The 57,671-nt window shown below is 41.9% G+C and carries 41 protein-coding genes and 1 tRNA gene (1 of these 42 running past the window's edge); 22 read left to right on the top strand and 20 right to left on the bottom strand.

What is annotated here, in order from left to right; all coding sequences use genetic code 11:
* The 5 genes from sov to BMW53_RS15290 all read right to left on the bottom strand — a co-directional run.
* Positions 1–5,391, bottom strand: partial view of a T9SS outer membrane translocon Sov/SprA gene (gene sov / locus BMW53_RS15310; protein WP_038555930.1) — the 5' portion only. It extends 2,097 nt beyond the left edge of the window; only the first 5,391 of its 7,488 coding nucleotides appear in the window; its start codon is at positions 5,389–5,391; the stop codon falls past the left edge of the window.
* Between the two features lie 86 nt (positions 5,392–5,477).
* Positions 5,478–6,059 (bottom strand): Holliday junction branch migration protein RuvA, encoded by a 582-nt coding sequence (gene ruvA / locus BMW53_RS15305; RefSeq protein WP_038555928.1) that lies wholly within the window; start codon positions 6,057–6,059, stop codon positions 5,478–5,480.
* A gap of 12 nt (positions 6,060–6,071) precedes the next feature.
* Positions 6,072–7,178, bottom strand: a complete 1,107-nt coding sequence (gene pdxA, locus BMW53_RS15300) for a 4-hydroxythreonine-4-phosphate dehydrogenase PdxA (RefSeq protein WP_038555926.1) — start codon at positions 7,176–7,178, stop codon at positions 6,072–6,074.
* Between the two features lie 126 nt (positions 7,179–7,304).
* Positions 7,305–8,729, bottom strand: a complete 1,425-nt coding sequence (locus tag BMW53_RS15295; RefSeq protein WP_038555923.1) for a leucyl aminopeptidase family protein — start codon at positions 8,727–8,729, stop codon at positions 7,305–7,307.
* 195 nt (positions 8,730–8,924) lie between these two features.
* A complete protein-coding gene (locus tag BMW53_RS15290) occupies positions 8,925–9,401 on the bottom strand; it encodes a superoxide dismutase [Ni] (RefSeq protein WP_038555920.1) in 477 nt (158 codons plus the stop codon).
* A 205-nt stretch (positions 9,402–9,606) separates the two neighbouring features.
* Here BMW53_RS15290 and BMW53_RS15285 point away from each other — a divergent pair.
* A tRNA-Asn gene (locus BMW53_RS15285) sits at positions 9,607–9,683 on the top strand.
* Between the two features lie 88 nt (positions 9,684–9,771).
* Here BMW53_RS15285 and BMW53_RS15280 read toward each other — a convergent pair.
* On the bottom strand, positions 9,772–10,395 hold the full coding sequence (locus tag BMW53_RS15280) for a hypothetical protein (protein WP_051567596.1): 624 nt from the start codon (positions 10,393–10,395) through the stop codon (positions 9,772–9,774).
* A 224-nt stretch (positions 10,396–10,619) separates the two neighbouring features.
* Here BMW53_RS15280 and BMW53_RS15275 point away from each other — a divergent pair, with 224 nt between their 5' ends.
* From BMW53_RS15275 to BMW53_RS15255, 5 genes are all read left to right on the top strand, one after another.
* On the top strand, positions 10,620–11,603 hold the full coding sequence (locus tag BMW53_RS15275; protein WP_038555917.1) for a 3-keto-disaccharide hydrolase: 984 nt from the start codon (positions 10,620–10,622) through the stop codon (positions 11,601–11,603).
* A 456-nt stretch (positions 11,604–12,059) separates the two neighbouring features.
* Positions 12,060–13,064 (top strand): glutamate ligase, encoded by a 1,005-nt coding sequence (locus BMW53_RS15270; RefSeq protein ID WP_038555914.1) that lies wholly within the window; start codon positions 12,060–12,062, stop codon positions 13,062–13,064.
* Between the two features lie 25 nt (positions 13,065–13,089).
* Positions 13,090–14,457: a glutamate--cysteine ligase gene (locus tag BMW53_RS15265; protein ID WP_074780921.1), complete on the top strand. Its 1,368-nt coding sequence runs from the start codon at positions 13,090–13,092 to the stop codon at positions 14,455–14,457.
* Between the two features lie 24 nt (positions 14,458–14,481).
* On the top strand, positions 14,482–16,251 hold the full coding sequence (locus tag BMW53_RS15260) for an ABC transporter ATP-binding protein (RefSeq protein WP_074780918.1): 1,770 nt from the start codon (positions 14,482–14,484) through the stop codon (positions 16,249–16,251).
* Positions 16,248–18,020: an ABC transporter ATP-binding protein gene (locus BMW53_RS15255; protein WP_051567595.1), complete on the top strand. Its 1,773-nt coding sequence runs from the start codon at positions 16,248–16,250 to the stop codon at positions 18,018–18,020. Before BMW53_RS15260 ends, BMW53_RS15255 begins: the two co-directional genes overlap by 4 nt.
* Here BMW53_RS15255 and BMW53_RS15250 read toward each other — a convergent pair.
* Positions 18,017–18,637 (bottom strand): YqaA family protein, encoded by a 621-nt coding sequence (locus BMW53_RS15250; protein WP_051567594.1) that lies wholly within the window; start codon positions 18,635–18,637, stop codon positions 18,017–18,019. The two genes, BMW53_RS15255 and BMW53_RS15250, sit on opposite strands and share 4 nt — an antisense overlap.
* A 536-nt stretch (positions 18,638–19,173) precedes the next feature.
* On the opposite strand from BMW53_RS15250, the gene BMW53_RS15245 reads away from it, so the two are divergent.
* A complete protein-coding gene (locus BMW53_RS15245; RefSeq protein ID WP_074780915.1) occupies positions 19,174–19,506 on the top strand; it encodes a hypothetical protein in 333 nt (110 codons plus the stop codon).
* Positions 19,507–19,896: 390 nt separating this feature from the next.
* Here the strand turns inward: BMW53_RS15245 and BMW53_RS15240 are convergent, their stop codons facing one another.
* The 6 genes from BMW53_RS15240 to BMW53_RS15215 form a co-directional block, all read right to left on the bottom strand.
* Positions 19,897–20,304 carry a response regulator gene (locus tag BMW53_RS15240; RefSeq protein WP_139178198.1) on the bottom strand — a complete coding sequence of 136 codons (408 nt, stop codon included), beginning with the start codon at positions 20,302–20,304 and terminating at the stop codon, positions 19,897–19,899.
* A gap of 81 nt (positions 20,305–20,385) precedes the next feature.
* A complete protein-coding gene (locus tag BMW53_RS15235) occupies positions 20,386–21,756 on the bottom strand; it encodes a sigma-54-dependent transcriptional regulator (protein WP_038555908.1) in 1,371 nt (456 codons plus the stop codon).
* Positions 21,757–21,822: 66 nt separating this feature from the next.
* Positions 21,823–24,252 carry an ATP-binding protein gene (locus BMW53_RS15230; protein ID WP_038555905.1) on the bottom strand — a complete coding sequence of 810 codons (2,430 nt, stop codon included), beginning with the start codon at positions 24,250–24,252 and terminating at the stop codon, positions 21,823–21,825.
* A 185-nt stretch (positions 24,253–24,437) separates the two neighbouring features.
* Positions 24,438–24,659, bottom strand: a complete 222-nt coding sequence (locus tag BMW53_RS15225; protein ID WP_038555902.1) for a hypothetical protein — start codon at positions 24,657–24,659, stop codon at positions 24,438–24,440.
* Positions 24,660–24,697: 38 nt separating this feature from the next.
* Positions 24,698–25,063, bottom strand: coding sequence for a hypothetical protein (locus tag BMW53_RS15220; RefSeq protein WP_038555899.1), 366 nt, complete (start codon positions 25,061–25,063; stop codon positions 24,698–24,700).
* 33 nt (positions 25,064–25,096) lie between these two features.
* On the bottom strand, positions 25,097–25,393 hold the full coding sequence (locus BMW53_RS15215) for a YtxH domain-containing protein (protein ID WP_051567592.1): 297 nt from the start codon (positions 25,391–25,393) through the stop codon (positions 25,097–25,099).
* A 300-nt stretch (positions 25,394–25,693) separates the two neighbouring features.
* Between BMW53_RS15215 and BMW53_RS15210 the strand changes: the two genes are divergently transcribed.
* Positions 25,694–25,903 carry a hypothetical protein gene (locus BMW53_RS15210; RefSeq protein ID WP_038563807.1) on the top strand — a complete coding sequence of 70 codons (210 nt, stop codon included), beginning with the start codon at positions 25,694–25,696 and terminating at the stop codon, positions 25,901–25,903.
* 139 nt (positions 25,904–26,042) lie between these two features.
* Here BMW53_RS15210 and BMW53_RS15205 read toward each other — a convergent pair whose 3' ends face one another.
* Both BMW53_RS15205 and BMW53_RS15200 read right to left on the bottom strand, forming a co-directional pair.
* The gene (locus tag BMW53_RS15205; RefSeq protein ID WP_074780912.1) at positions 26,043–26,951 is read right to left on the bottom strand and encodes a YihY/virulence factor BrkB family protein; all 909 of its coding nucleotides are present in this window, start codon (positions 26,949–26,951) and stop codon (positions 26,043–26,045) included.
* On the bottom strand, positions 26,948–28,042 hold the full coding sequence (locus BMW53_RS15200) for an AI-2E family transporter (protein WP_038555893.1): 1,095 nt from the start codon (positions 28,040–28,042) through the stop codon (positions 26,948–26,950). Before BMW53_RS15200 ends, BMW53_RS15205 begins: the two co-directional genes overlap by 4 nt.
* A gap of 185 nt (positions 28,043–28,227) precedes the next feature.
* Here BMW53_RS15200 and BMW53_RS15195 point away from each other — a divergent pair, with 185 nt between their 5' ends.
* On the top strand, positions 28,228–28,479 hold the full coding sequence (locus BMW53_RS15195) for a DUF7218 family protein (RefSeq protein ID WP_038555890.1): 252 nt from the start codon (positions 28,228–28,230) through the stop codon (positions 28,477–28,479).
* A 55-nt stretch (positions 28,480–28,534) separates the two neighbouring features.
* Here the strand turns inward: BMW53_RS15195 and BMW53_RS15190 are convergent, their stop codons facing one another.
* Entirely contained in the window at positions 28,535–29,416 is an 882-nt protein-coding gene (locus BMW53_RS15190; protein WP_038555887.1) for a diacylglycerol/lipid kinase family protein, read from the bottom strand.
* Positions 29,417–29,469: 53 nt separating this feature from the next.
* On the opposite strand from BMW53_RS15190, the gene BMW53_RS15185 reads away from it, so the two are divergent.
* The 4 genes from BMW53_RS15185 (at position 29,470) to BMW53_RS15170 (ending at position 37,292) form a co-directional block, all read left to right on the top strand.
* Positions 29,470–30,603, top strand: a complete 1,134-nt coding sequence (locus BMW53_RS15185; protein WP_168136389.1) for an App1 family protein phosphatidate phosphatase — start codon at positions 29,470–29,472, stop codon at positions 30,601–30,603.
* Complete coding sequence (bamA, locus tag BMW53_RS15180; RefSeq protein ID WP_175463512.1) at positions 30,533–32,467, top strand: outer membrane protein assembly factor BamA; 1,935 nt, start codon at positions 30,533–30,535, stop codon at positions 32,465–32,467. Before BMW53_RS15185 ends, bamA begins: the two co-directional genes overlap by 71 nt.
* Before the next feature lie 8 nt (positions 32,468–32,475).
* On the top strand, positions 32,476–36,354 hold the full coding sequence (locus BMW53_RS15175; RefSeq protein ID WP_038555882.1) for a translocation/assembly module TamB domain-containing protein: 3,879 nt from the start codon (positions 32,476–32,478) through the stop codon (positions 36,352–36,354).
* A 236-nt stretch (positions 36,355–36,590) separates the two neighbouring features.
* Complete coding sequence (locus BMW53_RS15170; RefSeq protein ID WP_038555879.1) at positions 36,591–37,292, top strand: peroxiredoxin; 702 nt, start codon at positions 36,591–36,593, stop codon at positions 37,290–37,292.
* Positions 37,293–37,367: 75 nt separating this feature from the next.
* Here the strand turns inward: BMW53_RS15170 and BMW53_RS15165 are convergent, their stop codons facing one another.
* From BMW53_RS15165 to BMW53_RS15150, 4 genes are all read right to left on the bottom strand, one after another.
* Complete coding sequence (locus BMW53_RS15165) at positions 37,368–38,600, bottom strand: serine hydrolase domain-containing protein (RefSeq protein ID WP_051567590.1); 1,233 nt, start codon at positions 38,598–38,600, stop codon at positions 37,368–37,370.
* Positions 38,601–38,671: 71 nt separating this feature from the next.
* Positions 38,672–41,434 carry a phosphoenolpyruvate carboxylase gene (locus tag BMW53_RS15160; RefSeq protein ID WP_038555876.1) on the bottom strand — a complete coding sequence of 921 codons (2,763 nt, stop codon included), beginning with the start codon at positions 41,432–41,434 and terminating at the stop codon, positions 38,672–38,674.
* Positions 41,435–41,663: 229 nt separating this feature from the next.
* Positions 41,664–41,858, bottom strand: a complete 195-nt coding sequence (locus BMW53_RS15155) for a hypothetical protein (protein WP_038555873.1) — start codon at positions 41,856–41,858, stop codon at positions 41,664–41,666.
* Between the two features lie 136 nt (positions 41,859–41,994).
* Entirely contained in the window at positions 41,995–42,366 is a 372-nt protein-coding gene (locus tag BMW53_RS15150) for a hypothetical protein (protein WP_038555870.1), read from the bottom strand.
* 689 nt (positions 42,367–43,055) lie between these two features.
* Between BMW53_RS15150 and BMW53_RS15145 the strand changes: the two genes are divergently transcribed.
* The 9 genes from BMW53_RS15145 (at position 43,056) to BMW53_RS15105 (ending at position 57,423) form a co-directional block, all read left to right on the top strand.
* A complete protein-coding gene (locus BMW53_RS15145; protein WP_139178196.1) occupies positions 43,056–45,773 on the top strand; it encodes a TonB-dependent receptor in 2,718 nt (905 codons plus the stop codon).
* The gene (locus BMW53_RS15140) at positions 45,773–46,849 is read left to right on the top strand and encodes a DUF4249 domain-containing protein (RefSeq protein WP_038555868.1); all 1,077 of its coding nucleotides are present in this window, start codon (positions 45,773–45,775) and stop codon (positions 46,847–46,849) included. The genes BMW53_RS15145 and BMW53_RS15140 overlap by 1 nt, the downstream gene beginning before the upstream one ends.
* Entirely contained in the window at positions 46,846–48,495 is a 1,650-nt protein-coding gene (locus BMW53_RS15135) for a hypothetical protein (RefSeq protein WP_038555864.1), read from the top strand. The genes BMW53_RS15140 and BMW53_RS15135 overlap by 4 nt, the downstream gene beginning before the upstream one ends.
* On the top strand, positions 48,492–49,217 hold the full coding sequence (locus tag BMW53_RS15130; RefSeq protein ID WP_038555861.1) for a hypothetical protein: 726 nt from the start codon (positions 48,492–48,494) through the stop codon (positions 49,215–49,217). The genes BMW53_RS15135 and BMW53_RS15130 overlap by 4 nt, the downstream gene beginning before the upstream one ends.
* A 62-nt stretch (positions 49,218–49,279) precedes the next feature.
* Entirely contained in the window at positions 49,280–50,050 is a 771-nt protein-coding gene (locus tag BMW53_RS15125) for an outer membrane beta-barrel protein (RefSeq protein ID WP_038555858.1), read from the top strand.
* 11 nt (positions 50,051–50,061) lie between these two features.
* Entirely contained in the window at positions 50,062–51,345 is a 1,284-nt protein-coding gene (locus tag BMW53_RS15120) for an LVIVD repeat-containing protein (RefSeq protein ID WP_038555855.1), read from the top strand.
* A 264-nt stretch (positions 51,346–51,609) separates the two neighbouring features.
* Positions 51,610–52,524 carry a lytic transglycosylase domain-containing protein gene (locus tag BMW53_RS15115; protein ID WP_139178194.1) on the top strand — a complete coding sequence of 305 codons (915 nt, stop codon included), beginning with the start codon at positions 51,610–51,612 and terminating at the stop codon, positions 52,522–52,524.
* Between the two features lie 80 nt (positions 52,525–52,604).
* Positions 52,605–55,478, top strand: a complete 2,874-nt coding sequence (gene uvrA / locus BMW53_RS15110; protein WP_051567588.1) for an excinuclease ABC subunit UvrA — start codon at positions 52,605–52,607, stop codon at positions 55,476–55,478.
* A 280-nt stretch (positions 55,479–55,758) separates the two neighbouring features.
* Positions 55,759–57,423, top strand: coding sequence for a nucleoside kinase (locus tag BMW53_RS15105; protein ID WP_038555852.1), 1,665 nt, complete (start codon positions 55,759–55,761; stop codon positions 57,421–57,423).
* The last annotated feature ends 248 nt before the right edge of the window (positions 57,424–57,671 follow it).

The raw sequence follows: 57,671 nt of genomic DNA, 5'->3' as shown, positions 1-57,671 counted from the left end.
TCCTTCGGGTTCATCAATTCGTGAAGTTCCTCGTGATGAGAAATCGAATTTCAACGAGCGGGTTACGTCATAACGGATATCGAGGTAACGGTTCCAAAGAAAATCTTTATCGAAGGTAGCCGGTAAAATCAGGTTCGGATTGGTAATATTCCTTGACTGACGCTCGTGGTACTTTCGATACAAATCGGTACGATACGAAATTTGTGTTGGCAGCGGATAAAAGTTAAAGTCGCCAATTAATTTTAAAGGCCCTTTTTGCAGCAACTGAACTTTGCTGAATGGCTGTATCAGTTTTGGGCGGTTGCTGTAGTTGTACGAGAACATAAAACGGTGCGTTCTGTTCACGTTATACTCCGTTGTAATGTTTCTTTTCGAAGTTTCGTTGTACGAATAGGTAACGGCAAAATTTTCCGGATCCCATAAATGTGTTTTCTCTTTTTGGCGCTGCGGCTCCACTTTTACGTTGGTAAAGTTGAGGCTTTTTCGCTCAATCACATCCTGCGATATATTTTTTATCGAATCTTTCTCGCTGCTGTTTCGTGCATGCGATAGCGATTCTTTTAACTCAATATCCGGATTTATCGGGTCGTATTTTGGTGTTGCAGTACTGTTGGAGTAACCGTAGTACATCGGAATTCGAACACCGGCCCGTTCCGGGAAGAAGCGTCCCCAGTCGATTGATGCTGACACATCAATTTCATCCAGGTCGTCGATCATTCTGCTGTTAATATTTTCATCAATACTTCCGAAACCTGCAGTACGTTTACGTCCGGCAACCACCACGCTACCCAAATCGGCCAAACGTGTTGAAACACGCGCGTTAGCGGCCCAGCCCCCTTCATCGTCAAAATCGGTTAGGCGGAGTTCGTTGGCCCAAACAATTACCGATTTTGGCCCGGTATCTACCTGTCCCCGCTTGTTGCGAACGCCCATCATCATTACCTCTACATTACCCAGGTTGGGGCTACCTTTTACTTTCACCCGGTTTTTACCATCGTTCCAACCCTTGTGCGGACCTTCATACTCATCCTGCATCGAAATGGATGAACCTTCCACCCGCATGGCATCGTTGCGTTCCAGTTTCAGGTTGGTAAACAATTCGAGCGGAATATTAATCCGGTTTTGATCGGGCCAAACAATATAACGGTCGCTTTCAATATCGCCATTGTAAATACCTTCCGGCGTAAGCGTTAATGGCACTTCATATTCATAGTAGTTGTAGTTGTAATCCGATCCCAGGCGAATAAAGAAATAGAGTTGGTCATCCTCCAGTGGATATTCGTCAATTTCTTCGGCGTGTACTTCCATTTTCAGGGTTTTGTACCTTCTGAAATCCATGTACAACGATTTGTATGCCGCACGTGCATCGCCTTGAGCCAGCTCGGTTACTTTCATTTCAATCGACTGCTCATTTAACTGACGCAGTTGCGGATTGGCAGGGTCGATTACCCTTGATACTCCCGGAGGTAAAATGTAATTCACCGGTGAGCGGCCTGAGTTTTCTTCGATACTTACGGCTGAAATATCGAATTGCGCATTGGTTGAAGGAATTCCACCTTCTTCCAGAATGTCGCCGGTGTAACGACGCCAATCGGCACGAACAAGGTCGAGTGTGGCAAAACGCATAACGGCAGAATCCTGGAAACCGTGCAAAAACATTCTCATAAAACGAATGGAACTAAAATCGTTGATTCCTCCGATTACTGCATCAGGTTGTGTTACCGGTATTTTAAACTGATACCAGGCTGCTTCTCCTGTTTTTCCATTTTTTAACTGAACCGGCCGGCTTCTTTTATCAACAATGTAATTTTGCCCAACAACCATGTCCTCTTTTTTAATACTAACCTTGTATTGAAAATAGCGTTCGTATTCATTCAGCGTGTTGTCATCGTTAATATCTTCAATATCAGGAAGTGTGGTTGCCGAAGTAGGATAGCTTTCCGGCGACATTTCCGTAGTTGGCGAGTTGCCTTCGGGGCCGTTGTACTGTTTGTAACGTGCTAAAATACTTAATTGCTGCTGGTCGTAATCCGATCCGCGGAAGTAGTGGAAGTTATCTGACGATGGATCGTCCAATGCTTTCAGGTAAACCTCGTTATTCACTTTTAGTTCCAGTTCCTGTAGGTACTGTTGGAAATGAGACTGTTCATCGTTATCGTTCAAACCGTCAAAACCAATATCCTGGTATTCGCGCGAACTTACCGTGTTGTCAAAGGCATTCACCAGCGATTGTTGTGTTGATACACGCCCCCAAATAGTGGTGTCGATATTGCTTGGTTCGGCAGTTGTGGGTAACCCGTTTTCAAACGATTTACGCGAGTCTTTCAATACATCTTCCGAAATTTCTCCAAGGTTGAAATACAGTTCTCCTCCATTTTCCATAGGTTCAAGTGGCCCCCAGTCATCATCCGGATCAACAAACGGGTCCATCATCCAGAACTCGATGTACTCGATGTTGGCATTTTCAAAGTCGCTGGTCTGAATTTCGCGCATAATACCCCCCCAGCGTGATTCCGGATCGCGTAAAGTACCATCGGGGTTTACACCTGCTGCATTACTGGAGTTTCCTGTGTCGTAGTTATACGGACCGCGCTCTGAAGGATAAAAAGCCAGGTCGAGAACGGCAATGTTTGTTGGCTCGCCGGTTGTAAATTCACGTTCCGGAAATATCTCTTGTTCGAACACCTCGCGCACCAGGTGGTTCGATTGTAAGTCTCTGTCGTTTTTAATGTGATCGGGTGTCAGCGAATTGTTTCTCAAAAACAACGGATCGATGTTGTACCATGCCAACTTTGCACGGTTCATACCGTAATCGAGCGAGTTGTTCAGGTTGGCTTCGGGGAACATATTTTCCTGGTTCTGAGGTGTACTGGCCAGCATCCATGCCGAGCGGGTACGCATATCGATGGCTGTTTTTGTGGATTCAAAATCATCGATAAAAACAGCTCCGTCAATCGATTTTGAACTTCCGGGAACCAGTTGCGCAAATTCTGCCTCAACATCAATTGATGATGTGGCGGTTGTACTGTAAAACGGTAGTGCGTCTAATGCTTTGGTAATAAAAGGCGCTTCGGTATTGTAGCGGGCATCCAATCCGTAAATCAGGTTCGAAATAGGGTCTTCACCATAATCCACTTTTTCGGTTAACGGGCGTTCGTTCATCCATAACATGGTTGCTCCGATGTTAAAATTATCGGAGAAAGCATAGTTGGCATGTGTTCCCATCAGGGTTTTGCGCTGCATGGTAAACAGGTCCTCGCTTTCGGTTGCCACCTGAATGGGCGTTCCGGCTTCCAAAAGTGCCTGGTTAATAATTTTTACCCGGCCCAGCGTGTAGTCAACCGTGTAATCAACATTTTCGGTAAGTACCTGTCCGCCCGCGGTAACGGTAACCGAACCTTGCGTTAGGTTTAAAGTTCCCAGCGCTATGTCGGAACTTGACGAACCTTTATAACTACCGGTTAGCCTGAATTTATTGTGCTCGGCATCCTGTTCTGCTTTTACCTGGGTAGAATCGTATAGCGTTTGAAACGTGTATCGCTCGATGTCGGACGGATTTTGTAGGGAATCGGCCAAGTGACTGCCAAAAGGTTCAACCACCGGAAAAATAATACGCCCCGAGTTGGAGTTAACCGTAATGCCCTGAACGTAGTCGAATACCCCGTCTTTTGTAGGATCGAGCTGCGAATTGAGCATGTCCAGTCGCATAACCTCAAGAAGGATGTGCCCCTCGATGCGTGAATCGGGGAGGTAATTAATGTAGGTTCCGGTTGAATCGTTTTGGTAAACCACATTCAACTCAAAATCGTCGCTGGTTAGCTGATAAGCATTCAGGTTATAAATGTTTTTCATCATCAGGTTCCAGGTTGGTTTTCCCGGCGACAAGTTGGTGCCTTTCAGCAATTTCATAAAAAGCGTTTGCGGCGCATCAATACCGTCGGTTGAGAATTCACCCACCTGAAAAGTTTGCCCGTTGTAGGTGAAGTTAAACGCCACTGCCAAAACTTCATCGGTATTTAAAGCACTGTTTAACGAAATATATCCCAATTGTTTGTTGATGGTAAATTCCGAATCGTTCAGTTTTCGTGCCTGCTCAATTTTTTCAAAATCGGTTCCACCTTTAAAATTATCCTGAAACTGAGACATTACACTCGAAATGTTTTGTACCTGGCGAACATCGCTATAGGTGGTTTTCATTTCGTTGTAAAGACCGTTGGCTTCGTTGTTCGGGAAAATATTTTGCGGGTAGGGCAGCCCGTTATTTTGCTGAAACTGGGCAATCGTGTTATAAATGTGCGGATTGTGTTCGGCCAAATCCTGAAAGGCCAGGATGTTTCGCGAATCATCGAAATCGTTTGATTTGTTGGTTACCCAAACTTCTACTTTATTGATGGTGATGGGCGAACGCGGAACTGCCGTGCTTTGCAACCATTCGTTGTAATGATCCCGGAAATATTGTGCCAGGAAAAAGTGACGGTTGGCATCGTAATTGGCTGCCGAAATATCGAAAGTAGCCACTTGTGCGCCTCCTTCGGTTTCCACTGTTTTTGATTCGCCGCGGTGTTGCGAAAACAAAGTGGTAAGTGTGAGTTTACCAAACTGCATTTCGGCTTTAACACCAAACAGGTTCGATGCTCCGGTTATTAACGAGCCGTTTAAAGGCAACGACACATTCCCGGCTTCAATGCGTTTTAGTATTTCATCCTCGTCGCCGGTGTACTCCAGGTTCATTTTGTTTTCGTAATCAAAAGTCGCCTCGGTGTTGTAGTTCACCCGCATGTTCATTTTTGTACCGATCTGGCCGGTAACATTCATTTGAATTTTCTCGTCGAAATCGAAAGTAGGAACTTTTCGCAAGCGTTCGGGAATCGACGGGTTTTCAGTTTTATTTACCTGGTAACCAAAGCTCACTTCAACATAACCCTGCGGCTGAATGTTAATGGTATTTCCCCCGAAAATACGGTTAAAGGCCTCGCTGCCAATGGTAAGTTTGGGCAGCAGTCCGCCGCGGGCATCAACCGATTCCTGATGTGTTCTCATTCGCCAGTAATCCTGAATCGATTTGTCGAAATCATATTCGAGGTAATCGTCGAGCGACATACTTTGCGGCAAACGGTAATTCAGCGATCCCACTTTTTCGTAAAACACGTACTGACCTGTAATCGGGTCGTACTCAATTTCGTATTTTATGTTGCTGGGCTTGTTAAGGTATAATTTCGCAGAATCCTGATCGGTATAGCCAAAAGCCGGCTGGTCTTTAAACGGGAAGGGTAATGTGCCTGTTGTATCTATTTCCGGCACTTCCTGAGCTTCTCCGTTGAAAGGAACTGAAAGGGCAAAAAATACAAATAGAATGAAGAATATTTTAGGTAAACTTCGGCTAAGTGTCATTTCATTAAAATTACTACAACAAAGGCTTTTCGAAAAAAAATGGTTGCTACTTCCTGTTCGGTTTTCTTTTTCGAAAACGGTAAATTCTATAACCTTTTCAATGCTTGTTTTATAACGCTTTCTACGTTTGCGTCAGGTTGTTCCTGAAGTATCTTCGTTACGGTCTTTTCTGCATCTTTTTTTGCGAAACCAAGCATGACTAATGCAGATAACGATTCATTCCTGATAGTATTGTCTGCAACAGCTAAAATTTGCCCCGAATCGGGTATTTTTCCGAGTTTATCTTTTAAGTCGATTATGATACGTTGAGCCGTTTTTGCACCAATACCTTTTACGGCTTTTAATACCGCCACATTTTCGGTGGTTACTGCGGCTTTTAACTCATCAGGATTTAACGACGAAAGCATCATATTTGCTGTGCTGGCTCCAACTCCGTTTACTGAAATCAGGTTGCGAAATAATTCACGTTCGGTGGTGGTGGCAAATCCATACAAAGTATGAGCATCTTCGCGCACTACCTGGTGTAAATAAACTTTTACTTCCTTTTTTCCGTTTAGTGCGCTGTAGGTGTTCAACGAAATATGAACAAAGTAGCCTACGCCGGAAGTTTCTACCACAACATGCGTTGCGCTTATTTCGGCAATGTTACCCCTAATGAATTCGTACATAGCAAAGCTTTTTTAGATTGTATCTTCCTCCTCTGATGCTTCAATGTCAACACTTTCATCAACCTGGTTGGGATTGATGTCGTATCTTCTCAGCGGATTTTTACTGATCTCGCTGTAAATACTTCGGTTTTTATAAACATCAATGGCAAGGTACAAAGCCTGGCGGAACGATTCGGGTGATGCTTTGCCTTCTCCGGCAATTGAGTAAGCGGTACCGTGAGCCGGCGATGTGCGGATAGCAGGAAGGCCGGCAGTGTAATTTACGCCACGTTCGAACGAGGCCAGCTTAAACGGAATCAAACCCTGGTCGTGGTACATGGCCAGAATGGCATCAAACTTCCGGTAATCTTCCGATCCAAAAAATCCATCGGCAGGGTATGGTCCGAATGCCATAATGCCTTCTTTTTTAGCCTGAATTACTGCCGGAAGAATTATTTCCTTGTCTTCTTTTCCAATTAAACCATTGTCGCCGGCATGCGGATTAAGGCCAAAAACGGCAATTCGCGGTTTGGTAATGGCAAAGTCTTGCTGAAGTGATTTGGCTATGATCCTGATTTTTGAAAGGATAACTTCTTTGCTCAGGCTTTCAGAAACCTTCGAAATTGGAATGTGTGTGGTAACCACGCCAATTTTCAGCGATTCGCTCACCATTAACATGGCGTAGTCTTTTGTGTCGAATTTTTGTGCCAGAAACTCGGTGTGCCCCGGGAAATTAAATTCTTCACTTTGAATGTTGTCTTTGTTGATTGGCGCTGTAATCAGTGCATCAATGTATCCTTTTTGCAGATCGTTGGTAGCACGGTCGAGTGCCTCAAACGACGAAACTCCGGCTTCAGTAGTTGATTTACCCAATTCAACCCGAATGTTTTCGTCAACACAGTTTATTATGTTTGCTTTTTTGGGTAGTAATTCTTTGGTGCTGCGAATGTGGTTAAAGCTTACGTCGTTTATATCGAGTGCTTTACGGTGGTAGGCCGCAACTTTTGGCGAGCCGTAAACAACCGGTGTGCACATTTCGAGAATACGCGGATCGGAAAGTGTTTTTAATATTACTTCATATCCAATTCCGTTTATATCTCCGTGAGTAATTCCTATGCGTATTGTATCTTGTTTTGCCATTGTGTTTTATTTCAGAAAATTTGCCCTATTTTATAAGGTGTCCGCAAAGTTAATTTATTTAATTTAAATAAGCATGATCTTATTTCTGTGCGATTCACAAGCATTTCATGCTCATGCACAGCGTTTTTATTTTGTTAGCGATTTCAGAAAATCATAAAGTAAACGCGTGCCAAAACCAGTTCCACCGGCCGGCCGGTATGCCTCTTTCTCTTTTCTGAAAGCGGGGCCTGCCATATCAACATGTATCCAGTTGTAATCGGTAAAATGTTCCAGGAATTTTCCGGCGATGGTTGTTTGCCCTTCGCGTGTGCCAAGGTTGTTCAGGTCGGCAATTGGCGATTTTAACGGCGCTGCATATTCCTCCCAAAGCGGAACTTCTATCAGGCGTTCGTAGGTGTTTAACCCCGATTTTTTTAGTTGTTCCACCTTTTCGGCGGTGTTACCCATAACCACCGCAGCGTGCGGTCCGGCAATAATATCGGCCGATCCGGTTAAGGTGGCGCAATCAATTACCAGTTGCGGTTGGTATTTTTTTGCATAGCTCAATGCATCGGCCAGAATGAGTCTTCCTTCTGCATCGGTATTTTTGATTTCCACCGTGGTTCCGTCGAACATTTTTATAATATCGCCCGGAACATAGGCATTTCCATCGGGGCGGTTGTCGGTTGCCGGAACCAGGCCAACAATGTGCAACGGAAGTTTATTGAGGGCAGCGGCGTATATGGCTGCCACAATGCTCGCAGCACCTCCCATGTCCGACTTCATGTAATCCATCGAGTTGGGTGTTGGCTTTAAGCTTAAACCGCCGGTGTCGTAAACCACTCCTTTTCCTACCAAAACAATGGCTTGTTTGTTTGTTGCATTTTCAGGTTTCCACTCCAGAATATTAAAGGTTGGCGGATCGATGCTGCCTTTGTTTACCGCAAGCAGTCCGCCCATTTTTAGGGCTTCAATTTTTTTCTTGTGAAAAACTTCCAATGAAAAACCGGCTTCGTCGCTCAGCTTTTCAATTTCTTTTGAGAACTGAGTTGCCGTAAGAAACGACAGTGGTTCGTTAACCAGGTCGCGTGCAACAAAAGTGGCCTTTGTTGTATTGATTATTTCATCGATCTTCTCGTTGGTGATCTTCTCATCAATGAGTAAAATATTTTCAAGTTGAAATGATTCTTTTTCCTTTTTGTATTTCTCGAAGTTGTAGGTGTTAAGCAGCAATCCTTCTAAAAAATCGGTTAAAAAACCGGCTTCGCAAAAACTGGTGAGTTGAACAGTTGTTTCACCGGCCGATTTTAGGGCATCGTAAAGTTTTGTTCCGGCTACCCTTGCCATTTCGGCTTGCTGGTAAGGCTCTTTTTCGGTTTTTATTTTGCCAAAAAAAAGAAGATGTGGAATGCGGGTAATCGCACATGTATCTTCTTTTTCAAACTTCTTTTGCAGAAACGTCTTTTCTGTTTCCGAGAGTTGAATAGTGGCTGTTTGCTTTAAATCGGTACATAAACAGGCCAACGAATGCTCGTCTGCAATTTTTGAACTAATGGATATTTTTGGGATCATAGTTTTTAATTTTAGGCTAAAATAAGGATTAAATACAAGTAGTTTTGGCAGAATTAAATTAAACAGTTGACACTAGATTGTTAATTCATTGCAGAACTTTACCGGCACAGTTATTTTAACGGTGTGTATGTTGGATGGCAAATACAAAAAAGGACCTTACGAAAGGCCCTTAATTTTTATTTTGTATCGTGTTTTTTAATGATCGTCGCCAAAATAGGCGTGCTCAAAAAGGTGAAGCTTTTCGCGCAGTGTATCAATAATGCTTAAATCGGTGCTTTGTTTGCTTTTCATCGCAAATACCGAAAGATGGTGTAACAGTTCCAGTTGTTTTACATATTTGCGGTAAGCAGCCTCATCGGCCGAAGAAGTTATTTTTACACGCTGATGCAAAAAATACTGGCTTACAATTTCCTGCATTTCTTTGGCGTGCTCCTCTTTGTTCATTACCCAGCGAACCAATTGGTTGTAATCGGGATTCTCTGATTTCGACAATTCGTTAATCTGGTTCATCGATTTTTCAATGGTTTCAATGTGTTCGTACAACAGGGCAATGCGAACCGAGTCGCCGTAAATTCCACAAGGAATTTCGCAATGTGCTTTTGCCTGAAAGCCTGAAAGTGTAATAATGCCTGTGATTAAGACCGCGGAAAAAATTTTTGTAATTTTTTTCATAGCTCTATTTTGAATGTTTGCATTTAATAACTGTCTGTATAACAATAAAAGAAGAATATGGTTTGCGTTTGTTCCAGCTTTTCCTTTAATGGGGGGTAAAAATTTTAAGTGATTTTTTTTAGAAAAAAGTTTTGACTTTTAAGAAAAGCTATTACTTTTGCATCGCTTTTGAAAAGCAAACGTTCTCACAAAGGGAATTAAATCTTCCCCAGTAGCTCAGTTGGTTAGAGCGGCGGACTGTTAATCCGTAGGTCGTTGGTTCAAGTCCAACCTGGGGAGCCACCAAATTTAAAGAGGTCTTTTTAAGACCTCTTTTTTTATGCCTGAATTTTTGTAAATATCAAATGCGTAAATGTGTCGGGTTTTGGTTTTAAGAAGGCAGCGGACTGCCAACTGCTATGTCGCAACGATGGCCCGGCTGCCCGTGTGGCGGATTTAACTTTACATTACTATTTGTTGCAACAGGTAGCGGATCACCCACGGGAATGTCACATCTGTGCCCCGGTTGTCCGTGTGGCGGATTTCTGGTTAGTGAAGTTCCGGGAGCATAGTTAACCGGTTTGCTGGAATTCAGTTTTCTTGCGTTCTCAATAGTTGGCCCAACACGGCCGGTTGTTTGTTGCCTTGTTGAAGTAACTGGTGGTGCTGAAGTTGTTTTTTCAGGCTCAGCTGTATAATTTGTTACTGACGAGTTTAAAGGTACACCTGCGGCAATGTCGGATTTGTGTTCGGGCTCGCCATGTGAGGGATCTGGTTTTGCCTGAGCCTCTGTTGTTTTTTTCTCTTGCAGTGCCGGTGCTTCCGTGTGCTGATTTTCTATTTCATTTGTATTGTTAATTTCCTGAAGCAGGTTTGAAGCCAGTTTTGCAGATGAAGTTTCAGTTTGTAGGGAGCTCTTGTTTTCGGGGGCACACGCCGTCAAAGCCAAAAGAGCGAATACTGTAACAAATACTCGCGAAGAAATTATTTTAAATTGATTGTTGTCTTGTTTCATAATAAGGAATTTAGTTTTAAATAAAATTATTACCGGATAAACATCAGGCTTTTACATTAAGTTTATCAAGATTCTGAATTTAAGATCGCGTTAACAACTTTAGTGACACACACTGGTTAAAAAGAGAAATTAGAGGCGAGGTTTTTTAATCAAATGCAGTTTTTAAGTAGATTTGTGTTTGTTAAAAGCAATATTTTCAATTTTATTCATCAAAATAAATAACAATGAACAAACTAAAACCTATTATTTTATTAATTGCAATTGCACTAACGGCATTTGTTCCGGTGCAGGCACAGCGTGTTGAAAGCGACTCGCCATTAATTGGCAAGTGGGATTTAACCATTAATATGACTCAAAAGCAGATCGAGAATCTCGGTCTTTTCCGACACGGATTAATGGCTTCCGATGGTTTCCCTGGTTGGCTAATGGTTAAACTGTCAGGTTTTTCTACGTTAACCGGATACTACGTTGGATACGAGGGAAGTGCCCGTCCAATTGCTGAAGTCGTACCTGATGGAAATGGAAAATTTCATTTCACCATTCCACCGCAGTGGATGGATATCGATGACCTGTATTTCGAGTTTTCATTAAAAGACGATAAGCTTACCGGTTATCAAATGCTTAACGGTCAAAAACTGGAATGGACAGGTGTTCGCGCTCCTTCGCTCGAAAGAACAGAGCCTCCGGTTTGGGGAAATCCGATTGAAATGATTACCGAAAACATGGAAAAATGGATTATTCCGCAGAACAACAAATTCCAGATGATTGATGGTGTAATGGTGAATACCGAATCGGGCGGCAACCTGATAAGTGTTCAGAAGTTTGAAGATTTTAAACTTCATGTTGAATTCCGTTACCCGGCAGGAAGTAACAGTGGAATTTATCTTCGTGGCCGTCACGAACTTCAGATCGAAGATTCAAAAGGAAGAACCGACGATGTAAGTATAGGTGGTATCTACGGTTTTATTGCACCGGCGGTTTACGCAGCTAATGCACCGGGCGAATGGCAAACCTATGATGTGACTCTTGTTGGGCGTCATGTTACCGTTTTTCTAAATGGAAAAGAAGTTATTTCGAACCGTCCAATTCCGGGAATTACAGGTGGTTCGCTGGATAGCAAAGAAGGAGAACCGGGGCCATTTCAGATTCAGGGTGATCACGGACCGGTGGAATTCCGTAAATTTACTGTTACTCCGGCAGTTAACTAAGAAAAACATTTTTACGCAAGTTGCAGCTTTCTGCAATTTGCGTAAAAAATAGTTAAGAGGTCTTGTATAAAGGCCTCTTTTTTTTTTGAAAGTCACTTTGGTAAAAACAAAAAAGTTCACGCAGAGTAGATTACTAAGCTTTCGCAAAGCACGCAAAACAGATTCTATACTTTTGCGCTTCTTCTTTTCTTTGCGGGAAACAATATTGATGTCCTTTCATCGCTGTTGGTGATTTCCCCTAATCATGATTGTACTATTAATTAAAGAGTAGTCATTTTCTAGGCAAAAACAAGCGGAACCGGATTGTATTTTGTTTCGCATTTCAACCCAACTTTAAATTACAGGCAATAATTCGTGCTTTCGAAAACTATTCTAAACACAATGTGTTAATTTCAAAAGTTATTACGAAAAGGGACGTTTGATCAATAGAGAAGATTTCCCGAAAAGCATTGTACTATGATGAAAAAGAGCAACTATAATTTTAAACCGCTACCAGGTTATGAGCATTTTGAAGCCACAACCCAAATTATTATTGCCGAAATTCTCCGTCGCAAACTGGATTTCGAGATCATCGATGCCGATAATAACCTCATTTCGGTTCAATACAATAATAAAGAATACATCATTCATGAAGGAACCATTTCGGATGCAAACAGCCTGATTGCCTTTTGGATATCGAACGATAAATGGATGACCCGGCAATTCCTGCAGCGAAAAGGTATTCACCAGGCAAAAGGTATTTTGCTGAAGCTTGGTTACGCGGCTGATGTGTTGGATGCGATTCCGTTGCCGGCGGTGGTAAAACCGGCAAATACCGATCATGGAATTGCGGTAAGCACAAATATTAAATCGCGCGAGGAGCAAATTGCTGCCATCAACAATGCGTTTAAATTCTCGGATAAAGTGATTGTTGAAGAGTTTTGTCCGGGGGAGGAATACCGCTTTCTGGTAATCGATTACGTGGTGCGGGCCATTGCCTGGCGCGAACCGGCCAATGTGTCGGGTGATGGAAAATCAACAATTCAACAGTTGGTAGATCAAAAAAATAAAGGGCGCGGAACGGATTACACGCATCCGTTATTAAAAATAAATATCGATGAGGAAGTGATCCGGCATCTGAATGCGCAATCGATGACTCCGGATACGATTTTGAAGGAAGGCGAAAAGGTATATCTGCGTAAAAACTCGAATCTGAGTACCGGCGGCGACAGCATTGATGTTACCGATGAAATTCCGGATTTTTACAAAAATGTAGCCGTTGAATCAGCCAAATCGGCAGGCCTGAAAATTGCCGGAATCGATATTATAATTAAAGATATGGAACAGCCTGCTTCGCACGAAAATTACATTGTGGTAGAGCTGAATGCACCGGCTATGTTGTCGATGCACGACTATCCGTATATCGGGAAAAACCGGCATGTGGAAAAATACGTTCTCGATAGCATTCTGAATTCGAAGTAATTGAAGCCGACAAAACAGAAAACAGATGACAGAAGCAGAAAAAAGAATAGAAATTAACCATAAGTCGCAATTGATCGACTATTTCGGGCGCGGGAGCAAACCGTCTGAGCGATGGGGAATCGGTACGGAAAACGAAAAGTTTTTATTCCGTAAAAAAGATTTCGGACGCCTTCGTTTTGAGCAGGATGGCGGAATTTTGAAAATCCTGAACAAAATGCAACACGATGGCTGGCAGCCCATTCTTGAAAATAATATTGCCATAGGCCTGCGGAAAAATGGTGCATCAATTACGCTGGAACCCGGTGGGCAATTCGAGCTTTCGGGCGATAATTTTAGCACTGTCCACGAAACCTATCGCGAAACCAAAAAGCATTTTCAGGAGCTTAACACGATAAGTCAACACTACAGTTTTTTTAGTCTGCCAATGGGCGTTGATCCGTTGTCGGATGTGGCCGATGTGCCTTGGGTGCCTAAAGAACGATATCGTTGGATGCGCAATTACATGCCCACAAAAGACGAGCTAGGGCTGCACATGATGACTAACACCGCATCAACACAGGTGAACCTCGATTTTGGCAGCGAAAGCGATATGGTAAAAAAAATGCGCGTTTCGCAGGCACTGCAAGCGGTTGTTACCGCCATTTTTGCCAACTCGCCATTTTCAGCCGGTAAACCCAACGGCTATTTATCGTACCGGGCGCATATCTGGAACCATACCGATGCGGATCGCTGCGGCTTTTTACCCTTTATTTTTGATGAGGGCTTTGGTTTTGAGCGTTGGGTGGACTATCTGCTGGATGTGCCGATGTATTACATTTTGCGCGATGGGAATTACATTCCGGCAAACGGCCTTACCTTTCGTGGATTTTTTGAAGGCAAACATGCGCTAAAACCAACGCAGGAAGATTGGGAGACGCATGTGTCAACGATTTTCCCGGATGTACGGCTCAAACAATTTATAGAAATGCGAGGCGCCGATGCCAGTTGTGTGTCGCACATTGCAGCGGTTTCGGCCTTGTGGGTTGGCTTGTTGTACGACGGTGATAGTTTGGGGGAAGCCGATGACCTGATTTCGAAATGGGACGTTGACACCATGCAGGAGCTTCGTGCGCAGGTTCCCGTAAAAGCGCTGAAGGCCGAAAGTGGAAACCTGCACGCCGGAACCATTGCAAAACATATTTGCCGGATTGCCTCTGACGGGCTTAAGCGACGTGCAAAAGTTAAGTGCTCGGAGGATGAGAGCCGGTTTTTGGCTCCGGTTCGCGAAATTACCGAAAGCGGAATTACCGTGGCCGAAAAACTATTGAAGCGCTATAACGAGGGCAACGAAACTTTGCCGGAACTGGTGTATAACTGGCAAAACGAACAGATGCAAAAATATATTGATGCCTAAAAGGCAAAAACTGGATACCGGATCATGTTATCGAAACTAAAATTCTTATTAAAATACACACATCAATACCGGTGGTGGTACACAGGCGGAATAATCTTCCTGGTGCTTACCGTATGGACTTCGGTTACGATACCTGGGTTTATACAGAAAACCATCGACCTTATAGCCGGAGGACGTGCCGGAAATGAAAGTGAGTTTCATAAAAATGTGCTGATCATTGTTGGTTTGGCAGTTGGATTAATATTGGTGAGAACACTTTCGCGGATTTTGATCTTTTTCCCGGCCCGCCTGATTGAGCGGCAATTAAAGGGCGAAATGTTCCAAAAACTGGCCTCCTTTGGCAAGGATTATTACGATACAAACTCTACCGGAAATATTATATCGCGGGTAAATAACGACATTAACGGTGTGCGAATGATTACCGGTTTTGGTATTCTGCAAATTGGCAACATTCTGCTTTCACTGTCGCTTACACCCTACATGATGTGGAAATTGTCGCCCATGCTTACGCTGTATTGTATCATTCCAATGGTAGTGGTATTTTTTATTGTGCGTTATGGTATGAAAGTAATGGTTAAAAACACGCACGCGAGAATGGATACCTTGCAAAAGCTTTCCGGAAAAATCATTTCCTTTCTTTCGGGTAACAGCGTAATAAAAAGCTACAATATTTACGCGCATGCCGAAAAGAAGGTGGAGACCGAAAATATTTCGTATTACGAGGCCAGCCTTAAAATTGCGTGGATCCGTTCGTTTGTGATTCCCTTGCTTGCTAATCTCGGGCAGATTTTAAAAATCATCATCTTTTTTGTAGGCGGAATGTATGTGATTAACGGCAAATTCACCATTGGAGAATTAACCGAATACATTGCGTACGCAGCGCTGCTGGCTCATCCGATTATGGGGCTGGGCTGGGTGCTCACCATTTTTCAGCAAGGGATGGTGGGAATCAGCAGTATACAAACCATTATGGACCGGAAAGGAACCGACGATGATCGGAAAGCACTGCCGGCAAACCAAAAGGGAGAACTGTTTAAAGAAGGTATTCGCGTAGAAAATCTGAATTACACCTACCACAACGGCGATAAACCGGTTTTGAAGGACATTTCGTTTTCTGTAAAGCCCGGCCAGATTGTTGGAATTACCGGAAAAGTAGGATCGGGGAAAACCACCTTGATTCAGTGTTTAAATGGTTATTTACGACCCGGAGCAGGACAGATCTTCTATGGCGATATTGATGCTGATTCGATACGAAGCGAAGATATCCGATCGGTGGTAAATACGGTAAGTCAGGAGGTGTTTCTGTTTTCTGATTCCATTGAGAACAACATTGGCTTAACCTCGGATGAAACGATTGACGAGAAACGTTTTGACGATGTGATTTACAAAAGCGCTTTTGCCGACGAACTGTTGCGTTTCCCCAAAAAGGGAAAAACAATGGTGGGCGAAAAAGGCATTATGCTTTCGGGCGGACAGAAACAGCGAATTAGCCTGGCACGCGCACTTTATACGCAAGGCGAGTTGTTGATTCTTGATGATGTGTTTTCGGCCGTTGACACCGACACCGAGCGTTTTCTGATTAAACAAATTGTGGAAAACCATGCAGTGAAAAGTCTGGTGGTAATTTCGAACCGGATTAGCGTGCTCGAGAAAACCGATTTTACCATTGTGCTGGAAGATGGAAAAATGGCGGCAAAAGGAAATCACGAGGAATTGCTAAAATATTCAGATTTCTACCGCAACATTGCAAAACTGCAACAGGAAGGCGAAACAAAAAAAGAAAGGCAGTTATGAGCACAGGCAAAAACAATATGATAAAAAGTGTCGATTGGCAGCTGTTCCGAAAGTTTGCTGGCTATTTTAAACCACACAAAAAGTGGTTTTTCCTGAGTATTGCTTCCATTCCGGTTACTACCGGAGCGGGGATTCTGTTTCTTTGGCTGATTGAAGATATCGTTGATAATTACATCGTGCCGGGAAATGTGGACGGATTAATCCGGCAAAGTCTTTTTCTGGCTGGAGCATTGATTCTGAATATTTTGTTCGACGGTGTTTACAGTTACTCTTTTTCGAAAGCAGGAGGGCTGGCAGTTGTTGATTTGCGCAGGCGTTTGTTCGGAAAATCGTTGCGTTTTCCCCTAAGCTATTTCGATAAAAAACCAATTGGCGTAACCTTGTCGCGATTGACCAGCGATATGGAATCAGTTTCGGATTCGTTTGCTGCCGGGGTGCTTGGATTGCTGGCCGACAGTATAAAAACGCTGGCGCTGGTGGGCTACCTTTTTTACATCAACTGGCGCCTTACTTTGGTGCTGTTACTGGTAGTTCCGGTAATTATTCTGGTAATTAACTTTCTGCGGAAAAAAATCCGGAAAGCTTACAATACGTCCCGCACCAGTTTGGCAAAATCGGCGGCTTATTTGCAGGAAGCATTAACCGGAATGAAAACTGTTCAACTTTTTGCCGCCGAGGATAAAGTGCTGAATAAATACGACGATTTGAACAAACAGTTTTGCGATGCTCAAAACAAATCGAATGTTTACGATTCGTTCCTTTATTCGATTGTGGAAGGAATTACGTCGGTGGCCACGGCACTGGTGATTTGGTACGGCGCCATTCAGATTTGGGGTTACGGTTATACGCTCGGAATTCTGATTGTTTTTGTAACCACTTTAGAGCGCCTTTTTGTGCCGGTAAAACAGTTTGCCCAGCAAATTTCAACCATTCAGCGGGCTATGTCGGCGTTGGAGCATATTAGCGAAATGTTCGATCAGCAGGTGGAAGATCCGAAAGCAGACACGGTTCCCGAAGCAGTTGCTTTGCAGGAAATTGAATTTAAAAATGTGTTTTTCCGCTATTCGGAAGACACGCCCGATGTGCTGAAAGATGTGTCGTTCAAGCTGAAAAAAGGCGACCGGCTCGCATTGGTTGGTACCACCGGATCGGGAAAATCAACGATTATTCGACTATTGGCAAAAACATACACCGGTTATCGAGGAAGCATAAAAATTAACGGCACCGAATTGTCAGAAATTCCGATTGGACAGATCCGCGAAACGATTTCCATTATGCAGCAGGATATTTACATGTTTAACGATACGGTTGAATTCAACATTTCGCTGGGGCGTAAATCCATTTCACGAAGCGATGTGGAGCAGTCGGCATCGTTTGTTTATGCCAATTATTTTATCGACCAGCTGCCCGAAAAGTATCAGTTTATAGTTCAGGATAATGGCGATAACCTTTCGAAAGGACAGGCACAGTTAATTTCGTTTGCTAGGGCCATTGCCGGCAACAGCGAGTTAATCATTCTTGATGAGGCAACCAGCGCTGTTGATTCCATTACCGAGCAGTACATACAAAAAGCCATTGCCAATATTTTCTCACGGAAAACGGTTATTGCAGTGGCACACCGCCTAAGCACCATTAAAAATTCGGATATGATTTTGGTGTTGGAAGACGGACGGATTATTGAACGCGGCAACCATGAAGAGCTGCTAAAATTTGGTGGGAAATATGCACGGCTGTTACATCAGTTGGAGGAGGAAGAGCATAAGGTTTAGAAAATGCCAAATATCACAATCGCATAAATTACAAAGCGAAAATACCTGAAGAGCGACCACAGCAGGTAGCTTTTAAAATTGTACCCGATAAGGCCCGAGGCAAGGCTTACAACCGAATGGGGAACAGGCGAAACAGCGCCCAGAAAAACAAATATGCCACCCCATTTTCGGAGGTTAACAATGTGCTTCTGTATTTTATTTTCGATGTGATTTTTAACTGAAGGAATGAGAAAAAGACGTGTTCCCAGGAAGAAGGAAATTATGCCGCCAACGTATGATAAGCTTGCTAAAATAAACAATGATCCCCAGGGAATTTCCAGTTTAGAGGCCCAGGCGATAAACATTTCCGGAGGTAACAATCCTAAAAATGTTTCGGATAAAAGAAAAACCGAATAAATAATTTTTGGCGAATAAGTATCCACCAGGTTGTTCAGAATCAAATTAAAATCAAGTAGAAAAATCTCAAGGCTAACCACCAACAGCACAAACACTGTTGCAATTGTTGCTGCTTTGTATGCAGTGCTTTTCAGGAACGGGTAAAACTGCGTAATGCGGTAATATCTGTTCAATATCGACAGGCGTCTGGGGGATAAACTATATAGTAAATTCCTAATCATTATATTCTTTTATCGGTACCGTAAAATCAAAAAACAGTACTATATAACACAAATTGATTTTGAAATGTTGTGATGTGAGGCACAAAAAATAAACTTTAACATCTTATTAACGGGGACTGAAAAGGAAGCTTAAATTTTCTATGGGAAGAAACATTAAATGAAAGTAAATAAGTTGGGGCTTTTTATCCGGTTGACTGTGTGGATTTACCTACTCATTTTGGGGAAATAATGAATGCAGTTCATCTTCCCTGAAAGATCCGGATATATAATCTGTGTTTAAATTTTTTTGAACTTACTCTGAAACTAAAAAATTAAAATTGTTGTAAGTTGCAGAAGGATAAGATGTTGCGTTGGTTTTTGCGAAGTGCTTAACCAGTGGTGACTTGATTGAGTTATAGAAAAAACATCCTGACTAACGTTGATAACAAAATGGCAGGATTTTGCCATATAGTATAGTAACAGGGGATTTTGAAATTTGGAGAATTGAACAAGTTTCAGGAAATCTCCTGATTAGTAACACTATAAAATTTAAACAGATGAAACGAGTAAATAATAATTACGATACAATGGTGGAAGCCATTGAGGATTTAAAATCAAGAGGTTATACGCACAACTTTAATGTTGAATCGAACGGCGTACTTTCTGAAGGAAAAAGTTCGCGCAAATATTTGCCATCAGGTGTTGAGCTGCATGAGTTGCACCGTTTCGAAGGAGCAACAAATCCATCGGATATGAGCATTTTATATGCTGTTGGAACCGATACCGGTGAGAAAGGAACAGTGGTAGATGCATTTGGTGTTGATGGTTCGGAAACCGTTTCGAAGTTTATGAACCACGTGGCCCAGAAACAGTTTGAGATGGGGAAGTAGTAAATAGATTAAATAATAAGATCGTTCAAGGCAGGCAAGTGGTTCTGCCTTTTTTTCTGAAAGTCACTTTGGTAAAAACAAAAAAGTTCACGCAGAGTAGATCCCTAAGTTTTCGCAAAGCACGCAAAACAGATTCTATACCTTTGCGAATTTTGCGCTTCTTCTTTTCTTTGCGGGAAACAATATTGATGTCCTTTCATCCCTGTTGGTGATTCTTGGGAATCATGAATGTTTTTTATGTCCGAATTACAATGCAATGATTTCCGATGAGAGCGTATAGAAATGAATAGCAGCGTAAAAATCCGGTAATTTTGGACGAAAAAAATGCCCGACTGTTTCAGGCAAAAGAAAGCGTTGTAGATTATTTTATACAAAATGAGGAATTAGTCTTCAGTGCACCGAATCTTCAATCAACAGTTCAATAAAATCGGTCGATAATGGTTTTTCAAGATATGCACTCACAAAAGGATATTTCATAACCTTATTCCGGTCGTCCTGGTTTTGTGAAGATGAACACACAAAAACCTCAATCGATTTTTTCAGTTTTTTCAATTCGTTAAAATAGTGTAGAAACTTAAAACCGTCCATAACCGGCATGTACAGGTCTAAAAGTATGTAGTCCGGTAAATCTTCTTCCCTGTTTATTCGTTTTAAATACTCGATACCTTTCTGCGCGTTTTCGAAATGTATAAGATAATCCGATAATTTTTTTTGTTCCAAAACAGAGTTATAAATACGCACCATCTCCGTATCGTCATCAATGAATATAATTTTCTTATATCCTGTATTCATCCCCATTTCATCATTTGTTTTGCTATTGGTAACCCAAATACTATTCCAAAAACCAAACAGCAAACTTCATTACTGAACGCATTTAAACTATAGTTTTATATCATACAATTTAATTTTGTTGTAGAGTGTTTTGCGGTCGATATTCAGAATTTTTGCGGCCTTCGATTTATTGTAACCGGCTTCCTGAATGGTTTCAATAATTAGCTTTTTTTCAATTTCGGAAGAAGCGTGTTTTAATTTCGAATTCGTGTTAATTTCCTGTGCCGTAACGGTTTGTGTTTGAGTGTGGTCTGTCTCAGGGTGTAGAATTTCGTAGGGGAAACAGTCGGTGTCAATTTGTTCTCCCTCAGCCATTAACACCGCTCGCTTCATTACATTTTTAAGTTCGCGGAGGTTACCGTACCACGGGTATTTTAAGATTACTGATTCGGCCTCGGGAGTAATACCGTTAATATTACGGTTAAGCTCTTTGTTGGCTGCATCGATAAAATGGCGCATAAAAACGTTAATATCTTCGGGGCGCTCGCGCAGCGGTGGCAGGGCAATTTTAAATTCGTTGAGGCGGTGATACAGGTCTTCTCTGAAATTATTTTCTTTTACCTCAACGTTTAAATCTTCGTTTGTTGCTGCAATTATGCGTATGTCAATACTTTTTTGTTTGTCGTCTCCTAAACGCGAAACAACCCGTTCCTGGATGGCCCGCAGCAGTTTTAACTGCACATCGTAACTTAGGTTCCCGATTTCATCGAGAAAAAGGGTGCCGCCATCGGCTTTCTGAAAAACTCCGATTTTATCGGAAATTGCACCTGTAAACGATCCTTTTATATGTCCGAAAAGCTCGCTGTTGGCCAGTTCTTTCGGAATGGCACCGCAGTCGATTGCCAGAAACGGTTTGTCCTTTCGCAGGCTGTTTTCGTGAATAAAACGCGCAATATATTCTTTCCCGATTCCGGTTTCGCCCGAAACAATTACCGACATATCGGTAGGTGCCACTTTGCGGGCCAGGTTGATCGCATACTTTATTTTCGGGCTGTCGCCAATAATAAAATCGCCATTCGAATAAACTGTTTTGCGGCTTTTTCTAGCCGCTAAAGGTTCTGGTTTCTTCAGCAGTTTTTTTATCAGTCCCAAAAGTTCCTCTTGCTGAATGGGCTTGGTAATGTAGTCGCTGGCACCCAGTTTCATCAATTTTACGGCCATTCTAACATCGGCATAAGCGGTCATTATAATCACCGGAACCGACTGCTTGATCGACTTTAGTTGTTGCATAAGTTCGAGCCCGCTGGTGTCGGGCAACCGGAAATCGCATAAAACAAGGTCGAAGTTGTTTTCTTTAAAAAGTTTGAGCGCGCCTCTTCCGTTAAATGCAGTTTCGGCACTGTACTTATTGTTTTGAAGATGTTTTTTTAATAGCTCACAGATGAATGTGTCATCGTCAATAATCAATATCTTCTTCATTTATTGAATTTATGTTGGTATAAGTTTATACAAAAGTTCAACTAAAAAGTTTAATGGGCTTTGTCCTTATATTTTGGCTGCTTTTGCCTGTTTTATTATTTCTTTTATTTGTCCCGAAACCATGTTTACCGTCTCGGGCAGTGCATCGAATTGCTGGTTTCTTAACGCCAGATCTTCGATTTTTGAAAGCACGTTTGCCGTGGCGTTTAGTTTAAAAAACCTGAACGAAGGAATGGCTTTATGCGCTCTTTCACCAATTGTTTGCCAGTCTTTGTTTTTCAATCCGCTTTCAAACCCGGCCAGCAATGTTGCTGCATTTTCGGTAAAATTGTCGATCATCGAATTAAAAAACTGCTTGTCGCCGGCAGCTGTTTTTTCCAGGTCGTACACATTAAATGTATCGGCAGTTGCCGGCTCTTCAATGGCTGGTTTGCTGGCGACTGAGCTTTGTTTATCGTTGTTCTCAATTTGCAAAATATTACAAATTTTATTGTATAATTCAAGTTCGTAGAATGGTTTAATAACATAATCGTTAAACCCCACTTTCAGGTAGCTGTTAATATCGGCTTTTAGCGCGTTTGCCGTTAAGGCCACAAAGGGTGTGTCAGCGTTCAGGCCTTTATTGGCGCGTACTTTTTTTACCACATCAACACCATTTTTTCGTGGCATGTGTATGTCGAGCAAAACCAGATCGAACTGTATATTTTTAAGCGCATGTAAGGCTTCCACTCCGTCTTTTGCCAAAACGAAATCGGTTTGCCAGCCTTTTAAAACTAATTCGGAAAGCATGCGATTGTGTTTGTCGTCGTCGGCCAGAAGTACTTTTTTGCCCCGCAACAAACTGTCATCAAGATTGTACGATTTTTCTTTTTCTTTCCGGGGTTTAGCGTCCGATACTTCCAATGGAATATTTACCCTGAATGTACTTCCCTTGTTCTTTTTGCTGCTTACGAAAATCTCGCCTTTAAAAAGGGTAACGAGCTTTTTGCAAATTCCCAAACCCAGTCCGGCGCCACCGCGAATCTTTTCCGTTCGTTTGTTGCCCTGCTCAAATACATCAAAAATATAGGGCAGGTCCTTCTCTTCAATTCCAATACCCGTATCAGATATTTCAAATTCCAGCTCAACCTTGTTTTCTGTTTTTTTAATTACGGTTGTAGTCAGATTTACCTGACCTTGTTCGGTGTATTTAAGGGCGTTAACCAACAAGTTCATCAATATCTGTCGCAAACGGAAAGGATCTCCTTTAACAAAATCAGGCAGTGCCTTGTCGGTAGTTATTTTAAATTTCAGGTTCTTTTCAGCAGCTTGTTTTTTATAAACATCGGCCAGCTCGTTGAGCAGCTCTTTAATCGAAAAGCTCGTTTTTTCAATGTAAACCTTGCCCATGCCCAGTTTAAAAAGGAATACAATTTCGTTTACCAAATACAGGAGATGCTCGGAGGAGTGGTTAATTAGCGAAATAAATTTCTGCTGCTGTTCATCCAGGTTGGTTTTCTTCAGCTGGTCGGTGAAACCGATTATTGAATTAAGTGGTGTACGAATTTCGTGGCTCATATTGGCCAGAAATATTGATTTTGCCTTGTTGGCACGCTGCGCTTCCTCGGTACTTTTAATCAGTTTATCTTCCAGTATTTTATCTTTTGTAACATTTTGCGAGATAAGAATTCCGGCCACCGTATTTCCTTCAATGTTTTTTACCGGCGCTGCGGCAATGTAGTACACGTCTTTTTTATAACGAACTTCTCCCTCGGTAAATTCGCCGTTTATAGCCTTGTTGTAAAACTGAAAATAACGACGTTGATCCTGCTTTTTATACACATCGAAAAGTGTTTTCCCGATAAAGCTGGAGTTCGTTAAATTATACTTTTCTTTTTCTTTTCCACCGGCCAGAATATAGCGGTATTCCGAATCGAACAGAAAAACATCCATTCCCGGAAGGTTGTTTAAAACGATCGACTGGAAATCAGCCAAATGCACATGCTGAAGATCTTTGAACGAATAATAAACGATAACCCGGTTGTTATCGGTATTACTGGCCAACATATCAAATTCAAGAACACATTCGCGCTGCCGGTTTATACCTGTTTTTAGAAGCACTTCGGCTTTTGTGTTCTTTTTCTCGCTCAAGGCTTCAAGAAATGCTGAATTAAATTCGTTTAGCGTACTTTCTTCCACCAAATCGGCAAGATTCAGTTTCTCCGGCCGCTCGGTATAGTCGTTATGATAATTCTGAAAACCCGGATCGAGAATAATGTCGGCCGCGGTATTGATAATAAAAACACCATCTTTTTTTGTGCGTTCTTCGGTTTCCTTTTCGCCAACAATAGAAACATCTTCGAGTTTCCTAATCCGTATTTTATTCAGGTGAAATGACAGCCACTGTTCAATCTGAACCAGATTTTCTTCGTTCAGTTCCTTTTTATTCAGTAAACTGTTAATCGTTTTTGAAAGTGAACTAAGGGAAAGTTTGAAATTATTTGAGTTATCGGGCATTGATTATAAATTGAAACAGACGGTTATTAAATGCAAAAGATAAAGATACTTTTGCAGATTAAAGGAATAAAGTGTCTATTATTTATACCAATTTAATGAATTGCCCTATTTAGATTGGAGTAGAGATGCGCCTGGCAAATCTGGTTTTTTGCTTATTGGTTGCTGCAATGCGGTGTTGTACTTTTTTATTCTTCTTCTTCCGTTTCGGGAGCTCGGTTTTTTCGGCGGCGAATTAAATCGAGGAATAAATGGGTGCCAAATTCAAAGGCCCAGTCTTTTAGTCCATCGGTAAAATTATCGATAATAGCCACCGACGAGCCCAGCAGTTGTTTTTCGTTTAATTTTTGGCGGTACTCCAGGTTTTCCTTCATGAGCTCCAGTTCCCGCATATTTTTTACTCGCTTCATATTTGTAATGGTTTATGCAATTCTTCTTCCCGCTCAATTTATTTATGATCTATTTCATCGTCCTCGAACAATATTTCCGAGAAGTTTGAAAGGAAGAACGAGGATAATAGTTTGTTTCGGAATAAAAGAAAAACGATTAATAGTACAACTAAACTACCGAGTACAATCAGTGCACCTTCAAGGTAATTGCCATAGGTTTCGCCATACCAAAAGGTGAACACCACTCCGGCAAAAGCCAGAATAAGTGTGCACAGTAAAATTATAATGAGCATCCCGAACAGAATGCTCATGTATTTCGATGTTTTCTTCAAAAACAGGAGCTTAACCAAGTCGATTCTGGTTTGCACATATTGTTTAACGGCTTCGTTAAGCCCTGCTATACTTTCTGTTAAATGGTCGCTCATTTTTTTACTTCTAATTGTGAGAAATTACAATTATTAGTTCGCGGCTGTATCTTTAGCTGTTTTGGCCTTCGAATTCACTTTCTCTTTAATTATTTCTTCCGTTTCTTCGGCTTTCGTTCGCATTTCTGAAACAACGTCGTTCAGTTTGTCTTTAATTTCTTCTACTTTGTCTCCAATAGATTCTGAAACATCTCTCGACGTTCTTCTAATCTGTTTGTTTAGTTTCTTACGTGTTTTCACGCCTTTGTCCGGGGCTACCAAAATTCCGGTTAAAGTTCCTGCTGCTGCTCCGGCAATAAAACCCATCAATACATTTGTTGCTTTGCTCATGATAAAAATTTTTAAGGTTACTATTAAATTGTTTTCTAATCTCTGTAGTCCCTGATAGAAAATTCCATTCCACTGTGCCCTGTTAATGGTTTGAATTGGTATAAGGGCCAGATATAAAGAGGTGTACGAGGTTTTGTGTGCTTTGGTTGCATGCCGGCATTGTTGAGAATATTCTACAACTTTTGTGTAAAGTGTAGAAATGTTTCAGGTGTAAAAGTGTTGAACCATTGTGTTTTAAAGGCTATTGCATGGTTGGCACCATTTTGCCTTTAGTTAAGCGAAACATTAAATATGAAAATTATGAAAGCATTAGGAACTATTTTACTTTTAGTTGGATTAGCCGGAACACTATTTTTTGGAATACAGGCCATAAATAACTCCGAAACATTTAGTTTTTTAGGTATTGATGTAGCCTTAAGCAGTGCCAACTGGACACCCGTAATTATAAGTGGTGTAGTGGTGGTTTTAGGTATTGTTTTTCTTTCGGTCAAAAAGAAGAAACTGGCTTAGATAATCGACGTTAAACAGAATAGTATAAACATAAAAAGCAGCTGCGGAAGTTATCGTAGCTGCTTTTTTATGTTTAAAGTTGCAGTTGTAAAATGGTGCAGAATATGTAAAAAGCACCCTTGCTTTTATGCCTTGTCTTTTAGTTATCTGCCGAACTGATTTTAAACGGCTCGGCAAATTTTAATGGTTTATTATCGTGGTTGTAATACACCGAGTACTGGTAGCTTAATTGTACCCCGAAATAAAAGATTAACGAAACATAATAAATCCAAAGCAGGATAACTACAAACGAGCTGGCTGCCCCGTAAATTACCCCAAGCTGGCTTTTGCCAATAAAAATACTGATGAGGTATTTACCAATAAAAAACAATACCGAAGCACAAACGGCTGCAAACAAACTTGCTTTCCATTTTACGACAATATCAGGGAGGAAACGGAAAATCAGTGTAAATACCAAGGCCGTGATTACTAAAGATGCGCCCATTTCCAGAAGATTAAAAAGGGTAATAAACTCAGGGTTAAATGTGGTGGACAACCAATCCTGAAAAATGCTTATCGATGCATCAAGAACCAACGAAATAAGTAACACCAGCCCGAGGCTTAAAATTAGTCCGAAAGAGAATAAACGGTCTCTTAAAAATTTCAGCACGTTTAATTTTAGTTTTGATTTTACCCGAATTCGCCAAATGTAATTTATCGAGTTTTGCATGATACTGAAAAGTGTAGTTGCCGAGATGAGAAAAATACCGCCACCGATAAGAGCTCCCAAACCGCTTTTTTCGCCAATGTTGTAATTGTCGATGGCGGTTTGCAACAGGTGGCTGCTTTCGCTGCCAATAAGGTTCGATACTTCGTTAAAAAGCTTTGCCCGAATAACAGCATCGTTGGTAAACATTCCAAACACTGAAATAATGATAATAAGAATGGGTGCAATAGAAAAAATAGCAAAAAACGATGTTGTCGCTGCCATACCAATAGGATTGTTAGCAGCGAAGTTTTTTATTGCTTTCGAAACTATCTTTAGATGATCTCTAAGTATTCTAATCATTTTTTATTCTTATTTTTTCGTTTAAATAATTTCAGTCTGTGTTTCTCAGTTCCACTATCGCTGATTAAAAATGCGTATGGTTGCAGACTGTCAATTTTTCGCATAATAACCTTTAGAGTGGCCAAAGCCGGAATTACGACCAACATACCGGCAATTCCCCAAATAATATTGGCAAACAATAAACTTAGGATGATTGCCAGTGGATTAATTTTTATGCTGTTGCCTACAATGTTAGGTGTAAGCAAATTGTTCTCGATAAACTGTATAACCATAAAAAGTATCACAACTTTTATCATTGCGGGAAGTGGGCGCGGATCGGTAAAAACTACATACATAAAAGGAATAAGACCACCCAGAAATGTTCCGATATATGGAATTAGGTTGAGCAGCGCGGCCAGAATACCAAATACCATGGCATGTTTAATACCGATAATTAACAGGCCAACTGAGTTTAGAACGGCAAGTATGGCAACAACCAGCAATAACCCACCGAGATATTTGGTTATAACTGTCGATATCTCGCGAAGAATATCGAGCGTAACGAATTGTTTTTCTTTTGGAGTAATTCGCAAAATAAAGTGTGCTGTTTTAGTGCGGTAAAACAATAGGAAGAAAGTAAATACCGGTAAAATACCGATTTGAAAAAGGGTAGTAGTGGTGGCTGCAAAAAGATTTCCAATTCCCGACTGCCAGGTAGTAATTAAATTATCCACTGCCTGCTTCAGGTAATGGTCTAATGTTGATGCATCAATACCAAGTTTTGTGGTAATTGCACTCTGAACACTTAGGCTTTTATTATCAAACTGTTCTTTCACATCGTTAAAGTTGATGTCGACATTCGAGGCTTTCAATGAAAACAGCAACGCAATACCACCAATAAAAATAATTACCACCAGCAAAACCGTTAAAATAGAAATTATCCGGTTTACCCCCAACCGTTCAATTTTCCATACCACAGGGTAAATTAAATACGAAAAAAACATGGATAGTACCAATGGAATAAGAATGTTTTTGGCCAGTATAATAAAAGCCACAAGTAGTGAAATAATTATAAGATAGAGAGCCGTTTTTGTTAATCCTGTTTTATTCATTCTGATCGTGTATTTGCAGGATATATTGTAATAATTGTGCCAATTCTCGACAGTCTTATCAGGTTGCCTGGCGTGCAAGAACTATTGGTGAAAAAAATAGCATCTGATTACAATGTGTTTTTCCAAATTGGCTGGAATCTGGCAAGGTATTTTCCGTCAGTTAGATAAATCAATATAAATTAGTTATGGCAAAAAAGAATAATATTCCACAAGTGAAGAACGAAGAACAATACGAAGCTTTACGGGAGAAGGGATACAGCAAACAAAAGTCGGCAAGAATAGCCAATAGCCCCGATTCCGGCACAAAAGGCGGCGGAAGTAGTAAATATGAAGAACGTACAAAACAAGAGTTGTATAAGAAAGCCCAACAGGTGGGAATTGAAGGGCGAAGTAAGATGAATAAGGCAGAGTTAATTGAGGCCTTGCGAAATAACTAATACCAGCTGGATAAATAAAAAACCAAGGCGATGAAGTGTCCCCGAAAAAAAATGACTAAGGAATAATAATTTCTACACAGCGGGGTAAAATTTCTACATTAATTTGTAGCGGCTGACCCATAATTTCCCCATCAATTTGTAAGGTCTGGCGCTCCGGATTTTTAATCGTTACCTTTTTACATTGGTAGGTGTCAACAAAATCGAGCGTATGGATCTGGCGGGTGTAGAAAGGAACAAGCATCTCCAGAAAATCGCTAACATTTTGTGGGCGCAGAATTACCAGTTCAAAGTAGCCATCATCGGGTTTCCCTTTGGGATTGATAACTGCGCCGGTTCCAAACTTCGAGGCGTTGGCTAAAACCACCATAAATGCTTTTTGTGATAGGGTAAAATCCTCCAAAGTAATTTCAAAGGCCGCCGGATTGGCATTTCCAAACTCCTCGATGAACGATTTGGTATAGCCCAACAAGCCCCGGCTGTCGCTTTTTTCGTAAGTACTAATCAGTTGTGCATTAAATCCTATGTCGCTTAAATGCAGGCAAATGTGCTCATCATTTATTTGCAGCACATCAATCTTTTTCGATTTCCCTTTTGCTATCAGTTTCAGGTTTTCTTCTACCGTTTTTGGCAGGTCAAGCTCCGATGCCATTCCGTTTGCCGATCCCAAAGGGAGAATACCCATTTTAATCGCTTGGTTTATTACTGTTTGTGCAACCAGGTTAATGGTTCCGTCGCCACCCACGGCTATTACCGTTGATGGTTGCAGCTTGTTGATTTTTGCAGAAATTTTTTGCTTGTCGTTTTCACCGGTGGTACGGAAGAACTCAACCGCCAGTTCGTGTTCTTCCATAAAACGGCGAATCTCATCTTGTAAATCGTTCTTTTCAATATCTCCCGAAATAGGATTTATTACGAATAAAAGCTTTTCTTCTGGCATGTCTTATGTATTTGTTTACCTTAAATACAATAAATTCTGTGCCGAAAATAGCTATGACAGACAAAAATGAAATGACCGATTATTTTGAGCGGAAAAACAAAGGTTTCCTGAAAAAGCAAAAGTTCAGGCTAAAGCATAAACTGGGTTGGCTTGGTGTGCCGCAGGTAATTCCTTACCGCGGTTTTGGATCGTACGCATCGGGCGAAGCCACTATTACCGGTGCCCTTTACGAAGATAAGGGGCTTGAAAAACCTGAAGGGAAAAACTCATCGCACGAAAATATATTGGCCATGTTAAAACGTTATTCGGGCGATCAGATTCCCGGTGCACGAATAAAAATTTATTTAGGCAACGAGCAAAAGCAACGATTAACCGAAGAAAACGGTATTTTTAAAGCAACAATGCCGCTAAATGAAATGAACGGTGAGCAGAATACAAAATGGATTCCTTACCAGGCAGAATTGCTGGATCAGATAGGGCCTGAAAAGAATAATTTTCGGGTGCCGGGTGAAATTTTAATTCCGGGAAAAGATGCCGCATTTGGTGTAATTTCAGATATTGACGATACGATAATGATCAGCCACTCTACACAAACATTACGAAAGTTGCGCTTAATGCTTACGCACAACTCGCGAACCCGAAAACCTTTTCCGGGAGTGGAAGCTTTTTACCGGGCGCTGCATCAGGGCGCCAATGAAAATAGCAATAATCCGTTTTTTTACCTGTCGAGCAGCGAATGGAATTTATACGACCTGATTGACGATTTTTGTGCGTACAATCAATTTCCGAAGGGCGTTTATTTACTTCGCGAAATTAATCCGGGGCTTTTAAATTTATGGAAACAGGATGGCGGAAATCACGAGCATAAACTGGATAAAATAATCAGGCTTTTTAAAACATATCCCAAGTTGCCGTTTGTGCTGGTGGGCGATAACGGACAGCACGATCCGGAGATTTATGCCCGCGTGGCACGTATATTTCCGCAGCGTATAAAGGCAATTTATATCCGAACGGTGCGAAAAAGGAAAGACCAACACATGAAAAAACTGATTGCGGAAATGGAAGAATTGAATGTACAAATGGTTTTTACACCCGATACAATAAATGCGGCTCAACATGCGCAAAGTATTAATCTTATTGCCGAATCGGCAGTTAAACCAATTATCGAAAACAGTTTTACCGATTAAGGTGTTTTATGTTTGCCATGCGTTAATTATGATCAGAAAAATTGCCTACATATTCTTCGTCTCAATCGTCCTGCAACTGTTTGGTTTTCCTCTGGGAGCCCAGGAGAATTACGAAATCAGAAAGATTAGTTTCAAAGGAAACCGATCGTTGGAAAGCAGCTACTTGTTGGATAAGATGGTGTTTGATGAGGTATCGTATCTCGAGAAATTGTTAACCGACAACGAGCCTTCGTTGTTTAACCGCGAGTTGCTGGATTTGGATTTGGAGCGACTGAGAAAAACCTACCAGAGCGAAGGTTTTGTAAAGGCACAGGTACTGCTTGATTCGCTAAAAGTTAACGATGAAAAGCAGACTGTTAAACTTAATTTTATTATCGAGGAAGGCGAGCCATACACCATTGATACGGTGATTTTTAAATTGAACAAAACCAATCCTCAGATAAACATTGATTCCATCGCCGACCACAACATCCGAAAACTTTTTTTACTCCATTCAAAACGATTTAGCGATGAGGCCTTGAAGGAAGACATAGCTGCAATTCGCAATATCTTTTTAGATAGGAGCTATGCTTACGTTGATGTGGATTACGAAATTCAGCTCGATACAACACAACATTTGGTTGGGATTACTTACGTGATCAATCCCGGGCCTGTAAGCCATTTTGGAGCAACAACGGTGAAGGGAAATAATCATGTGGATGAGGAATTTATTCGAAAGCAATTTGACTACCGGGAAGGAGAGGATTACAATAAATCGCTTTTGGATAAAACGCGCGAGTCGCTGTATCACCTGCAGCTTTTTAGCGTGGTTTCGGTGCTTCCGCAAAAGGATAAAACTACCTTGCGCGACCCTATTCCGGTGAACTTATACATTGAAGAAGCGCCGCGAATGAATACCGAATTTGGTGCCGGTTACGGAACCGAGGATAAATTCCGTGCCTTTGCGGATTTAACTTATCTTGGATTTTTGGGTACTGCCCGGCGCATTAATATTTACGCCAAACATTCGGCAATCGAACCTTATTACCTGAGCGTGAAATGGACGCAGCCACAACTTTTAAATAAAAAAGGAACTGTTTCCATCAACCCATTCCTGGGAAGTAATAAAGAACCGGGTTACGAAACACGTACCTACGGATTAAACCTGCCTTTAACCTACCGTTTTAGCAAAGAGCTGAATGCAACACTTACCTATTATTACGAGAAAGTGAAACAACAAATAGAGGAGGGCGATTCTGAGTTTCCCGATCCGGAAGATGAGAATTACCTCTACAATAAATCGGGAGTGTTGCTAAGTTCTGTTTTTTCAACGGCTCATCCGAAATTTTCGCCCGATCAGGGAGTAAACCTGTCGATGGGGATGAAGCTGAACGGTTATAAGTTTGGTGGCGACTTCAGTTATCTGCGCGTTTGGGGCGATTTCCGGACCTATCAAAAAATTGATGATCTGGTACTGGCATTTCGGGGTATGATCGGGGGGATTCACTCTTCCGACGACAGTGGTTTTATTCCGGTTGAAGACCGTTTTTACTCGGGTGGTAGTAACTCAATTCGTGGTTGGAGCCGTTCGGATTTGGGGCCAAAGCGCGAAAGCGGAACTCCTTTGGGCGGTAAAAGTATTTTGGAAGGAAATGCAGAACTCCGGTATCCGCTTTTTTGGCGCCTGAGTGGCGTGGCATTTTTTGAAGGCGGTAATGTTTGGGAGAAGGCTTTTAGCTACAAAATAAACGAACTGGCTTACGCTGCCGGTGGCGGGTTACGTGTTGATACGCCAATTGGCCCGGTGCGTTTTGATGTTGGTTTTCCGTTGTGGAACGAGAAAAAAAGTCCGCAGTTTTTTATTAGTGTCGGACAGGCATTTTAAGGAAAAGAATGAAAAGAATAATCCGAAAAATAGTACTCTTTATTGCCTGGCTGCTGGCCGGCATCATTATTTTGCTGTTCCTTTCCGGCTTGCTGATTCAAACACAGCCGGTTAAAAACAAATTTGCACGTGTGGCTGCCAAGCAGGCCGGCAAAGTTGTAAACGGGGAATTGGCAATTGGAAAAATCAGTGGGAACTTTTTCTCCAATTTAGCTTTGGAAGATGTGCTATGGACATACGAGGAAGATACTTTTCTCTACATCAGTTCGGTTGGTGCATCGTACAGTTTGTGGCCATTAAGGCGTGGCGAGTTACAACTATCATCAGCCTGCATAAATGAGCCATATGTGTACCTGAAACAAGAAAAAGACTCCACATGGAACTTCGAATCTTTATTGAAAGAACAGGCCGGAAGTTCAACAGATACTACGCCTGCTTCCGGTAATTTCCGAATGCTTTTATCCAACTTTAAAATTAGCGATGGCCGGGTTCAGATTCAGGCGCTCGATTCACTTATCCCCGACGAAGTAAAAAATATAAACCTTGAGGCCGATGGTGCGTATTCGTCTAACGAACAAACAATCACTTTAAAGCACTTTGACTTACAAACGCAGCGTCCGGATTTTGCTTTACGCGAACTGACTTTCGCAGCCCGGCGCACTGAAGAAAATATAGCGCTAAATAACTTTCATTTAAAAACAGCACAAAATGCGTTGAATGCAGAAGCAAAATACTCGGGTGATGCAACAACGGAGATTGTGGCTGAAATGCAAACCGAACCGATTAATATAAAGGAGTTTGAGTTTTTGTTGCCGCAAATCAATCTTCCTGCCCGGCCGGAAATTGATTTCAAGGCAAATTCTACACAAAAGGGCGTTGAGGCAACACTTTCCGTTCGTGATAAAGAGCAACTGATCAAGCTCGATCTTAATTCAGAAAACCTGCTTCAGTTTATCAATAGCCCCGATAAAACAGCTTTGGAATACAAAATAACCGGGAATATCGAGAAGGTTAATCTGGCGCACTGGATGGGGAATCCGGCGTTGGAGCATACGCTAAACGGAGACTTTAAAATCGATGGAAGTGGCGTAGATCCGAAAACTGCGGATATAAAAGTAGATGCCGATTTTAGGAATTGTGTTTTTGCGCAAAAACCTGTGGAGAAGATAAAAATGAAACTCCGAATGAATAGGGGAGATCTTTCCGGAAAAATTGATGCTAAAGGAAATTTTGGGGCGGTTACCGTTTTGCCCGAAATACAAGATCTGCTGGAACGTCCGACTTATAAGGTGCACCTGATAACAAAAAGGTTGAATCTGGCGCCGTTGTTGGCTAACGATTCGTTACAATCGGATATCAACTTAAAAGCCGATTTGAGTGGTGAAGGTTTTGATCCTGAAATCCTGCAGGCTCGCACAAATGTGATATTGAGTCAATCAACTTTCTCCGGTTATACTATCGACTCTTTGGTAGGGCAGGTTAATTACCGCCGGCAAAATATGGTAATCGATTCGCTTTGGGCAAACGCAAAATCGCTGTATTTAACCGCTTCGGGGAATTACAATTTAGCCGGAAGTTCAGCTATTCAGTTGTCAGCCCAATTTGAAAATTTACAGGATTTTTCAGCTTTTATTCCGCTGGATAGTGTTTACGGGCAGGGAAAAGTAAACGCGCAGCTCTCCGGCACGAAAGATTCGCTGTTACTTGCTGCTACTGTCGAATTGCAGAACGCCGGATTTGCTGATATAACGGTCGGTAAACTTGGGGTAGATGCTACCGGGAAACTTACTGCTAATGATACCACGTTTGCGGCAACAACCAGGCTGGAAAATTTCAAAGCGGGCAATTTTGAGTTGGATAGTATCAGTAGCTCGGCAAATTATTATTCAGATTCAGTTCAGCTTGAAATGCAGGCAAAAGGCAAGGATTTTCATACACAGCTGAAGTCGGAAATTGCACTTAACAATGTGATAAATATCGCTTTTTCGGAATGGAGTCTGGATTTTAAGAACCAACACCTGCACCTGGCCGAAGCACCGGCGGTTCTGGAACTGGATTCGCTGGAATACCGGCTAAAAAACCTGAAAATGGTTTCCGATAAGTCCGATTCGGCACAATACATAAAAGCCGGTGGAGTATTTTCGCAGTACGGCAACGAAGATTTTCAATTTGAAATTGCCAATGTAAATATTGCCGGCTTGTTAAAGAGTTTGGGAATGGATGCTGAAATTTCCGGAAAAATAAACGCCGAAGCAAGGCTTAAAGGAACCGCGTCATCGCCTCAGTTAAATGGAAGTTTAAGAATTGACAAGGCGCTGGCTTATGGCTATCAATTTTCGGATTTTGGCGGAGAATTCAATTTGGCTAACAACCGCCTGAATATTGATGCACAAGTTGTTCCGCTTGATACCGGTTTGCTTGAAATTAACGCCAACATTCCTTTGGAGGCCCGTTTCGACAGTATGAGCTTTTTGTTGGATTCAAATGCGATGGTTAATGGCAGATTAGCTTTGGAGCGTTTTCCCTTGTCGGCAATGCAGTTTTTAGATGAGGACGAAAAAGTAGAAGGATTTTTAAACGGGCAGGTAAAGGTGGGTGGTACCTTAAAATCTCCTGAGCCGGATGGAAATATCAGGCTGAATAATGCAGCGGTTTTAATTCCCAAATATGGAATTGAATACAAGGATGTTATGCTCGATCTTCGGTTTTCGGAAGATGCCGCCCAACTCGATTCGTTTTACATTAAAACCAATGATGGAAATCTGAAAGCCAGTGGTACGGTCGATTTTGGTTCTGCTATTTACAACGGGAAGATCAAAGAGTCGGAATTGAAAATTCATTTCAACGCTTTTAATCCGGTTGATCACCGGCAGTTTAATATGGAAGTATCAGGCGATGTCAGTTTAAAAGCTCAAGGCGGAAAAATGGTTTTTGATGGCGATCTGGAAATTCCTGAAGCCAATATTTATATTCCTGCCATTATGAATTTAACCGGGCAGTTTGCCGAGCCTGAATTGCCGAAACCGGTATTAATGCGCGAAATAGAAAAACTGAAAGATACAGCGGTTGTGGCTGTGGCTGTAAACGATACAATTTCTGCACTTGATTCGCTCGATTTTAGTTCGCTATCTAACCTAACCGGGCGACTTTCAGTTGAAATACCGCAGAATACATGGATTAAAGACAAGGAGATGTACGTGGAAGTTTCCGGAGAAGTGGAAATCATTAAAAACCCGGAATTCTTCGAGTTATTTGGCCGTATTAATGTGGTGCGCGGGCAATATAAGGTCCTTGGAAAAACCTTCAAAATTGATGAAGGAACGATCACTTTTCAGGGGGGAGAAGAACTAATGCCCCGTTTGAATATTAAGGCTGTGTATGCGTTTCGTAGTCCCGAAAAAGTAGAGATGGAGTTAACGGTTCAGGTATCGGGAACCGCGAGTCAGCCGGAAGTTAATTTTACGCTCGATGGCAGCCCGGTCAGCGAAGGTGATGCCTTGTCGTACATTTTATTTGGGGTGGCAATGAATGAGCTAAGCATTGCACAACAGGAGAATGTTTCAGGAGCCGGACAAATTGCAGGTTCAGCAGCCATGTCGGTGCTGTCGTCGCAATTAACCGAGTTGCTGGGTGATAAACTGGATGTTGACTACATTGAACTGAAAGGCGATGGCGATTTCGAAAACGCAACCGTTGTAGTGGGGAAATACATCACCAACGATTTGTTTGTAAGTTACGAGCAGCGTTTTGGCGAAACCGACGAAAAAGACATTTCAAAATATGAAGTAAAACTGGAGTACGAACTGTTCCGCTTCCTGTTTTTTCAGCTGAATAACTCGTCAAGCGACAGTGGTTTTGATGTGATAATTAAACTGAATTCGAAATAAAACGAAAGGCAGTTTAACAAACCCGTTGCTGTTTTGGGTTACAAAATTATTTGCTGAACATCGTGCTTTTTTTTAGCCTGATTTTCCCACTCATAGAATTTTTCAAAAAAAAAATACGTGCCCTTTAAACTTTTTTAAGTGAACAAACGTTTAATAAATCAAGTTGTAAATGGATATAAGGTTATTTGTTGTAAGTTTGTTAGGCATAATATAATAACCACATAAATTAAATAATTATGGCATGTGTTAATGGTGTAAAACCACTGAAAAAAAAGAAGAATAAAGAAAATGTAGTTGAAAATTTAAAAACGGAGGAGAAATCAATGAGTGCAACAATGGTAAGGCAACTGATGCCGGAATTTGAAATGGAAGCGTACGACGCAAAAACGGGGCATTATAAAACCGTAAAAAGTGAAGATTATAAGGACAAATGGACAGTGGTATGTTTTTATCCTGCCGATTTTACCTTTGTGTGTCCGACCGAAATTGCAGCAATGAACGCCCATTACGATGAATTTCAGGAACTGGGAGTAGAGCTTTTGCCCGTGTCGGTTGATTCAAAATTTTCGCACAAACGATTTGTGGAAACAGAACCGATTCTGAAAGGTTTGCAACTTACAATTGGTGCCGACACCACCCAGGAAGTTAGCCGTGCATTTGGTGTGCTAATCGAAGAAGAAGGTGTTGCGCTAAGAGGACGATTCCTGTTTAATCCTGATGGCGTTTGTGTGGCACAGGAAGTTCAGGCTGATTCTGTGGGAAGAAATGTAATTGAGTTTATCAGACAAATTAAGGCCTGGCAGCATGCAAGCAAAACCGGCGAGGTGTGTCCGGCAGGTTGGAGACCGGGCAAAAAAACACTTCCGGTAAATACCGATGTGGAAAAAATGACTGGCAAAGTGGGTGATTACATCACACTGGAAGAAATTCTGAGTTAAGCAATAAAAAGAGAGTAAGGAATTAAGGTGATATGAGTTTTTTATATCACCTTTTTTTTCGGATAACTTTGGAAATTAGTGTTGCTCACGAATTTTTTCGGCCACATTCCAAAGATCAAAATCGCCGTAATGTTCCAGCGAGTTGCCACAGTGTACAATTATAATTTCCTTATCGGGAATAACATATATATTTTGTCCCAGGTTGCCCGAAGCCATAAACTGAAAAGTTGAATCGCAATTGGTTTGTCCCCACCACTGGTAGGTGTAATACACATGTTTGCAATTGTCGCCACCAAACCATTCGGGGTAAATATTGCGCGGAATATCTTTTTTCTCACGAGTAGATTCCATTACCCAATTTTCGGAAACCACCTGTTTGCCGTTCCAGTTGCCGTTATTCAGGAAAAGCCTTCCAAAACGCGCATAATCAATGGCCCGGGCGATTAGCCGGCTGGGCATGTATTCAAACCCCGATCGTTTACTGTCGATAGAAAACAATGCATCGTACTCCATAATTTCCGACCACAGTTTTTCTTCCAGGTATTCCGAAACGGTTTTGTTTGTCGCCCGTTCGATAATCAATCCTAAATAGCTGGTGTTGTAATTGTTGTATTGAAACGATTTTCCGGGTTCCCGGTCAATTTCTATTTTTTTTAGCAATAGCTGTCGTACGTTGGGATGATAATAACCAACCGCCTCGGCATGCCAAGGAAGATGAATGTAAGTACCCGGAATATAACCGGTAAAATACTTTAAGCCCGAACGCATTTCAAGCAGGTTTTTAATGGTTATTTTCTCAAAATCAGGATCACGTTCCCTGAGCTCGGGAATGTATTTTGTCATCGGGTCGTCGATACTGGCAATTAATCTATCGTCAATAGCCGCACCAATTAAAAACGAGATAAACGATTTGGCCATCGACTGCGAATGGAAATAGGATTCGCGCGAAAAGCCGTTAAAATATTTTTCGTACAAAATGGTGTCTTTGCGGATGAAAATCAGCGCTGTGGTTTGCGATTTTTCAGCCCACTCGTCAAATGAACTGAAACCCGACTGATCGACTCTATCCTGAAATAAGTTTTCCACAAAATCTTCATCAAGCACTTTGGCAAACTCAAAAGTATCAGATGAGGATTCGATTGTCCTATTCTCGAATTTTTGATAGTCGTAAACATCGGCCACATTCATAGTGGCCAAACGATAAACGTAAGTTGTCGAATAGCTTACGCACAACACAAGCAGAAACATTACTATAAGAAGAACAGGTGTTAAGAGGATAATTTTTAACGCTTTTAAAAGGGCTTTCATTGTTTTATTTTATTTCTGAAATAGGTATTGTTTTACGTTTTTAATTACAAACATTATTTTGAAATGAGAAATTATCCGGTTGTTCCCATGGCGTTTGCAATGGCATTTACCGATAGAAGCAACTGGTTAAGTATTTCTTTATTTTCGTCGGCATCGGCATTTTGCTGCCCGCGCCACTTGTTAATGTAGTGCACCTGGTAGTTGTGCAGTGTACGAAGCGCTTCGGCACGTAATTTCGTGGAGTAATAATGACTTTTTCGCCGCTCCTGCATGGGGCGCCCCAACAATTCGTTCATAATTTGCTGTGTTTTTTCAAACTCCTGCAGCAAAAGGTTTAATACAACAGAACGTGTTTCTTCATTTTTCACCAGGCCGCCGTAAAGCTGCATAATGTCTTTGTCGGTGCTTGCCAAACTGGTGTCAACATTGGTTAAAACATAGCGTATAAACTGGTTCTTCGGAATCAGCTTTTTTAGTTTCTCGTATTTGTCGGGGCATTGGTTTTTCATTTTTTCGAGTGTTGACCCAACACCGTACCAGCTGGTAATGTGGTAGCGCGATTGTCCCCAGCTGAATACCCACGGAATGGCCCGGAGATCGGAGAAACTTCTTTTTCCGGTTCGTCGTGCGGGGCGCGAGCCAATTTTACTTTGTTCAATCACATCAATTGGTGTAGCTTCCTGGTAAAAATCAAGAAAATGCGGATTTTGAAGCAGTTCTGTGTAAGTATTAAAACTTTCCTGCCCCATAAATTCCATAATTTCGGCAATGTCGTCGCCATCCTCTTCAGGCGTTTTGTGCAGCAGCGTGTTTAATGCATTCCCCGATAACATTAATTCGAGGTTGTAAACAGCATTTATTTTATTGGCAAATTTCTTTTCAATGCTTTCGCCCTGCTCGGTAATTTTAAAATTGCCCGAAAGCGTGGCGTGTGGCAGCGAACGCAAAAACCAGTGAATTGGTCCTGCACCGCGGCTAATTGAGCCTCCTTTTCCGTGGAAAAACTTAATGTCGATACCGTATTTTCTGCCCACTTCCGTAATTTCTTTCTGCGCTTTGTATAAAAACCATGCACTGGCCAGTATCCCGCCGTCTTTGTTGCTATCGCTGTAGCCAATCATTACTTCCTGTGTTTTTACCGGCAGGTTTTGTGCTTTACGCTGGTATTCCAGGCTGTTTTGAACTTCAGGATAGCTAAAATATTCTTCCAGTATGGCCGGACTGTCGATCAAATCCTGAATGGTTTCGAAAAGCGGAACAACATGCAGTTTAATGATCATCGTATCGCGGAAAAGTGTAAGGCCGGCTTCTCGTGCCAGAATATAAACGGTAAGCAAATCGCTAACACTTTGGGTCATGCTAATAATTAGCGACCCGATGGAATAGTGCGCATATTTTGAAATGTGATTGTTCAGTAACTGAAAACATTCGATCGTGTTTTTCGATTCGGTATCGAGCTGGCTGTAATCGTGCGTAAACGGTCGCGCCGATCGTAGTTCCTTCTCCAGAAATGCTTTTTTGCCCTCCTCGGTCCATTCGGTATCTTTAGCGTTAAACGGATCTGATTTTTCAACCAGTTGTTGCAGGGCCAAATGGTAATAGCGGCTGTTTTGCCTGATGTCGAGTTCGGCAAGATGAAAACCAAAGGTTTGGATAAAATAGATGGAGCGGTTAACCGATTGATGGGCGATGTCGATATAATTCGTTTCCAGTAGGGCGCTTTTTAGCAATTCCAGGTCTTCGAGCAATTGTTTGGAGTTATCGTAGGTGCCTTTTTTGTCGTCGAGCTCCAACAACTGAGAATTCCCGATATTTAGTGGCAGTTTATTGATAAAAAGCTGCACTATAAGTTTAAACGCCTCGTTCTTCGATGATGAAATAATTTTTTTCGTTTTATTTCCCGCTTCGGCCACCAGCTCTTTAAAGCGCTTAACCATAAACTCAGGCAGTTCCGATATTTCAAAATAAAAACTCAGGTCGTCGGCCAGTCTGTTCAGTTCGTTCTTAACCGTGATAAAAGCGTTTAAGCGAAGTTTGTGTAACGCTTTTTGGGTTACTTCTGCAGTAACCAACGGATGGCCATCGCGATCGCCACCAATCCAGGTTCCGAATTTTAACCGCGGAAAATTGTTGTTTTTAATTAGTGGGCTGGAGTCGAACCCGGAAAATTCCCAGGCCTGAACAAGTCGCCGGTTTAACAGCGGAACCACCTCGGGGAAAACATTTACAAAATAGTGAATAGCATTATCCAGCTCGTTTTCAACGGTGGGTTTTTCCATGTAAAACTCGTCGATGTGCCAGATGGAGGAAATTACACGTTTCATTTCTTCGCGATTTTCCTGTAGCTCGTACGAGTTGTACATCGAGTTCTCGCGTTTTACCAAAAGCAGGTACAGCTCGCGGTATTTTTTGAGAATTACCGGACGTTTGGCTTCGGTAGGGTGAGCGGTTAAAACCGGCTGAATAGAAATATTATTAAACGATTCGAGAATTTTTTCTTCTGCAATTCCTTTTTCTTTTAAAAGATGTAGGCTGTTGGCCCACAGTCCGTTTGTGGCCAGTAGCGAGTTGCTTTCTTCGGTTTTTCGGCGTTGTTGCACGGCACCGTTTGTTTCGGCCAGGTTTAACAGCTGAAAACAAACCGAATACATGTTAAAGTGCTTTTGCGAAAAATAACCGGCATTTTGTGAATTCTCGTCACCAATCCATGGCATTACGCTTGCCACTTCTTTTTCGCCATTTTCAATCAGTACTTCGCGGAAACAGGTTAAAAGAAATTGGAGATCGGAATAGGGCTTACCAAGTTCTTTGATCAAAATCTGCAGATTCGACATCGTGCTATAGTTTGTGTTTATAAACCATAACAATTAAAAAGAGAAAAGTTTTTCTACATCACTTTTTTTGCAAGAGAATTGGTTGACGGAGTGTGTTTTGTAATGGTTTTTACAGCACGTAATTTTGCCCGCTGAAAAGGATTTTTGTGTTTTACGGCGAATAAAACTGCAGTACTATATTATACTACTGCCTGAGGGTTATCTTATAACAGTTAAATATTATTTGGTATTAGTTAATACCGAATAGCTGTTGTTTCAGAATGTGGTAAACCGAAAAGTCCTGGAATGAAGAGGTAAAACTCTTTTCGCTAATGGTTTCTTTGCTTAATTCAAATAATGGAGTGGATGTTTCGCTTATTTCCGAGGCGCTAACTATTTTTAGCTCTCTTACTTCCTGGGTAAGTTTTAATGCATTTAATTTCATGACTATCACAACTTTAAATTTTAGGTAAAAATAAACGGTTTATATCATGTAAAGCATTGATTTTCTGCCTAAAATCACAGGGCAAAATACTGAAAATATCTAAGAAAAGGTAACGATAACACAATTTTGTTATTCTTTAAGCAGAAACGGCGCACATTCGCATTGCTTCGTCGTTTAAAAAGGCTTGTGCCTGTCCGTAAGATTGCAGGTTTCGTTTTGTGGCAAAGATGCTGATCTTCAGGTTGGGATGATCCACTTCTTCCGAAAACACTTTTAACTTTCTGGCGATATTTTGTAATGGAATAATTTCGCCGGTTTCGTAGTTATACGAAAAATCATCATGCTCGGCAAACACAAACTCGATACCCGAATCTCCGATCGCCAAATCGTAAAATCGCGAGAAAACGATGAAAATCCTTCCGTTTGGCATTCCGTAATAATGCGCAGGAAAAGCAGTTGGCAGGTATGATGCAGGGGTTTGGTGAATGATTTTTGCGAGTGCCTTCATATCTTTTCAATTTAATATGTTATTAAAAATATACTGATGCTACCGACTTTAACCAGTTGTAACAGCAGTAATTATTCAAAACGCCACTTTTGGGTGGGCCTGTTAATTGTCCTTATAAAATTTTAATAATGCGTCCTTCTACTATAATATCCCCTAAAATACAAAAAAGTAATCCTATAAAATATTGCTTTTGAGTTATTTAAGGTTTTTTGAGTAACAATTGGGCAATTAACGGAAAGGGGCTCCGAAAAATACTGATTGGGTTAACAGTTTATAAGTGCTGCCTGGCTAAGTTAAGAACCGGGTTGAGGCGGCCGGTGCCGTACGCACGTTTTTGCACGAAAAATCTTCGGATATCGGAGTATCGTTGTTGCAAGCCGGGGCGTGAGGTAAAAGATTGCCGTTTTCGCCGAAGCTGGTGAAAATTAATCGGGAATAAAATAAAAAGAGTTGTAACATATTGCCCTGTTTTTATACTATTGTTAAATACCGAATAGAATAACAAGGTTTATTGCTCACGAAATACTGAAAATAACGCAGACATGTTAAGTACGCTTTTAGCAAAACCTGGTTATGTAGAACGGTATTGTTGATTGTTTTTTGCTGAACAGAATGCTTAAATGAAGTTCGTTTAAACTTCCGGAGAGAATGAAAGTCAAACAAAATATAAATTAAGACTCAAAACCAAATTGAAGAATTATTTGATTAATCATGTGCTCCTGTTTTTATTTCTCTTGTTGGGAAGTAATACGCTTTTGTATGCCCAGCAAATTGAGGAGTTAAAAATCAGTGGTTCGTACCAAAACCGGCCCCTTGTGCAATTTTTGAATGACCTGGAGACCAATTATAATTTACGGGTTTATTACAAAGATTCGTGGATTGAAAACTCAACCATTTCCAATCAGTTTGAAAACACTCCATTGTTGCAGGCGCTAAATAATGTATTTTACGATTCGGAACTAACCTATGATTTCTTCCAGAATGATGGAATTGTAATTTTTCGCAGGTCGGCCGATACCCGGTCGAAATTTGATGATTACTCACAAACTCTGGTAGTGGGCGATCCCATGAATTTAGGCCGATACAAAACGGCAACACTAAAAGGCAGGGTGCTCGACGGAAAAGACGGAGCTCCGCTGGTTGGTGCCGTGGTTTATTGCAACAAGCTTCAAAAAGGTACCACATCTGATGCCAACGGAAATTTTGAACTGGACTTGCCAACCGGCGACTTAAGATTAACGATCACCTATATCGGTTTTGAAGGCTCCTCAATAGATGTTCGTTTGATTGAAGATGGTACCGCAGATTTTCGATTGTTTGAAGAATCGCATAACATTGATGAGGTTACCGTGTTGGGATCGGATGGAGATGTGCCCCGGGCGCAAATGAGTATGGTGCAAATGAGTGGAAAAGAAATTCAGCAACTGCCGGCATTAATGGGCGAGGTTGATGTGTTAAAAGGGCTTACCATTCTGGCCGGCGTACAAACCGTTAGCGAATTGTCGTCGGGATTTAACGTTCGTGGCGGAAACACCGATCAAAACCTTATTCTGGTAAATGGCAGCCCCGTATTTAATTCGTCGCACCTGTTTGGTTTTATGTCGCTTATTAATCCTGATGTGGTGGAAAATGTGCGATTGTTTAAAGGAGGCATGCCGGCGCGTTACGGCGAACGGGTGGCATCGGTGATGGAGGTTGACTTTAAAGAAGGAAACGACGAAACCATACGCTTATATGGCGGAATTGGAATTATAAACTCGCGCCTGGCGCTTGACGGGCCATTAACTAAAAATAAAAAGCTTACCGTAGCAATCGGTGGCCGAAGTTCCTATACCGACTGGTTGTTGCAAGAAATTCCCAATCTCGACTTAAACGAAGGTGTTACCCATTTTTATGATGTGTCGGGAAAACTAACTTATAAGTTCAATCAGCACAACAAACTAAGCGTAATGGCCTATACCAGTTTCGACGAGTTTAGTACCAGTTCGCAATCGATAACCGAATACGGAAACCTGCTGGGCAACTTAAAACTAAACAATCGCTTTGGCGAAAAATTTTATGGCGAGCTGGATGCCGCCTACAGCCGTTACGATTACCGCCTTACTGATCTGGCCAACGATAAACCTTATGAAGCTTATTATCTCGATAATCAGTTGCAGTACAGTTCGGTTGGGTATAACTTTAAATGGCACCCCAACGAGCGCCATAATTCCGAAGCCGGTTTTAAAGCTGTTTACAACGAAATCAGTCCGGGAGAGATTATTCCACAGCATGATACTACGGTAATTGTAGGTCGAAAATTAGCAATGGAGAAAACACTGGATTGGTCGGTGTTTGTAAGCGACGAATTTCAGGTTTTGCCGAACTTCTCGATTGTGGCCGGTTTGCGTTACAATCATTTTAGTAATATTGGTACTCCGCTGGTTTATTTGTACGATGAGGGGCAGCCCAAAGATCCGGGAACGGTGACCGACTCGCTGCAGTTTGGCAACAACGAGGCTTCGGCAACTTACGGTGGAATTGAGCCGAGGCTGGCATTGAATTACGATCTTGATATGAACACCGTGCTGAAATTCAGTTATCAGCGTACCCGGCAAAATATTTTTCAGCTCAGCAATAATGCGGTAATCTCGCCGGCCGAAACATGGAAAGCCGCCGATTACCATTTAAAACCACTTATTTCCGATCAGGTGGCAGTTGGTGTTGAAAATAACTCGTTGTTGGCGAATTTTGATCTTGCAGCGGAAGTGTATTACAAATATTTGCAAAATCTGATTGAGTATAAAAATGGAGCTCAGCTAATTATGAACGACCATGTTGAAACGGCACTTGTGCCTACAAAAGGTTATTCGTATGGGATTGAGCTGAGCGCACGCAAAAACTTTGGCCGCTTAACCGGTTATGCCAGCTATGTATATTCGCGAACAATGCGGAAAAATACCAGCGATTTTGACGAAGAGAATTTGTGGAACGGCGATTATTATCCATCAATTTACGATAAACCACACGATTTTTCGCTAACGGCAACCTATAATATTAGTCGCAGATGGCGTTTTTCGGGTAACTTTGTTATGGTTTCAGGAAGACCCACCACCTTGCCCGAAATTAAATATGAATTTGCCGGCGAAGATCTGGTTTATTATTCCGATAGAAATAAATACCGCATGCCATCGTATCATCGTTTGGATTTGTCAATCACTTTTGATCAAAACCTGCGTAAAAAACGGATGTGGAAAGGCAGCTGGACCTTGTCGGTATATAATGTTTACGGCCGAAATAATCCGTATTCGGTGTATTACAAAAAGTCGGTACCGGGCGAAAGCAATAATTACACCCGTTATTCACTGTTTAAACTGTCGGTAATTGGTATTCCGGTTCCTTCGCTAACGTATAATTTTAGGTTTTAATGAAGCGTATTATTACATATAGTTTTCTGTTGCTCATTCTACTGTCGGGCTGCGAAGATGTTTACCGGCCTGATATAGATGTGGTGGACAATGTTTTGGTTGCCGATGCACGAATTTCGGCCGACCAACGGATTAATTACATTCATTTATACGAATCGGTGGCCTACTACGATAATGCCAGCACCGGGCCTGCAGTTACCGATGCCGATGTGCGGCTTATTGATAATAATGGTAACGAACTGAAGCTACAGCATTATTCTCAGGGGCAATACAGGTTGGCGCAGACTCTTGATCCGAATTTGCAGTATAAATTAAAAATTCAATACCAGGGAGAAGAATATGAATCGATTTTTGAGGACATACCCCAAAAACCATCGATTGACAGTGTGTATGGTTTTGAGGAGGTTGAAATAAGACAGGAAAGCGGTGATAATGATGTGGATAATGTGGATAGATCAGAAGGTATTCGTTTGTATGCTGATATTACGCCCAACAACGAAAATCCTTACTGCCGCTTTACCACCCGCTTTGTTTTGCAATACAATTATGTTATCGATGTTCCCGGACCGTCTGGTATTGGAATGCCCGAAACGGTGTATGGATGGAGATCTTCCTATCCGCAGGAAGCATTTAATATTGCTGCGCCACCGGAATATTCGGGTACAAAAGAAATTAAAAAGCATGCCTTGTATTTCTTGAAAAACAAAATGCAATACAAAGAAGAACATATTTTTGCAGGCTGGATAGTAATCCTGTATCAGCACGGAATAACTGAAAGTGCCTATAACTATTACGATGATTTGAATAATCAACTTGAATCTGAAGGAAAAATATTTGACCCCCTGTATGTGCAGGCACGCAGTAATATTAAATGTACTACAGACAGTGATCAGAAGATACTCGGGAATTTTGAAATATCAGTGAATAACGAAACAAGGTATTTTTTGCGATACATATCTGAAACAGCAGGATTTATATTGCGCGAGATTGAGGAACTACACAACATTCCTTTATCTGGCGAACAAGTGTCTGTTGCTCCTGCTTTTTGGCAGTATCCTTATAGTAAGAAACAATGAGCAGAGCATTAAAAATAGTATTTCTGGTGGTTAGTGTTTGGTTGGGTTTTAACGCCGGTGCGCAAACTACGGCCAACCGCGAACTTGTAGTTTTTACCGATCGCGACTATTGCATTTCGGGCGATACTTTATGGGTAAAAATATATGTGCCCAACGAGTTACAGCAATACGGTAATATTGTGCGTTTGCAACTCGAATCGCAAACCGGTAATTTAATCGCATCGCGTGCCGTAAAGTGCAACAACACACATACCGAAGGTTATATTGCCGTGCCCGATTCCCTGCAAACCGGCTTGTATTTTGTGCATGCCTTTTTTAACGCACAGCGAAATAATGGGTTGCTGAAATGTATTGGCAGGTCGGTATATGTTTATAATCGTTTCGATGAAAGAATCGATCGGTTGCCGGTAGTGGAAAATAAAACTTCGGTTATTATTCCGGAAAGTGCCGGTAGCCAGATTGATATAAATCTTGAAGACCCGGATTATCACCGGCGCGATGAAGTAAAGGGGAATATTAATACCGGAGACAACGAGTTCGTATTTATGGTGGCAAGTGCCCGGATAATTGAACCTTTTTCGCATGAAAATACCGGTTTTATGAACTTCGGGATGAAAGACCAGAATGTGGGTATTCCGGAATTCCCGGAAAAAGACGGGGTATTGATTAGCGGCCGCCTAAGCGACAAGGAAACGGGCGATGCAAGCACGGAACTGGTATTGTTAACCGTTACCGGAAACGAAACCTATTTTGATTATTATTACCCCGACTCAACCGGACAGTTTCATTTTTTTCTGCCCGATGCAATGGGGAGTGCCAACCTGATTCTGCAGGCACTTGCGGAGGAAGATACATTATTCGATATTGAGCTGACTCCGAATTTTATGTCGGCCGTGCAACAATTAAAATTCGACTCGACTTTTGTAAACCCAAAACAGAGCGAAATTATTGAAAACACAATAAAAGGCACATTCTTTAATAAACTTTTCAGAGGTGTTTCAATTAGCCATAACGATGCGTTTGAAATGTCAAATCCTTACGGAATACCATTTTACGGCATCCCCGATAATCATATTGTTCCTGAACTGTTTATTGATTTGCCCAGTTTTAAAGAAATTTCGCGCGAATTGCTTATCGGATTTCAATACCGCGAGCGAAAGGATCAGCTTACATTCAGGATGTTAAACTACGGGCAGGATCGGTTTTTTGATGCTGAACCATTGCGGCTTATCAATGGAATTCCGGTATTTAAAAATTCATTTTTTCAGGACTTGAAATCTACGGATATTGCCTCCATCGATTTGGTAAAAAGCGAGCGTGTTTTTGGAGACCTGCGTTTTACGGGCATACTGGCTGTGTCGTTAAACGATAAATCGAATAGCTGGCTGGCCCAACAGCCCAATCTTTTTCAGTTAAAAGTGCCGTGTATCGAATTTCCAAAACAGCCGAACTACAGACCGAACGCAAAGAGCAAAACACAACCGGATACCCGTAGCCAGTTTTTAAATTCGGTGATTGAACCCGCTGGAAGCTGGCCATTTAGCTTTCAACTTTCAGATGTAAAAGGAGATTTGGAAATTAAAGTGGAAGCCATAACAAAATCGGGGAAACTGTATAGAACGTCAAAAATAATATCGGTACAATGAGCAGCTTAAAAAAATATACAGGTGTGGTTTTGGGGGTGTTGTTTGCTTTTATTGTGCAGGCTCAGAACATGGGAATCGAGACCTATCACCTCAATAGCAAATCAAATAACCTTCAGGGAAAAATGCTTGGCGAAGTTTTTACGCTTAACGCCGATATCAATTACTTCTTTTTGTATCCCGACGATTGGGTTGCCGGATCGGTAAAATTTGTAAACGGCAATAAGTTTGAAAATATCCGGTTACGTTATCAGGCCTTTGATGATGAGCTGATTACGTATAACGACAACGGGGGCTTTTTGTATGTGGTTGAAAAAGAAATGGTAGAATGGTTTTCGTTTCAGGACGGAAGCAAAACACGAAAGTTTGTACGCCTCACCAAAAACAACAATCAGCAAACCAGTATGTATTTAGAAGAGCTTTATAACCGAGAGCTTAGTTTGTTGGTTAACTGGTATATTTACGAACAATCGGTTAGCCCTTATACCGATAGAAACGGGATAAAACGAGCTGTTGAGTACCTGATGCGTAAAGACTATTATTTATATACCGAAAAGGGTGGAATAACTAAAATACGACTTAATCGGGTGGCTTTATTCTCCCTGTTCCCGGAAAATAAGAAGCAAATTCGAAAGCTCCTGCGTAAAAACAGTTTGCACATAAACAGCGAGTTGTCAATGATTGACGCCCTCGGGCTATTAAGCAAAAACAAACTTACTGAATAAAATTTTTTGTTGAACGCAACCTAAGCAGATCACATTGCATCTTCATAAAAACAAAAAACACTATGAAGAAACTACTTGTGCTGCTGTGTATTTCGGTATTGTCGCTTTCCGTTTTTGCGCAATCCGAAAAAGGTCATGTTTATCTGAAAAACGGTTCCATTATAAAAGGAAAATACACGTATATAAACAACGGAAAACAATTGCAAATTGAGTCGGCCGGGAATGTATGGATTTTCGATGCCGAAGAAGTGGATAAAATTGCCTCGAAGCACGACGTAAAAACGATGTTCAATGAAGAAGCGCCAAAGGATGTTAAATGGTTTTTCAGAACCGAAATGGGTGTTTTAGCCGGAAATTCGGATAACAGCCAGTCGGCACCATTTTCTATTAGCGGTTCGGCAAACTACCTGGTAAATCAGAATTTATCGGTAGGCCTGGGTTTTGGTGTTGAATTTCTGAAAGAAACGTACCTGCCTGTTTTTGCTAATTTCGAATACCGTTTTAAGAAACAATTATCCGGCCCCTACGTGTTTTTAAAGGCCGGTTACCAGGTTCCGGTAGAAGGCTCAAACGAAATTTATTACGATGTGTACCCCGTTTGGAGCAGTTTTGCACCCTGGCCGGGTGATATGGGACAAAACGGTTTCGATAGCAAAGGGGGAGTGCTCCTAAATCCCGGCATCGGTTATCAGCAAATGTTTTCCACCAGTTTAGGGATGAGTTTTGCTGTTGGTTATCAGTTTCACCGCCTGAATTACGATGGCGATAACGACTATTCGCTTGACATCGACTACAACCGCGTTACGGTTAAAATCGGTATTATTTTCAACTAAAAACACTGACAATGAAGACAATTAAAGATATAGTTCTGCTACTGTTTATTGCGCTGGCTTTTTCAGCGTGTTTGGACGAATACACCGAAGAGTTTACGGCCAATTCACCAATTTATCTGTCGTATGAAGAACTGCGTGCCGGAGTTAAATCTGAAGGTTCGCGCGAACTGGTAAATCCGGGTAAAATCTATTTTAAAGACGGCTACTTATTTATTGTTGAAGAATTTGAAGGCGTACATATTATCGACAACCAAAATCCTGCCGATCCGCAAAATGTTGGCTTTATCGAAATTCCCGGGAATGTTGATATTGCCATAAAAGAAGATATTCTTTATGCCGACAGTTACATCGATTTGGTGGCCATCGATATTAGCGATATAAATAATCCAACGGAAGTTGATCGTGTTAAGGACGTGCTGCCATACACTTTGCCGCCTGCCGATGAAGATTACCGTTTTGCCGAAGTGAACAAAGAAAAAGGAGTGGTTACCGGATGGGAAATAAAGAAGGTGCGCCAGGAAATGGAATACCATTATTACCCGGTGTATCGTTGGGGCTATGCTGAAGATGCCTTGTTTAATGCCGCTCCGAAATTGAGTAACGGGGGAGGACAAACCAGTACTTTTGGTGTTGGCGGATCGATGGCGCGCTTTGGTTTGTACAACGATTATTTATACGCTGTTGATGAGGCTAACCTTCATGTTTTCGATGTGAAAGCTCCTGAAAGTCCATCGGAAATCGGGCAGCAAAACGTTGGCTGGAATGTGGAAACGTTATTTATTTACGACAATCATATGTTTTTGGGAACACAATCGGGTATGCGCATATTTAACATCGAAGTGCCAACGTATCCGGTTTATGTCAGCGATTTCTGGCATGTTACAAGTTGCGATCCTGTGGTAATTGCCGATGGATATGCCTACGTAACCTTACGTGGCGGAACCACCTGTGGAAGTACGGTTAACCGCCTCGATGTGCTTCAGTTGGATGATGATTATGTGGATAATGATTTAATCGCATCCTATCCGCTGCACGGGCCATACGGGTTGGGAATCGATGGCGATGTGCTTTTTGTTTGCGACGGCGATGCCGGGCTTAAAGTTTACGATGCCGAAGATAAAACAGCCATCGACGACCATATGATCTCGCATTTTGCCAACATCAACACTTACGATGTAATTCCGCTAAACGGCTATCTGTTTATGATTGGCGATGATGGATTTTACCAGTACGATTATTCCGATTTGCAAAATATTACTCAGGTAAGTCACATCCCTGTTTATCGCGAAGATTAGCGGGTGAAGGCACATTGGGTCCTCCAACTCTGAACGATATCTTAAGGCTCGGCAAACTGTCGGGCTTTTTTATTGTTATACCAATTTGAATTGTTTTGCCTGTAAGGCAGGCTTTATTGGTATAATGCCGATAGTTATTTGAAACACAATAAAGAACAACGTGAATTTATTGGGTATTATCAAATACTAATCGGTAATATTCAATCAGTAATCGAGGCAAAATTGTATTTTTGCTGTTTGAAAAACTAAAGGAAGAATAAACGGATGATGACGAAAATTTGGAGAAGATTTATTGCCCCGTTTTTAGTGGTGATGAACATTGCGGTGGTGGTGGTTATTCTGGTGTCGGCGCAATCGGGAAAAACTGAAATAGTAGTAGAAAAGGACGTAATGTTCGAACCTGTAGAGTTGCCTGAAACGGTTAGTTTTGCAGGAGAAAAAATGCCGCTCGAACGGTTTTATGTAAAAGAAGCACTCGACCGCGAACTGCTTTCCAACGCTTATTTTCATTCGCAAACCATTCGCTACATAAAATTGGTGCCTCGTTATTTTCCTATTATCGAGCCCATCCTGAAAGAACATGGTATTCCTGATGATTTTAAATACCTGGCTGTAGCCGAAAGCGGTCTTGATCCGCGGGCTATCTCACCTGCACGTGCAGCCGGTTTCTGGCAGTTGATGGAAGGAACTGGAAAAGATTACGGCCTGGAGATAAACAGCGAAGTTGACGAGCGTTACCACATCGAGAAAGCAACGCATGTAGCCTGCGAGTACATTAAAAAAGCTTACGAAAAATTCGGAAGCTGGACCATGGTTGCCGCAGCTTACAACAGGGGAATGAACGGTGTGAACCGCCAGGTTGAAAGGCAAAAAGAGGATGATTATTACGATTTGCTGATTACCACCGAAACAGCCCGTTATGTTTATCGCATTGTGGCCCTGAAGTTGATTCTTGAAAATCCGGAGAAGTATAAGTTTTATATTTCCGAAGAGGATAAATATCCGATCATTCCAACCAAAAAAGTGGAGATTAAAGGCTCGGTTGCCAATTTTGCCGACTATGCGCAAAAACAAGGGCTGAGCTATAAAGTATTTAAGGATTTTAATCCCTGGCTGCGCGAGAATGAACTCACTTATTCGGGCAGAAAAAGATATTGGGTAGAAATTCCGGAATTGTAATAGCCGACAACTAAAGTTACATTGCCCCAAATTTGTGTTGATTGTGATGCTGAACCGTTAGCAGCACCAAATTGCTAAAAATGACGAAGAACAAAGTAGAAAAAGATACAGAAGTACTACTGGCTGAGCTCGAATCGGAAGAGAAGATTATCGTTCAGGGAGCCCGTGTACACAACCTCCGAAATATTGACGTTGAAATTCCGCGAAATAAATTAACCGTGATTACCGGTTTAAGCGGAAGTGGAAAGTCGTCGCTAGCATTCGATACCATTTATGCCGAGGGGCAGCGTCGGTACATCGAAACGTTTTCGGCCTATGCACGGTCGTTTCTCGGAAACATGGAGCGTCCCGATGTGGATAAGATCACAGGTTTAAGTCCGGTAATTTCCATCGAACAGAAGGTAACCACCCGAAATCCGCGATCGACGGTTGGAACGGTAACCGAGATTTACGACTTTCTACGTTTGTTGTATGCCCGCGTCGGCGAAGCATTCTCGTACAACACCGGCGAAAAAATGGTAAAGTACACCGAAGAAAAGATCATTAACCTGATAAAAAGTGATTTTGCCGGAAAACGTATCAATATTTTGGCGCCCGTGGTGAAAGGCCGTAAAGGACATTACCGCGAGCTGTTTGAGCAAATCCGCCGCAAAGGTTTTCTTACTGCACGAATTGATGGTGAGCTGACCGAACTGATGCACAACCATAAAGTTGACCGTTACAAAAACCACTTTATCGAGATTGTGATTGACAAACTGGTGGTTGATGAAGCCAGTACAAAACGCCTGAAAGACAGTGTGCAGATTGCCATGAAACACGGGCACGGAGTTTTGATGATCCTCGATCACGATACGAACGAAGCCAAATACTACAGCCGTTTGCTGATGTGCCCGACTACCGGAATATCGTACAACGAACCGGCACCGTACAACTTTTCATTCAACTCGCCACAGGGAGCGTGCCCGAAGTGTAACGGTCTGGGCCGCGTAACCGAGATCGATTTGGATAAGATAATGCCCGAAAAGGATAAAAGCATCAACAAAGGAGGAATTGCACCGCTTGGGCCGTATAAAAACACGCTTATTTTCTGGCAGATAGAGGCTCTGGGAGAGAAACATGGTTTCACGTTAAAAACACCTGTTAAAGATATTCCGCAAGACGGACTGAATGAAGTGTTGTTTGGAACCAACGACCGCATTCAGCTTAAAAATACACCACTTGGTAACAGCATGAATTACATGATGAGTTACGATGGGGTGATAAAATACATCGACAATCAGCGCGAAGAAACAACTTCGAAAACTGCGCAGAAATGGGCCAACCAGTTTGTAAAAACCATTGAGTGCCCCGAGTGTAAAGGCATGCGACTGAAAAATGAATCGTTGCATTTTAAAATCGATGGTAAAAACATTTCGGAGCTGGCCAGGCTTGATTTGGATGAACTTGGCGAATGGCTGAATGGTTTGGAGAACCGAATTTCAGAACGTCAGCTAAAAATTGGTGCCGAAGTGATCAAAGAAATCCGCGACCGCCTCGGTTTTATGCTGGGCGTGGGGCTGAATTACCTGGCACTCGACCGTTCGGCGCAAAGCCTTTCGGGTGGCGAATCGCAGCGTATTCGGCTGGCCACACAAATTGGCTCGCAGCTGGTAAACGTGCTTTATATTTTGGATGAGCCAAGCATCGGGCTGCATCACCGCGACAACCTGAAACTCATTCAGGCGCTGGAGCAATTGCGCGACTCAGGCAACTCGGTAGTTGTGGTGGAACACGACCGCGATACCATGTTACACGCCGATCATCTGATTGATATGGGACCGCATGCCGGTCGCCACGGAGGAGAGGTCGTCGCAGCCGGAACGCCACAGGAAGTGTTGAAATCGAAATCGCTGACTGCCGATTACCTCAACGAAAGAAAAAAAATTGAAGTGCCTGCAGTGCGCAGAAACGGAAAGTCGGATATTTTAAAAATCACAGGCTGTACGGGGAATAACCTGAACAATGTAACGCTCGAAATTCCGCTGGGTAAATTTATCTGTGTAACCGGCGTCTCCGGCTCAGGAAAATCAACATTGATAAACGAAACGTTACAGCCCATTCTAAGCCAGCATTTTTATAAATCATTAAAAGATCCGCTGCCCTATAAAACGGTGGAAGGACTGGAATTGATTGATAAAGTAATTCGTGTCGATCAGTCGCCGATTGGCCGCACACCACGCTCAAATCCGGTTACTTATACCAACGTATTTGGCGATATCAGAAGTTTGTTTGCTCAGTTGCCCGAAGCAAAAATTCGTGGTTATAAACCTGGTCGTTTTTCATTCAACGTAAAAGGCGGACGCTGTGAAGAATGCCAGGGTGGGGGATTGAAACTTATCGAAATGAACTTCCTGCCCGATGTGTATGTGCATTGCGACAAGTGTAACGGCAAACGCTACAACCGCGAAACGCTGGAAGTGCGCTACAAAGGAAAATCAATTAGCGATGTGCTGGATATGACCATCAACCAGGGTGTGGAGTTTTTCGACCATATTCCATCAATAGCCAATAAACTGAGCACTTTGCAAGATGTTGGTTTGGGGTACATTACGCTGGGACAATCGTCAACTACGCTTTCGGGTGGTGAATCGCAACGGGTAAAACTGGCTTCCGAACTGGCCAAACGCGATACCGGCAAAACCATCTACATTCTGGATGAACCTACAACCGGTCTGCATTTCGAGGATGTTCGTGTGTTGCTGGAGGTACTGAATAAATTGGTAGAAAAGGGGAATACCGTAATTGTTATCGAGCACAATATGGATGTTATTAAAGTTGCCGATCACATTATCGATGTTGGTCCGGAAGGCGGAAAACATGGTGGAAAAATACTTTGTACCGGAACACCTGAAGAAATTTGCACAAACAAAAAATCGCACACGGCTAAATATTTAAAACAGGAGTTAGGCTTGTAGGGGCTGCTTTCTGATTTTTACCACAGAGTTTACCGGGATACCGCAGAGTTTCACAAAGTAAAGCGTGTAATCTATTGTGTTCTTATATGCTCTGTGTGGTGGTGTCTGAATATTGAACGTGATCAGGAGTTTTGCAATCTTCTCGTTTTAAATTCAGTACTGTAAAACCTTTCATATTTGGTGAAATGTGTCGCTGTTGAGCCCGAAAAACTTTACTTGCAACGGTAATTGCTCATCGCATTTTTATACATTTACCACTGGAAACAGACAAACAGTGGCTATGAGAGAAGTTGAAATTTATTGCAGGAATACACATATGACCCATACTTATCCTATGGGGACATCATTGCTCGAAATCAGTAAAGATTTGAATATAAAACTCCATAACCAGGTTTGTGGAGCTATTGTAAACCACCAGGTGAAAGAGCTGTCGTTTTGCGTGGTAAAGCCCAAGCACATCGAGTTTATCGATTTTACGCATCCCGATGGTGTACGAATGTATATCCGTAGTTTGGTTTTTGTGTTGTACGCCGCAGTTAAGGAAGTTTTTCCGCATGTGGCATTCAAAGTGCAAAACGGTATAAGCAATGGTTATTTTTGCGAACTGCAGGGGCTGGAACGCGAAATTTCCGACTCTGACATTTTTTCGATAAAGCAGGAAATGAATGCGCTTATTGAGGCCGATATTCCGTTTGTAAAGAAAGGTATAATTACATCGCACGCCGTTGATTTGCTGGCAAAACAGGGGCTGGAGGATAAGGCCCAGCTGTTCGAGCAACAAGGGCGTATGTACTCGTATCTTTATTTTCTGAACGATCTTGGCGATTATTTCTATGGCAACCTGCTGCCCTCAACCGGGTACATTTCAAATTATGGCCTGGTTCCGTATTTTGATGGTTTGTTGTTGCAGGTTCCGCGCCGGAAACACTTCAAAAAGTTGCATAAAGTTGTGTATAACGACAAGCTGTTCGAGATCTTTCAGGAACAAAAAGACTGGGCCGAAATTCTGAATGTTTCCACCATTGGCAGTTTGAACGATTTTGCACTTCAGAACCGTAGTGGCGATATCATAAAAATATCGGAAGCGCTACACGAGAAAAAGATTGCAGAAATTGCCAATCAGATATCGGCACGCGGAAACGGAACCAAGGTGGTGTTGGTTGCCGGACCATCGGCATCGGGGAAAACTACATTTAGCAAACGGTTGGGTGTACAGCTGGCAGTAAACGGTATGCGTCCGTACCAGGTGTCGCTCGACGATTATTTTGTTGATCGCGAACATACACCAAAAGATGAACGTGGCGAATACGACTTTGAGGCGCTGGAAGCCATCGATATTGAGTTTTTTAACCACCAGCTGATCGCTCTTTTTGAAGGCAAGGAAGTGCGTTTGCCCAAGTTTGATTTCCATAGCGGAAAACGCATGGAAAACGGAAGAACGCTGAAACTCGAAAAGGATGATATTTTAATTGTGGAAGGTATTCACGGAATGAATCCCGGTCTGCTGACCGATGTAAAGGAGCAGAACACCTTTAAAATTTTCATATCGGCGCTTACCCAGATTTCGGTGGATGAGCACACGCATATTTCAACAGCTGATAACCGCTTGCTGCGTCGTATGATCCGCGATAGCCGATACCGGGGCTACCGCGCTGCCGATACAATTAAACGCTGGCCATCGGTGCGAAAAGGCGAGGAGAAAAATATTTTCCCTTACCAGGAGAATGCCGATATAATGTTTAACTCGGCAACCATTTACGAGCTGGCCGTTTTGAAAAAATATGCCGAGCCGATATTAAAGACCGTGCTCGAGAATCAGCCGGAATATACAGAGTCCACACGTTTACTGGAATTCCTGTCGTACTTTAAACCCATCAGCGATGTGGAAATCCCGCCAACCTCGCTGCTGCGCGAGTTTTTAGGGGGAAGTAGTTTTGCATATTGATTTTGTAATTGGGATTATTAGTTACCAGTAAAGAATAATAGATTGCTTCACTTGGTTCGCAATGATAATGATTCGGATTGGTTTGAAGAGAGGTGCTTCGCGGCTTTGCCGCAAAGCACCTCTCTTTTCAATCTCCCTTGATTTATATCATTCCGAGAGTCCACCCATTTTTAATGGGCATAATGAGGTAATGACAGTAGATATACCGAACTTAGCAGCAAGCCTGCACAGTTTGACCGTTCTTTGTA

Origin of the sequence: Draconibacterium orientale (assembly GCF_900111425.1) — a bacterium.
GTDB lineage: Bacteria > Bacteroidota > Bacteroidia > Bacteroidales > Prolixibacteraceae > Draconibacterium > Draconibacterium orientale.
The sequence above is the reverse complement of the archived record's forward strand: the minus strand, read 5'-3'. Positions and strand labels throughout refer to the sequence as shown.

Bases quoted from the DNA above. Each gene is read 5' to 3' on its own strand.
- BMW53_RS15215 (WP_051567592.1), bottom strand. From the start codon at position 25,393: ATGAGCAAAGCAACAAATGTATTGATGGGTTTTATTGCCGGAGCAGCA.
- bamA (WP_175463512.1), top strand. From the start codon at position 30,533: ATGCGCAAAGTATTAATCTTATTGCCGAATCGGCAGTTAAACCAATTA.
- BMW53_RS15210 (WP_038563807.1), top strand. From the start codon at position 25,694: ATGAAAGCATTAGGAACTATTTTACTTTTAGTTGGATTAGCCGGAACA.
- BMW53_RS15230 (WP_038555905.1), bottom strand. From the start codon at position 24,252: ATGCCCGATAACTCAAATAATTTCAAACTTTCCCTTAGTTCACTTTCA.
- BMW53_RS15295 (WP_038555923.1), bottom strand. From the start codon at position 8,729: ATGATCCCAAAAATATCCATTAGTTCAAAAATTGCAGACGAGCATTCG.
- uvrA (WP_051567588.1), top strand. From the start codon at position 52,605: ATGACGAAGAACAAAGTAGAAAAAGATACAGAAGTACTACTGGCTGAG.
- BMW53_RS15205 (WP_074780912.1), bottom strand. From the start codon at position 26,951: ATGATTAGAATACTTAGAGATCATCTAAAGATAGTTTCGAAAGCAATA.
- BMW53_RS15185 (WP_168136389.1), top strand. From the start codon at position 29,470: ATGACAGACAAAAATGAAATGACCGATTATTTTGAGCGGAAAAACAAA.
- BMW53_RS15150 (WP_038555870.1), bottom strand. From the start codon at position 42,366: ATGAAGGCACTCGCAAAAATCATTCACCAAACCCCTGCATCATACCTG.
- pdxA (WP_038555926.1), bottom strand. From the start codon at position 7,178: ATGGCAAAACAAGATACAATACGCATAGGAATTACTCACGGAGATATA.
- BMW53_RS15200 (WP_038555893.1), bottom strand. From the start codon at position 28,042: ATGAATAAAACAGGATTAACAAAAACGGCTCTCTATCTTATAATTATT.
- ruvA (WP_038555928.1), bottom strand. From the start codon at position 6,059: ATGTACGAATTCATTAGGGGTAACATTGCCGAAATAAGCGCAACGCAT.
- BMW53_RS15250 (WP_051567594.1), bottom strand. From the start codon at position 18,637: ATGATTAGGAATTTACTATATAGTTTATCCCCCAGACGCCTGTCGATA.
- BMW53_RS15115 (WP_139178194.1), top strand. From the start codon at position 51,610: ATGATGACGAAAATTTGGAGAAGATTTATTGCCCCGTTTTTAGTGGTG.
- BMW53_RS15195 (WP_038555890.1), top strand. From the start codon at position 28,228: ATGGCAAAAAAGAATAATATTCCACAAGTGAAGAACGAAGAACAATAC.
- BMW53_RS15105 (WP_038555852.1), top strand. From the start codon at position 55,759: ATGAGAGAAGTTGAAATTTATTGCAGGAATACACATATGACCCATACT.
- BMW53_RS15155 (WP_038555873.1), bottom strand. From the start codon at position 41,858: ATGAAATTAAATGCATTAAAACTTACCCAGGAAGTAAGAGAGCTAAAA.
- BMW53_RS15240 (WP_139178198.1), bottom strand. From the start codon at position 20,304: ATGGGGATGAATACAGGATATAAGAAAATTATATTCATTGATGACGAT.
- BMW53_RS15190 (WP_038555887.1), bottom strand. From the start codon at position 29,416: ATGCCAGAAGAAAAGCTTTTATTCGTAATAAATCCTATTTCGGGAGAT.
- BMW53_RS15165 (WP_051567590.1), bottom strand. From the start codon at position 38,600: ATGAAAGCCCTTTTAAAAGCGTTAAAAATTATCCTCTTAACACCTGTT.
- BMW53_RS15260 (WP_074780918.1), top strand. From the start codon at position 14,482: ATGTTATCGAAACTAAAATTCTTATTAAAATACACACATCAATACCGG.
- BMW53_RS15160 (WP_038555876.1), bottom strand. From the start codon at position 41,434: ATGTCGAATCTGCAGATTTTGATCAAAGAACTTGGTAAGCCCTATTCC.
- BMW53_RS15290 (WP_038555920.1), bottom strand. From the start codon at position 9,401: ATGAAAAAAATTACAAAAATTTTTTCCGCGGTCTTAATCACAGGCATT.
- BMW53_RS15245 (WP_074780915.1), top strand. From the start codon at position 19,174: ATGAAACGAGTAAATAATAATTACGATACAATGGTGGAAGCCATTGAG.
- BMW53_RS15225 (WP_038555902.1), bottom strand. From the start codon at position 24,659: ATGAAGCGAGTAAAAAATATGCGGGAACTGGAGCTCATGAAGGAAAAC.
- BMW53_RS15235 (WP_038555908.1), bottom strand. From the start codon at position 21,756: ATGAAGAAGATATTGATTATTGACGATGACACATTCATCTGTGAGCTA.
- BMW53_RS15170 (WP_038555879.1), top strand. From the start codon at position 36,591: ATGGCATGTGTTAATGGTGTAAAACCACTGAAAAAAAAGAAGAATAAA.
- BMW53_RS15175 (WP_038555882.1), top strand. From the start codon at position 32,476: ATGAAAAGAATAATCCGAAAAATAGTACTCTTTATTGCCTGGCTGCTG.
- BMW53_RS15140 (WP_038555868.1), top strand. From the start codon at position 45,773: ATGAAGCGTATTATTACATATAGTTTTCTGTTGCTCATTCTACTGTCG.
- BMW53_RS15135 (WP_038555864.1), top strand. From the start codon at position 46,846: ATGAGCAGAGCATTAAAAATAGTATTTCTGGTGGTTAGTGTTTGGTTG.
- BMW53_RS15270 (WP_038555914.1), top strand. From the start codon at position 12,060: ATGATGAAAAAGAGCAACTATAATTTTAAACCGCTACCAGGTTATGAG.
- BMW53_RS15120 (WP_038555855.1), top strand. From the start codon at position 50,062: ATGAAGACAATTAAAGATATAGTTCTGCTACTGTTTATTGCGCTGGCT.
- BMW53_RS15275 (WP_038555917.1), top strand. From the start codon at position 10,620: ATGAACAAACTAAAACCTATTATTTTATTAATTGCAATTGCACTAACG.
- BMW53_RS15280 (WP_051567596.1), bottom strand. From the start codon at position 10,395: ATGAAACAAGACAACAATCAATTTAAAATAATTTCTTCGCGAGTATTT.
- BMW53_RS15265 (WP_074780921.1), top strand. From the start codon at position 13,090: ATGACAGAAGCAGAAAAAAGAATAGAAATTAACCATAAGTCGCAATTG.
- BMW53_RS15130 (WP_038555861.1), top strand. From the start codon at position 48,492: ATGAGCAGCTTAAAAAAATATACAGGTGTGGTTTTGGGGGTGTTGTTT.
- BMW53_RS15125 (WP_038555858.1), top strand. From the start codon at position 49,280: ATGAAGAAACTACTTGTGCTGCTGTGTATTTCGGTATTGTCGCTTTCC.
- BMW53_RS15255 (WP_051567595.1), top strand. From the start codon at position 16,248: ATGAGCACAGGCAAAAACAATATGATAAAAAGTGTCGATTGGCAGCTG.
- BMW53_RS15220 (WP_038555899.1), bottom strand. From the start codon at position 25,063: ATGAGCGACCATTTAACAGAAAGTATAGCAGGGCTTAACGAAGCCGTT.